Origin of the sequence: Actinomycetospora chlora (assembly GCF_039542135.1) — a bacterium.
GTDB classification, from domain to species: domain Bacteria; phylum Actinomycetota; class Actinomycetes; order Mycobacteriales; family Pseudonocardiaceae; genus Actinomycetospora; species Actinomycetospora chlora.
In genome coordinates this window covers 1-57671 of the sequence record NZ_BAABHO010000009.1, presented here as the reverse complement: position 1 = coordinate 57671, position 57671 = coordinate 1, and the positions used below count along the sequence as shown (strand labels likewise).

Sequence of the window (57671 nt, the reverse complement as noted above, 5' to 3'; positions counted from 1 at the left end):
GGACGCCGTGCTCGTCGAGGTGCTCGGGGTGGCAGGCCCAGCGGTCCTCGCCGGGGACCGAGAGCACCTCTCGGGCGTCCTCGCGCCCGGTGCCGTCGGCCACGGGCCGGATGTCGACGTCGCCGATCCTCATGCCGTGACCCCGGCGTCGGTGAGCAGCCGTGCCAGCTCGAAGCGCCGGATCTTCCCCGAGCCGGTGCGGGGGATGGCGTCGACGACGCGGAACTCCGCGGGCACCTTGAACCAGGTCAGGCGCTCCCGGCAGTACGCCGCGACCGCGTCGAGGTCGGCCCCGTCGCCGCCCTCGGGGACGACGAACGCCACCGGCACCTCGCCGAGGTCGGGGTGGGCCCGGCCGACGACCGCCGCGTCGGCGACGCCGGACGCGGCGAGCAGCACGTTCTCGATCTCCGCGGGGTAGAGGTTCTCGCCGCCCCGGATGATCATCTCCTTGGTGCGCCCGCTGATCGTCAGGTAGCCGTCGGCGTCGGCCCGGGCGAGGTCGCCGGTGCGGTACCAGCCGTCGACCAGCACGCTCGCGGTCTGCTCCGGCTTGTTCCAGTAGCCGCGCATGACCCCCGGCCCGCGCACCCACAGCTCGCCCTCGCCTCCGGGCGGCGCGTCCGTGCCGGTCGCGGGGTCGACCAGCCGGACCGCGAGGCCCGGCAGCGGCAGGCCGCACGAGCCGTAGGGCCGCGTGCCGTGCGGCCAGTTCATCACCACCATCGTGGAGGTCTCGGTGATGCCGTAGCCGTCGAGCAGCGGCACCCCGAACGCGCGCTCGAAGGCCTCGTCGACCGCCGCCGGGAGGATGGCGCCCGCCGAGACGGCCAGGCGCAGCTGGTGCGCCGGCGGGCGGTCGCCGGCGGCCTGCAGCAGGTAGGAGAAGCCGGTGGGGACGCCGGGCAGGACGGTGTGGCGGTCCGGTCCGCCCAGCTCCTCGAGGATCCGGGTGGGGGAGAAGCGCGGCAGGATGCGCTCGCCCGCGCCGGTGGCGGCTACGCCCAGGACGCACAGGTCGAGGGCGTAGGAGTGGAACAGCGGGAGCGCCGAGAGCACGACGTCGTCGGGACCGAGGCCGACGATCGGCGCCCAGCACGCGGCGACCACCCAGAGGCAGCTGCGCAGGCTCAGCTCGACGCCCTTGGGGCGCCCGGTCGTGCCGGACGTGTAGAGCATGTAGGCCGTGATGTCGAGGTCGTCGGGGTCGGGCGCGGGGGCCTCGGGCTCGCGGGCGAGCAGGTCGGCGTAGGTCGTCCACCCCGGCCGGGTGCCGCCGGCGAGCACCACCGCGACGTCGGGGCCCGCCAGCCCGGCGACCAGGTCGGCGTGGGCGGTGTCGGTGACGACGGCGCGGGCCCCGGAGTCGGCGAGCATGTACTCGAGCTCCGCCGGCGCCGCGTCCGGGTTGAGGCACACCGCGATCGCGCCGGCCCGGGGCACGGCGAGGTAGGTCTCCGCGACCTCGACCGCGTTGCCCATGACCATCGCAACGCGGTCGCCGGGCGCGACGCCGAGCGCCACCAGGTGGCCGGCGAGCCTGCGGGTCGTCGTGGCGAGCTCGGCCCACGTCACCGACCGCGCGTCGTCGAGGAAGGCGACCCTGGCGGGCCGCGCGGCGGCGTGGCCCTCGAGCAGCTCGGGGAGGGGTCGGATCAGTTCGGTGCGCAGCATCGCGCCCTCCTCCACCGGCGTACTAACGCTCGTTCGTCGGTCAAGCTAGCTAACGCTCGTTCGTGCTGGCAAGATGCGGTCCGTGCGGGCCACCCTCACCCCCGACGTGGTCCTGGACGCCGCGCTCACGCTGTTCGCGGCCCGCGGCTACCACGGCACGGCCGTCAGCGAGATCGCCACGACGCTCGGGGTGCGCACGCCGAGCCTCTACAACCACATGGGGTCGAAGCACGAGCTGCTGCGCACCATCGTGGACGGCACGACGGCCGGGGTGCTCGCCGACTTCCACGCGGTGGTCGATCCCGCCGACCGGCCCGCCGATCAGCTGCGCCGGGCCACGCGGACCTATGCGTGCCGCCACGCCACGCGCCGGCGCGAGGCGCTCGTCGTCAACCGCGACACCACCAGCCTGGAGGAGCCGGCGTTCGGCGAGATGCAGGCACGGCGCCGCGAGCACGAGCACGCGCTGCGCGCCGTGATCACCCGCGGTGTCGCCGCGGGGGAGTTCCGGGTCGGGGCGCCGGCCCTGGCGTCCTTCGCGATCCGCGAGCTGTGCGTGAGCATCGCGCGCTGGTTCACCGACGACGGGGAGCTCTCCGCGGACGCCGTGGCCGACCAGTACAGCCGCTTCGCCCTGCGCATCGTGGGCTCGACGTGACCGCGCCGACGCCCACGGGGGAGCGGGTGGCCGTCACGCCGGCCGCCGTCCGCGACGCGGCAACGACGCTGTTCGCCGAGAAGGGCTACCACGGCACGGCGCTCAGCGAGGTCGCCGCGCACCTCGGCATCCGCACGCCCAGCCTCTACAACCACATGCGCTCCAAGCAGGAGCTGCTGGCGGAGATCGTGCTGGACACCTCGCAGCAGGTCTGGGCGGAGTTCGGGGCCGCCGTCGACGGGCGCGCGGACGTGGTCGACCGCCTGCGCGAGGCGGCCCGCGTCTACGCCCTGCGCCACGCCACCCACCGGCGGGAGGCGCTGATCGTCAACCGCGACGTCGCGAGCCTGGCCGAGCCCGTCCTCTCGCAGGTCCTCGACCTGCGCCGCCGCCACGAGCGAGCCGTCCGGGCCCTCATCGCGGAGGGCGTCGCGCAGGGCCGACTCGCGGCGGAGGACCCCCGCACGGCGTCGTTCGGCCTGCTGGAGATGTGTGTGAGCGTGGCGCGCTGGTTCTCGCCCGACGGTGCCCTGAGCGCGCAGGACGTGGCCGAGCAGTACAGCGACTTCGCGCTGCGGGTGGCGGGCCTCCGCGATCCGGACTGACCGGGGCCGTCCAGCGCCCGTCCAGCGCTGCCGGACGGTGCGCTGGACAGCGCCACGCCGTCGCCGGACGCTCCGGGTCCGAACCGACCCGGAGCACCTGCGGAGACGCCGTGGACCACTCGATCCGACCCCTGTGCTTCTCCCACGTGGACCTGCCCCGCGAGTTCTTCGGCGGCGTCCCGATCCACAGCGGCGAGGGCGTCTCCGCCTCCCCGATGATCTACGTGCTGGTCACCGCGCGCGAGGACGACGGGATCCACCACTACCTGGTCGACGCCGGCTTCCACGCGGACAAGTGGATCCACCGCTTCGGCTTCTACGACTGGGAGCCGCCGGAGACGGTGCTCGGGAAGGTCGGGGTGACGCCGGACCGGATCGAGAAGATCTTCCTGACCCACATGCACTTCGACCACGCCAACAACGTCGGCGCGTTCCCGAACGCGGACGTGTACGTGCAGTGGGACGAGTACCAGGGCTGGCTGCAGGCCCTGGCCCTGCCGGACCTGTACACCCCGCTGGGCGAGGAGAGCTGGATCACCTCGTCGTTCGACCGCGACGACGCCCGGGTCTTCGGTGAGCTGGCCCGCGACCACCGCCTCAAGTTCGTCCGCGACGGCGAGGAGCTGGCCCCCGGCATCCGCGGGCACCTCTCGAAGGACGGCCACACGTTCGGTACGCAGTGGGTCTCGGTGGAGACCTCGAGCGGCCCGTACGTCGTCGCCGGGGACGCGGTGATGTGGTACTCGAACGTCGAGGAGATGTGGCCCAGCGGCTACACCAACGGCAGCACGTACAACATGCTCATGACCTTCGGCGACATCCACCGGTTCCTCGGCGGCGACGTCGACCGGATCGTGCCGGGCCACGACACGCTCGTGTTCGACCGGCACCCGAGCTGGAAGGTCGGCCCCAACGAGGTCGCCGAGGTCCACGTCGCGGGCTGGGACCGGTCGCTGCGGCCCGCCGGCTGACGTCCACCCCCGGCTTCCGCCGGGGCGGGCGACCGTGTGGAGTGGACCCATGACGATCTCGTTGTGGTCCGCCTCCGCCGGGCGCGTTGCGTGAGGGGCGCCGAGGCACTGGTCGGCTCGCTGGTCGGGGCGGGTGTCGACGTCTGCTTCATGAACCCCGGCACCTCCGAGATGCACTTCGTGCAGGCGCTCGACAGCGTCCCGGAGATGCGCGGCGTCCTGACCCTGTTCGAGGGGGTCGCCACCGGCGCCGCCGACGCCCACGCCCGGATCACCGGCCGGCCCGCGGCGGTGCTGCTGCACCTGGGGCCGGGGCTCGGCAACGGCATCGCCAACCTGCACAACGCCCGGCGGGCGGGGACGCCGCTGCTGTGCGTGGTCGGCGCCCACGCCACCGACCACGTCCACCACGACGCCCCGCTGCAGTCCGACATCACCGCGCTCGCCGGGGCGGTGTCGGGGTGGGTGCACACCTGCGGCCACACCCGCGACGTCGCCGACGACGCGGTGCGCGCGGTGGCGGCGACCACCGAGCACGGCGGCCAGGTCGCGACGCTGGTGCTGCCCGCGGACGTGTCGTGGTCCGAGGGCGGGGCGCTCGCCCCGGCCCTGCCGGCCGCGCTGCCCGTCCCGCCGGCCTCGTCGCGGGTGGCGGCGGCGGCGAAGGCGGTGCGCGAGCCCGGCGCGGTGATCCTGCTGGGCGGCCCGGCGCTCACGGCGGCGGCGATGGACGCGGCGGGCCGCATCGCCGCCGCGACCGGGGCGCGCCTCATCGTCGAGACCTTCCCGCGCCTCTGGGACACCGGCGCCGGGCGCCCCCGGGCCGACAAGCTCGCCTACTTCGCCGAGGAGGCGCTCGCCCAGCTCGAGGGCGCGTCGTCGCTGGTGCTGGCGGGGGCGCGCGCCCCCGTCTCGTTCTTCGGCTACCCCGGCGTGCCCGGCGACCTCGTGCCCGACGGCACCGCCGTGGTGGGGCTGGCGGACGCGGCGTCCGACGCGGCGGCCGCCCTGGAGGCGCTCGCCGCCGAGGTGGCGCCGGACGCGGTGGCCGAGCCCGCACCGCACGACGCGCCCGAGCCCGCACCCGGCCCCCTGGACGTCGCGTCGCTGTGTGCGGCGGTCGCCGCGACGCTGCCCGAGGGCGCGATCGTGATCGACGAGGCGCTGACCGCCGGAGCGCTGCTCGCCCCGGCGCTGCAGACCGCCGCCCCCCACGCCCAGCTCGCGCTCACCGGCGGGGCGATCGGTCAGGGCCCGCCGGCGGCGCTGGGCGCGGCCATCGCGGCGCCCGACCGGCCGGTGGTCGCGGTGCAGGCCGACGGCAGCGCGCTCTACACCCTGCAGGCGCTGTGGACGCAGGCCCGCGAGCAGCTCGACGTCACCACCGTACTGATCAACAACTCGGCCTACGCGATCCTGCGGGTGGAGCTCGCGCGGACCGGGGCGGGGGAGGCCGCCCACTCCGGGCGGGCCGGGCGGATGCTCACCCTCGCCGACCCGACCCCGGACTTCGTCGCGCTGGCCACCGGCTACGGCGTGCCGGCGCGGCGGGTGGAGACCACCGAGGAGCTGCTCGACGCGCTGCGCTGGGCGCAGGCCGAGCCGGGCCCGCACCTCGTCGAGGCGATCGTGCCGGCGCTGGGGTAGGTCGGTCCCCGTCAGCCCTCGTCGTCGGACGGCGCGAGCCGGGCGAGCACGTCGGCGGGCGGCACGACGTAGTACGCGCCGGTGAGCGCGGTGGTGTAGCGGGTGAGGGCGTCGCGGGGCCCGTCGTTGCCGGCCATAGCGTCGAGCATCGCGGCCAGCGGGCGCTGCTGCGCGCAGAAGCCGACGAACATCGTCCCGTGCGCGGTGGTGTCGCCCCACGCGGTGTTGCGCCGGAAGACGTGGCCGTAGGTGTCCTGGTCGGTGCGGGCGGCGTGGGCGTCGTCGGGCTTCGGGTCGAGCTCGACGCTGTCGGGCTTGGTGCGCCCGATGACGTCCTCCTGGGTGGTGCGGTCCAGCGCGTACCAGGTGGCGCTGTCGTGCTCCCACTTCTGCAGCAGCAGCACCGAGCCGCCGGCGCCCGGCTCCCCGTCGGGGATGGTGACCACCCCGACGGCCTCGGCCGCCGACGGGTTCTCGGTGCCGTCCTCGAAGCCGGTGAGGTCGCGGTCGTGGTGGTGGGACCAGGCGACGGTCTCGTCGGCGAGCTCGGCCACCCCGGCGAGGGCCGCGACGGCACCGGTGGTGGCGTCGAAGACGATCGAGCGCCCGCCCCCGGTGGCCCACAGCACGACGTCGTGCTGGGTGGCCGGCATCGTGAACCCGTCCGGCCCGACCACGGGCTCGTCGTAGCCGTGCACGTCGGGGGCATCGTCCTGGGCGACGGCGGCCCACAGCTCGGGGCGGATCCCGGCGACGAGACCCGTCGCGCCCGTCGTCTTGACCGCGGCGAGGAGGCCGGCGAGCGCCTCGACCAGCGCCGCGTCGGTGGTGCCGGGACGCCGGTCGAACTCCAGGTAGGCGTGCGAGGACGTGCCGAGGGCGAGGACGCCCGACTGCGCGACGGCCACGAGCAGCTCCGTTCGGGGGGACGGCGGGGTGCGCGACGACGCTAGCGCCCTGCTCTTACCGGATTCACGTACGCGACGACGATCGTTCCGGGTGATCCGCGGGAAGCCGGGTGGGCCAGCGGGCCGGCGACGGGCCCGGGCGAGGAGGGGACGAACGGATGACGCAGACCGCGCCGGCGCGCACCACGACGTCGAGCAGGGCGACGGGGGTGCTGCGCGCCTTCCAGGTCCTGGCCGTGCTGACCGTGGTCGAGCTGCTGGTCCAGTACGTCACGGCCGGCGGGATCATCGGGCCGGCGCACAGCCACGAGGCCCGCGAGCTGCACGAGGCCGGGGCCGTGGTGCTGCACGTCCTGTCCGGGCTGACGACGATCGCCGCGGTCGTGCTGTGGCGGCTGCGGGCGGCGCCGGCGTGGCCGGCGGCGCTGTCGGCCGTGGTCTTCGTGCTGACGTTCGTGCAGGCCTACCTCGGTGACGAGGAGACGCTCTACCTGCACGTTCCGGGCGCGCTGGTCCTCACGGTGGGCAGCGTGTGGCTCGCCGTGTGGGGGTTCTCCGGGCGCGCCCGCTCCGTGGGGTAGGACGGGGGCGTGCCCACCCGCGTGCTGGTCGCCGACGACGACCGTGCGATCCGTGAGTCGCTGGCCCGCGCGCTCGAGCTCGAGGGCTACGAGGTCACGACGGTCGCCGACGGCGTCGAGGCGTTGACCCACGCGCGCCGGGAGGCCTTCGATGCGCTCGTGCTGGACGTGATGATGCCGGGCGTCGACGGGCTCGGCGTGTGCCGCGTCCTGCGCGGCGAGGACGACCGCACGCCGGTGCTCATGCTCACCGCGCGCGTCGAGACCGCGGACCGGGTGGCCGGCCTCGACGCGGGCGCCGACGACTACCAGCCCAAGCCCTTCGAGCTCGACGAGCTGCTGGCCCGCCTCCGGGCCCTGCTCCGGCGGGCGTCGTACCTGCCGGGCGAGGGCGGGGACGGCGCGCGCCTCGCGGTCGGGCCGCTCGTCGTCGACCCCGCGGCGCGGCGGGCGTGGTGGGCCGAGGAGGAGCTGACGCTCTCCAAGACCGAGTTCGACCTGCTGGAGCTGCTGGTCCGCAACGAGGGCATCGTGCTCGACCACGCGACGGTCTACGACCGCATCTGGGGCTACGACTTCGGCGCGGACTCGAAGAACCTCGCGGTGTACATCGGCTACCTGCGCCGCAAGCTCGCGGCGGCCGGGGCGCCACCGGTGATCCACACGGTGCGGGGCGTGGGCTACACGGTGCGCCGGCCGTGAGCCTCCGCACCCGCCTCGCGCTCGCGTTCGCGCTGGTCGTCGTCCTGGTGGCCGGGGTGGTGGGGGTCCTCAGCTACCACTCGGCGGGGGAGCGCACCGCCGACGAGACCGACCGGTCGCTCGGCGCGGCGACGACCGCGCTGCTCGAGGGCCAGACCGCGGTGCTGGGCGCGCTGCCGCCCGCGACCCCCACCGACGGCGACGGTCTCGACGGCGACGAGCCCGGCCGCCCCGACCCGCGCCGTGAGGGGCCGTCGCTCGTCGCCCAGCAGGTCGCCCCCGACGGCGCGGTGACGTTCCTCGGCGGCCGGCCGGTCCGGCTCCCGGTCGACGACGCGACGCGGCTGCTGGCCGCCCGGGGCGTCGCGGGGCAGACCGCGACCACCGAGGTCGACCTGGGCCGGGGCGCCTACCGCGTCCGCACCACCGCGCTGGGGCAGGGACGCGGCGCGGTGCAGGTCGGCATCGACATCGACCTGAGCCGCCGGGTGCTCAGCGGGCTCGCCACCGAGATCGCGGTGATCAGCGCCGTGGTGACGCTGGTGGCGGCCGGCGCGGGCTGGCTGCTCGCCCGCCGCATCACCCGGCGGCTCGTGCGGCTGGCCGCGACCGCCGAGGACATCGCCGACCACGGCCGGATCGACGTCGCGGTGCCCGTCGGGGGACGCGACGAGGTGGGCCGGCTCGCCGGGTCGTTCACGACGATGCTCTCCCGACTGGCCGCGGCCCGCGACGCCCAGGACCGCCTGGTGCAGGACGCGGCACACGAGCTGCGGACCCCCCTGACCAGCCTGCGCACCAACGCCAGCGTGCTGCGCCGGCTCGACGAGCTCTCCCCGGACGCCCGGGACCGGCTGGTCGCCGACCTGCAGGGCGAGACCCGGGAGCTGTCCGACCTCGTCGAGGAGCTCGTCGCGCTCGCCCTCTCGCGGCGCAGCGAGGAACCCGAGGAGGACGTCGCGCTGGGCGAGGTGGCGGCGCGGGCCGCGGAGCGGGTGGGCCGGCGCAGCGGGCGCCGCGTCGTCGTCGACGACGACGGCTCGCGGGTGCGGGGACGGCGCGGGGCGCTCGAGCGGGCCGTGGGCAACCTGCTGGAGAACGCGGTGAAGTTCGACGCCGGGGGCACGGAGGACGTGGTCGTGCGCGTCCGGCGCGGGACGACGACGGTCACCGACCGCGGGCCGGGGATCGCCCCCGGGGACGCCGCGCGGGTGTTCGACCGGTTCTACCGCGCCGACGCCGCGCGCGGCCTGCCCGGCTCGGGGCTGGGGCTCGCGATCGTCCGCGACGTCGCCGAGGGCCACGGCGGCGACGCCTTCGTCTCCACCCCGCCCGGGGGCGGCACGACGGTCGGGTTCTCCGTGGCGGCCGAGCGGCTGCGGCCCGCCGCCCGCGACCCGTCCCCGGCGTAGACGTCCCCCGGCTCTTACCGGACTCCGACCCCGGCCACGTCGGCGCTTCACCCGGCGCGATCACCGTGGTGCCCGTGACCGCCACCCTCGACCGTCCGACGACCCACGCCCGGCGCCCGGGCCCGGCCGCGCGGGACCGCCGGTCCCGGCTCGCCGCCGAGGCCCTGCTCTGCGCGTCGCTGACGCTCGTCGCGTTCTGGTGGGCGACCGGCGGCGGCCTCACCGACCTCGGCGGCTGGGAGTCCGGGCTGGACTCGCTGGGCCGCCTGACCGGCCTGCTCGCCTCGGTGCTCCTGCTGGTGCAGGTGATCCTCATGGCCCGCGTGCCCCTGCTCGAGCGGGCCTTCGGGCAGGACCACCTCGCCCGGATCCACCGGCTCGTCGGGTTCACGTCGTTCACCGGGATGCTCGCCCACATCGGGCTCATCACCTGGGGCTACGCGGCGGGGGACCTCGCCCGCGTGCCCGGCGAGGCGTGGGACCTGACCGTCGACTACCCGGGCATGCTCCTCGCCGTCGCGGGCACCGCGTGCCTGGTGATGGTGGTCGTCACGAGCGTCCGGGCGGCCCGCGCGCGGCTGCGCTACGAGTCGTGGCACCTCCTGCACCTCTACGCCTACCTCGGCGTCGGTCTGGCCCTGCCCCACCAGCTCTGGACCGGGCAGGAGTTCCTGGCCTCCACGGCGCGCGCGGTGTTCTGGTGGACGCTGTGGGCGACCGCCGCGGGCGCGGTCCTCGTCTGGCGGGTGGCGCTGCCGCTGCGGCGCAGCCTGCGCCACCGGCTCGTGGTCACCGGGGTGGTCGACGAGGGCGACGGGTGCGTGTCGGTGACCCTCACCGGGCGGCACCTCGCCGAGCTCGACGTGCGCGCCGGCCAGTTCTTCGCCTGGCGCTTCCTCACCGGTCCGGGCTGGACCCGCGCTCACCCGTACTCGCTGTCGGCGGCCCCCGACGGCCGCAGCCTGCGGATCACCGTCAAGGACCTGGGGGACGGCAGCCGGGCGCTGCGCCGGGTCCGGGCGGGCACCCGGGCGCTGGTCGAGGGGCCGTTCGGGCGGCTGTCCGACCGGGCCGGCGCGGGCGCCGGCGTCGCCCTCATCGGTGCCGGGGTCGGGATCACGCCGCTGCGCGCCCTCGCCGAGGAGCTCGGCGCCGCCGGGCGGGACGTGGTGGTGCTGCACCGCTTCACCGACGAGCCGCTGTTCGCCCGCGAGTTCACCGCGCTGGCCCGGGAGCACGGCATCGGCCTGGTCCCGCTGCCCGGACCCCGCCGGGCCGCCGACTCCTGGCTCGGCGCGTGCACCGGCGGGCCGCTGCACCGCGCCGACGACCTCACCGCGCTGCGGGCCCGCGTCCCCGACATCGCCCAGCGCGACGTCTACGTCTGCGGCCCCGACCCGTGGACCCGCCTCGTGCGGCAGACCCTCACCGCGGCCGGCACCCCGACCGACCGCGTCCACTCCGAGACCTTCGGCTGGTGACCCGACCGATGCGCCGCATCCTGCTGTGGTTCCTGACCACCGTCAGCACGGTGGTCCTCCTCTTCGGCTACAAGACCTCCACCTCGTCGGCGCTCCCCGACGAGACGGCGACCGACCCGACGACACCGCGCGCCGCCGCCCCCACCACGACCAGCACGCCGCCCACCACCGGCTCCCCGTCCACCGCCGGCGCGGCCGCCCTGCGCGCCGGCCAGTTCACCGGCGACGCGGCCGATACCCGCTGGGGCCCGGTGCAGACCCGGATCACGGTCGCGAACGGGCGGATCACCGCCGTCGACGTCGTCGAGGCGCCGAGCGGCAACGCCAAGGACCGCGCGATCAACGCGGACGCCGTGCCGACGCTGGTCGACGAAACGCTGCAGGCCCAGGGCGCGGACATCGACATGGTCAGCGGGGCCACCGTGACCAGCACCGGGTACCTGGAGTCGCTGCAGAGCGCCCTCGACCAGGCGCACGCGGCGTGACCGCCGCGACGGGGTCCCGCGTCGTCCGGCACGTCGAGCACGTCATGGGTCTGCCGGTGAGCCTCGCCCTGCGCGGGCGCCACGCCGGCGACGCCGCCGGGCGCGCGGCGTGGCGCGCGGTGATGGCCTCCCTGCACGACGCCGACCGGGTGTTCAGCACCTACCGGCCCGACTCCGCCGTCTCCCGTCTCGACCGGGGCGAGCTCACGCTCGACGCGGCGCCGCCCGAGGTGGGGGAGGTCCTGGCGCTGGCCGAGCGGGCCGAGCGGGCCTCCGGCGGCGCCTTCTCCGCGTGGCGCCGCGACCCCGACGGGCGCCGGCGGCTCGACCCCAGCGGCGTGGTCAAGGGCTGGGCCGTCGAGCGCGCCGCGGCCGCGCTGCGCGCGCTCGACGACACCGACTTCTGCGTCGCGGCGGGCGGCGACGTCCTCGGCCGCGCGGAGGACCCGGACCGGCCGTGGCGCATCGGGATCGAGGACCCCCACGACCCCTGCCGGATCCTGGCCACCGTCCCCCTGCGCGACGGCGCCGTCGCGACCTCCGGCACGGCCCACCGCGGCGCCCACGTCGTCGACGCCCGGACCGGTCGCCCGCCCGCGGACGTCGCCGCCGTGACCGTCGTCCACCGGTCGCTGACCTGGGCCGACATCGACGCCACGGCGGCCTTCGCGCAGGGCGCGGACGCGGCGGCGTGGCTGCGCCGGCGGGTCGGGCGCACCGGGCTGGTCGTGGCGGACGACGGGAGCGTCACCGTCCTCGACGGCAGCGGTCCGATCTCCTGGGCTCAGATCTCCTGACCGTTGCGCTCGACCGGTCCGGACGGCCACTCCGTGACGGGCCGGCGCACCGGCAGGAGCATGCCGTTGCGCCGGTCGTCCTCGAGGGCCTGGTCGACGCGGATCGAGCGCACGGGGTGCCCGAGCAGCGCGGTCCAGCCGCAGCGCTCGTAGAAGGCCCGCACGTCGGGGTCGCAGGTGAGGAACCCGAACGGCACGTCGAGCCCCTCGAGCGAGGTGGCGACGGCGTCCATGAGGGCGGCGCCGAGGCGCTGCCCCTGGCGCCCGGGGTGCACCGCCACGAGCCCGACGTCGCCGACGAGCACGGAGGCGTCGTGGTCGGGGGCGCGCAGGAACCGGCGCACCAGCCCGGCGTGCGCCACGAGCTCGCCGTCCTGGTGTCCCAGGACGCGCAGCTCCGGGCGCGCGCCGGCCCAGCTGTGGCCGCGCCCGAACGTCGTGGTCGTCCCGGCGTAGCTCTGCCGGAGCAGGCCGGCGACCGCCTCGTGGTCTCCGGGATCCAGCCCGGTCTCCCAGTGGCACGACCACGTGACGGGGCGGCCGGCACCCCGGCCCCCGGCCGGCAGCAGTGCGGTGCTCATCGACGGCCTCCCGGGGTCACGCCCGGTCGCCCCGCACGACGGTCCGGCGCCACGAGCGCCAGCTCGCCCGGGAACGCGCCGTCGAACTCGCCCCGCCCGATCCGCCCGCGCAGGTCGTCCTGCAGCTGCGACCACAGCGGCGCGGCCCCCGTCCGGTCCAACCTCGCCGGGGATCTCGCTGCCACCCGAATAACCCTACATTTGCGCGGCGGTCCGCCGGTAGCGGATGTGGGTCGTGAGCGGCGAGTGCAGGACCTCGACGGGCTCGAAGTCGAAGGAGCCGACGCCGTCGAACATCCGCTCGCCCGAGCCGAGCAGCACGGGCGCGATGTCCAGGGTGAGCTCGTCGACGACGCCCGCGACCAGGGCCTGGCGGACGGTGGAGGCGCCCCCGGCGATGTCGACGCCCCGGTCGCCCGCGGTCTCGCGCGCCCGTGCGTAGGCGGCGTCGAAGCCGTCGGTGACGAAGTGGAAGGTCGTCCCGCCCGCCATCTCGATGGGCTCGTGCGCGTGGTGGGTCAGCACGAACACCGGTGCGTGGTAGGGCGGCTCGTCGCCCCACCAGCCGCGCCAGTCCTCGTCCCAGGCGCCGCGGACCGGCCCGAACATGTTCCGGCCCATGACGTAGGCCCCGCGGGGGCGCATCAGCCAGCCGGTCGCGGTCTCGTCGGCCTCGGTCGCCCGCGGGTCGCCGATGTGCCAGCCGTGCAGCTCCTTGCCCCGTTTGCCGAGCGGGTCGTCACGGCTCTGGTCCGGCCCGGCGACGAAGCCGTCGAGGGAGATCGACATGTGGCAGGTGGTGTCGGACATCGTCGCTCCTGAGTGATTGTGGATTGCAACCAGTAGGAGGGACCGTAGCAGGTCGCGGTCCAGCGTCCACCGCCGAACGAACCCTCCCCGAGGTCATCCGACGGAGTGACAATCACTGCTGCGCCTGACCCTGACCGACGAGCCCGACCACCGGGCTCCCGTCCCCGGAGCGGACCATGAAGAAGCTGCTCAACGACCCGGCCAACCTGGTCGCCGAATCGTTGCGCGGGGTCGCCCGCGCCCACCCCGAGCTGCGGATCGACCACGAGAACCGCATCCTCTACCGCGCCGACGCGCCGGTGTCCGGCAAGGTCGGCCTGCTCTCGGGCGGCGGCTCGGGGCACGAGCCCGCGCACGCGGGGTTCATCGGGCCGGGGATGCTCGACGCCGTCTGCGCGGGCGAGGTCTTCACGTCCCCGGTGCCCGACCAGATGGCCGAGGCGACGAAGAACATCGACGGGGGCGCCGGGGTGCTGCACCTGGTGTGGAACTACACCGGCGACGTCATGAACTTCGACATGGCCGCGGAGCTCGCCGCGGCGGAGACCGACACGCAGGTCGAGGCGGTCGTCATGAACGACGACGTCGCGGTCGAGGACAGCCTGTTCACCGCCGGGCGGCGGGGGACCGGCGCCGCGATCGCCGTCGAGAAGATCGTCGGCGCCGCCGCCGACCAGGGCCGCGGCCTGTCCGAGCTCGCCGACCTCGCCCGCCGGGTCAACGACGCCTCGCGCAGCATGGGCATGGCCCTGACGTCCTGCACGGTCCCGGCCAAGGGCAGCCCGACCTTCGACCTGCCCGACGACGAGATCGAGATCGGCATCGGGATCCACGGCGAGCCCGGACGGCGCCGGGTCCCGCTCGCCTCCGCCCACGACATCGCCGAGATGCTCGTCGACCCGATCCTGGCCGACCGCGACTTCACCGGCGGCGAGGGCGTGTTCGTGTTCGTCAACGGCATGGGCGCGACCCCGCAGCTCGAGCTGTACCTGATGTACAACGAGATCGCCGCCCTGCTCGACAAGGCCGGCATCGTCCCGGTCCGCACCCTCGTCGGCCCGTACGTCACCAGCCTCGACATGGCCGGGTGCCTGGTGTCGATCACGCGCCTCGACGACGACATGTTGCGGCTCTGGGACGCCCCGGTCGCCACGTCCGCCCTGCGCTGGGGCATGTGATGGGGGACGTCGACCTCGACACCCTCCAGCGCTGGCTGCGGACGTTCGCCGCGTCCGTCGCCGAGCAGCGCGACGCCCTGACCGCCCTCGACGCCGCCATCGGCGACGCCGACCACGGCGCCAACATGCACCGCGGCATGACGGCGGTCGTCGAGGGCCTGGACGCGACGCCGGCGTCGGACCCGGCGGCGCTGTTCAAGCAGGCCGGGATGACGCTGGTGAAGTCGGTCGGGGGCGCGAGCGGCCCGCTCTACGGGACGCTGTTCCTGCGCATGGCCCCGGCCACCGGCGGCGCCGCGACCCTCGACCCGGAGACGTTCGCGAAGGCGCTGCGGGCGGGGCTCGAGGGCGTGGTCGCGCGCGGCAAGGCCGAGCCCGGCGACAAGACGATGGTCGACGCCCTCACCCCGGCGCTGGACGCGCTCGACGCCGCGCTGGCCTCGGGCCGCTCGCCGGCGGAGGCGCTGCGCGCGGCGTCGGCGGCCGCCGACGAGGGCCGTGACGCCACCACCCCGATGGTCGCCCGCAAGGGCCGGGCGAGCTACCTCGGCGAGCGCAGCGCCGGCCACCAGGACCCGGGCGCCACGTCGGCCGCCCTCCTCGTCGCCGCGGCGGCCACGGCGGTCGCGGAGCAGGAGGGCGCGTGACGGTCGGGATCGTCGTGGTCTCCCACAGCCGGGCCCTCGCCGACGCGGCGGTGGCCCTGGCCGGGGAGATGCTCCACGGCGGGGGCGGGCCGATCGCGGTCGCCGCCGGGGCCGACGACGGGGGCTTCGGCACCGACGCCGTGGCCATCAGCGAGGCCCTGACCAGCGCCGACCAGGGCGAGGGCGTCGTGGTGCTGATGGACCTCGGCAGCGCCGTCCTCTCGGCCGAGCTCGCGCTCGAACTGGTCGACGACGACGTCCGCGAGCGTGCCGTGCTGTGCCCGGCGCCGCTGGTCGAGGGCCTGGTCGTGGCCGCGGTCAGCGCCGCCGGCGGGGCCTCGACCGCCGAGGTCGCGGCCGAGGCGTCGGACGCGCTGCTGGCCAAGTCGGGCCACCTGGGGTCCGGCTCCGCGGAGCCGGCGCCCGAGCCCTCCGCGGCCGGGGACGAGGAGACCGGCACCCTCACCGTCGGGATACCGCACGGGCTGCACGCGCGGCCGGGGGCGGCGCTCGTGCAGGCGCTGCGCGGCCTCGACGCCGACGTCCGGCTGCGCAACGCGACCCTCGACGGGCCGGAGGTCTCCGGCGCGAGCCTGTCGCGGGTGGCCACGCTCGGCGCGCTGCAGGGCCACGAGATCGCGGTGCGGGCGCGTGGTGCCGACGCGGCCGAGGCGCTCCGGCGCCTGCGGGCGCTCGCCGCCGACGACTTCGGGGAGTCCGCCGAGCCCGTGGTGGCGCCGGCGCCCGTGACCACCGGGCGCCCGGTCCCCGCCTCGCCGGGCATCGGGATCGGGCCGGCGCGGGCGACGGGTGCGGCGGGGGTGAGCGTGCCCGCGCCGGTGCCGGGGGACCAGGGCGCCCGTCTCGAGGACGCCCGCGCCGGCGTCCGCAACCACCTGCGGGCCGTGCGCGACCGGGCGGCCCGCGAGATCGGCGGGGCCGAGGCGGCGATCTTCGACGCGCAGCTGCTGCTGCTCGACGACCCGGAGGTGCTCGCCGACGTCGCCGCCCGGACCGACGCCGGCGCGGACGCCGCGCGGGCCTGGGCGGACGCCCTCGACGAGGTCGCGGGGCGGATGGCGGCGGCCGTCGACGAGTACCTGCGCGCCCGGGCCGCCGACGTGCGCGACGTGCGCGACCAGGTGCTGCGGGCACTGGGCGGGGTGTCTGCCTCGGACGGAGCGGGCGACGGCGTCCTCGTCGCCGACGAGCTGACACCCGCCGAGGCGGCCGTGCTCGACCCGGACCGCACGCCCGCCGTCGTCCTCGCCGGGAGCAGCCCCACCGCGCACGCCGCGATCCTGCTGCGTGCCCGCGGTGTCCCGGCGGTCGTCGGCGTCGGCGCGGCGCTCGCGACGCGGGCGCGGGAGGCGGCCCTGCTGGCCGTCGACGGCGCCACCGGCGAGGTCGTCGTCGACCCCGACCCGTCGACCCTCGCCGACTTCCGCGCCCGCGCCGACGCGCTGGCCGGGCACCGCGCCGAGGCGGCGCGCCGGGCCCACGAGCCGGCGGTCACCCGCGACGGGACGACCGTGCTGGTCGGGGTCAACGTCGGCGCGCCCGCGGACGCGGTGGCCGGGGCCGACCTCGCGGGGCTGGTGCGCACCGAGTTCGGGTTCCTCGACCGGCGCGAGGCGCCGTCGGTCGACGAGCAGGAGGCGGCCTACCGGGCGATCGCGGAGGCCATGGGCGGGCGGCGGATCACGCTGCGGACCCTCGACGTCGGCGGCGACAAGCCCCTCGACTACCTGCCGATGGCCGCCGAGGCCAACCCGTTCCTGGGGGTCCGGGGGATCCGGCTGGCGCTCGCCCGCCCGGTGCTGCTCGCCGACCAGCTGCGGGCGATCGTGCGGGTCGCCCACGACCACCCGGTCGACGTGATGTTCCCGATGGTCGCGGCCCTCGACGAGCTGGTCGCGGCCCGGCGCGCCCTCGACGACGCCGTCGCGGCGGTCGGACGCGGGCGTCCCGACGGGCTCCGGGTCGGGATCATGGTCGAGGTCCCCGCCGCCGCGCTGAAGGCCGCCGCGTTCGCGCCGCTCGTCGACTTCTTCTCGATCGGCACCAACGACCTCACCCAGTACGCCCTGGCCGCCGAGCGGGGCAACGACCAGCTCGCGGGGCTCGCCGACGCCCTCGACCCCGGGGTGCTGGCGCTGATCGCCGCCACCGTCGAGGGCGCCGGCGACGACGTCCTCGTCGCGGTCTGCGGCGAGGTCGCGGGCGACGAGCAGGCCGTCGCGCTCCTCGTCGGGCTCGGTGTCCGGGAGCTCAGCGTCGCGCCCGCCGCCGTCGGCGTCGTCAAGCAGGCCGTCCGGGACGTCGACCGGGCCCGGGCCCGGGACCTGGCGGCGGCCGCCCGGCGGTGCCCCGACGCGGCGGCGGTGCGGGAGCTGCTGCGTGCGGGCGGCCGGTCCTAGAGTGGCCCCGTGCCCCTCGGCGACGCGGCAGCCCGGCACGGCTTCCGGCAGGTCGACGTGTTCGGCGACGGCCCCGTCACGGGGAACCCGGTCGCGGTCCTCCACGACGCCGCCGACCTCGACGACGACACGATGGCCGCCCTCGCGCGGTGGACCGACCTCAGCGAGACCACGTTCCTGCTCCCGGCCACCGACCCCGCGGCCGACTACCGCCTGCGGATCTTCACCCCGGACCGGGAGCTGCCCTTCGCCGGGCACCCCACCCTGGGTTCGGCCCACGCCTGGCTCGAGGCGGGCGGCGTCCCGCGCGACCCCGACGAGCTCGTCCAGGAGTGCGGGGTCGGCACCGTGCGGCTGCGCCGGGTCGGCGACCGGCTCGCGTTCGCCGCCCCGCCGCTGGTCCGCGGCGGCCCGGTCGACCCGGAGGCCCTCGCCCCGCTGCTCGACGCGCTCGGCCTCCCGGACCCGGCGGCGGTGACGGCCCGCTGGATCGACAACGGCCCCGGCTGGGTCGGGCTGCTGCTGCCCGACCCGGAGGTGGTCCTCGCGCTGTCGCCGCGGACGCTCGCCGGGTTCACGTCCGTGGGTGTCGCGAGCACCTACCCGGCGGGTGCGGAGGTCGCGCTCGAGGTCCGCGCCTTCATCGGCGACTCCGGTGCCGTGCGCGAGGACCCCGTCACGGGCAGCCTCCAGGCGGGCTTCGCCGGGTGGCTGATCGCCGACGGCCACCTCCCGCGCCGCTACGTCGCCGCTCAGGGCGCGCGGCGGCGGCGCCGGGGCCGGGTGCACGTCGAGCAGGTCGGCACCGACACCTGGATCGGCGGGGCCACCACCACCGTCGTCACCGGCCACCTCGCACTCCCGCGGGTGGCACCGCCGCAACCCGCACGGGAGGCACCGCGATGAGGAACGCGCAGCTGGGCGACCTCGAGGTCGGCCGCATCGGCCTCGGGGCCATGGGGATGTCCCACGCCTACACCGGGGCGGGCAGCGACGACGACGAATCGATCCGCACTGTCCACCGCGCGCTCGACCTCGGCGTCACGCTGATCGACACCGCCGAGGTCTACGGCCCCTACACCAACGAGGAGCTCGTCGGGCGGGCGATCCGCGGCCGGCGCGACGAGGTCGTGCTGGCCACCAAGTTCGGGATGATCTCCCACACCGGCCGCGACGGCGCCGACTCCAGCCCGGAGAGCATCCGCACGGCCGTCGACGGGTCGCTGCGCCGGCTGGGCGTCGACCACATCGACCTCTGCTACCAGCACCGGGTCGACCCGCGGACACCGATCGAGGAGACCGTCGGCGCGATGGCCGAGCTGGTCACGGCCGGGAAGGTCCGCCACCTCGGGCTCTCGGAGGCGTGGGCCGACACCCTGCGCCGCGCGCAGGCCACCCACCCGATCACGGCGCTGCAGTCCGAGTACTCGCTGTTCACCCGCGACCAGGAGGAGCTCCTGCCGGTGCTGCGGGAGCTCGGGATCGGGCTGGTCGCCTACTCGCCGCTGGGCCGGGGATTCCTGACCGGGCAGATCCGCTCGGTCGAGGACTTCGCCGACGGCGACCTCCGCCGGGACAACCCCCGCTTCGTCGGCGAAGCGTTCCGGCGCAACCTCGCCCTCGCCGACGAGGTCGGCGCCGTCGCGGCCGAGGCCGGCGCCACCCCGGGCCAGGTCGCCCTGGCCTGGCTGCTGGGCAAGGGGCACGACATCGTCCCGATCCCCGGCACGAAGCGCGTCGCCCGGCTGGAGGAGAACGCCGCCGCGGACGCCGTCGAGCTCACGGCCGACCAGCGGCGACGCCTCGACGCGCTGCCCCCGGCCGAGGGCGGGCACCACACCGAGGACCAGATGCGGCTCATCGAGCGCTGAGGCGGGGCGCGGCGTCGCCGGCCCCCCGGCCCGGCGACGCCACCCCCGACGCCGGACGCGCCCTCGCCGTGCGCGCCCACCCGAAAAGTACCGAGCGGTATGCCCCCGGACAAGACGGTGGGAGGATGCTGGTGTCGGGCGAGGGGAGGAGTCCGATGGCGGCGACGACCGGTGACGGCCGGCGGCCCCCGCAGCAGGCGCGGTCCCTGGCCACGCGGCGGGCGCTGCTCGTGTCGGCGGGGGAGCGGTTCGCGGCGCAGGGGTTCCACGGCACGGCGCTGAGCGAGCTCGTGGGCGACGGTGCCGCGACCAAGGGCGCCTTCTACTTCCACTTCGCCTCGAAGCAGGCGGTCGCCGAGGCGCTGGTCGAGGCCATGGGCGACTCGTGGGACGACGTCACGACCGCGGTGGAGGCGGCGGCGCGCGACGGCCTGGAAGCCCTCGTCCTGCTGACCGACGCCGTCACCGTCCGCCTCGACGACCCGGTGGTGCGCGGTGCCGGACGGGTGCTGCGGGACAAGGTCGTGGCCACCCCGACCCTGGGGGCCATGACGGGCTGGTGGTGCGAGCAGGCCGAAGACCTGCTGCGGCGCGCCCGCCGCGAGGGCCTGCTGCGACCCGAGGCCGACCCGGCCTGGCTCGCCCGCGAGCTGGTGGCCGGGTTCGCCGGGCGGGCCACGCTGTTCGAGGCGCCGTGCGACGCACCGCCCCTGTGGGACCTCATGAACGACTTCTGGGCGGGCTTCCTGCCGCTGATCGCGACCGCGGAGTGGCACGCGCGGTGGGACGCGCGGCCCTGGCGCGCGCGTCCCCGACCCCGCGGTGTCGGCGCCGGCGACGCGGAGCCCCCGACCGTCCACCCCGTGGGGGAACCGGCCCCGACCGCGTGATCGTCTCCGTACGGTGGGGATCGTGCTCCGTGCGATCCGCGCCGTCCTGCTGGGTGTGCTCACCGTCGCCGCGCTCGCGGGGGGTGGGTTCGGCGCGCACGTGCGCCGCAACATGGGGGCGCGCCGCGCGACGCTGCGACGGATCGCGCTCCGCTCGCCGCACGCGCCTGGCGGGTCCTTCGCCAACCGGGAGCGCGGCCTCCCGCGGCCGGATCTGACCTACCGCCAGCTGGCGACGATGCTGCTCTCCCGCCGTCCCGACGGCACGCCGTCGGTCCCGGTGCCGCTCGCGCAGCACGAGCCGCGCCGGGAGCGCGCCGCCCTCGCGGTGACGTGGCTGGGGCACGCGAGCGTCCTGCTCGAGGTCGACGGCCGCCGCCTGCTCGTCGACCCGGTGTGGTCGGAACGGACCTCGCCCGTGCCGGGCTTCGGTCCCCGGCGGCTGCACCCGCCGCCCGCGACGCTCGCGGGGATCGGCGAGGTCGACGTCGTCCTGCTCACCCACGACCACTACGACCACCTCGACCGCCGGACGGTTAGCGCGCTCGCCCGCGACACCGGCGCCGTGCTCGTCGCGCCGGTGGGGGTCGGCGCCCACCTGCGGTTCTGGGGCGTGCCGGCCGCGCGGATCGTCGAGGCCGACTGGGACGGTGTCGTCGAGGTCGCCGGGCTGGCGCTGACGTGCCTCGAGGCCCGGCACTTCTCCGGGCGCGGGTTCCGCCGCAACACCACGCAGTGGGCGGCGTGGAAGGTCGCGGGGCCCGAGCACGCGGTCTACGTCGGCGGCGACACCGGGCCGACGGAGGCGCACGCCCGCACGGGCGCGGCGCACGGGCCGTTCGACCTGACCGTGCTGCCGATCGGCGCCTACGCCGACATCTGGCCCGACATCCACACCACCCCGGAGCAGGCGGTGGCGGCGCACCGCGACCTCGGCGGCGCGGTGATGCTGCCGGTCCACTGGGCGACGTTCGTGCTCGGCTTCCACCCCTGGGCCGAGCCGGCCGAGCGGGCCGTGGCCGACGCCGCCCACGACGTCGTGCTCGCCCTCCCGCGGCCGGGGCAGCGGGTCGACCTCTCCTGCGGCCCCGGCGCCGTGACCGAGGGCGTGCCCTGGTGGCGGGAGATGGGGCAGCTGACGTCCGGGGAACCCGACGTTGTCGGGGGTCGGCCCTAGAATCGAACACATGAGCGAACGCGGGGTCGGGGTGGTGGAGCGGGAGCTGCTCGACCGGGCCCGCGCCGCCGAGGTCGCCCGGCGCCGCGACTACTACGCACGTCTGGAGCTGGTGGCCGAGCTGGACCGGGCGGCGGTGGCCGAGGTGACCGGGGACCGGGGCACGGTGCGGTTGTTGCAGGCGCAGTGGAACGTCGATCACGCCGAGGCCAAGCGGCTGCTCGACGAGGCGGGCGACCTGGTGGCGCGCCGGTCGTTGCCGGGCGAGCGGCTGCCGGCACGGTTCCCCTGCACGGCGGCCGCGGTGGCGGTGGGGGCGATCGGGCCCGGGCATGTCGTGGTCATCCGCCGGGCCATGGCTCGTTTGGAGCGTGTCGACGGGTTGGGTGTCGAGGACTGGGTGGAGGCGGATCGGTTCCTGGCCGAGAAGGCCCGCCAGATGTCCCCGGCCGGGCTCACCGCGCTGGCCAAGGCCCTGGTCGCGCATCTCGATCCGGACGGGGAGGCGCCGCCGGAGGGGGAGGAGCGCTGCGACGAGCTGCACGTGGTGCGCCGCCGCGACGGGCGGCTGGACTTCAAGGGCAGCCTGCACGACCCGGCCGATGCCGAGGTGTTCCTCGGCACCATCGACCCGCTGGCGGAGAAGCTGGGCCCGGAGGACACCCGCAGCCTCGAGCGGCGCCGCGCCGACGCGCTCAAGGAGGTCGTCGAGAACGCGGACCCCACCGGCACGCCCCCGGGCGACGAGCCGGCCGGCCCCGAGGATTCGGACGAGGCCGAGCCGGCGCTGATCCCCGAGCCGCGCCGCCCCGAGCCGCGCCGCCCCGAGCCGACCTCACGTCCGTCGGGGCCGTCGGGTTCGGGTCGGGTGTTGCTGACGCTGACGATGGACCACCGGTGGCTACAGCAGGCGGTGGGGCACGGGGTGCTGGACTCGGGGGCGCTGGTCCACCCGCAGACGGTGCGGCGGCTGGCCTGCGACGCCGGGATCATCCCGATCGTGCTGGGCAGCCGCTCCGAACCCCTCGATGTGGGTCGCCAGCAGCGCACCGCCCCCGACGCGATCCGCCGGGCGCTGCACCTGCGTGACGGGGGGTGCGCGTTCCCGGGTTGCACCCGCCCGCCGCGGCGTTGCCAGGCCCACCATGTCGATCACTGGCTCGACGGCGGGGACACGTGCGTGGAGAACATGTGCCTGTTGTGCCGGTTCCACCACCAGCTGGTCCACCACGGCCACTGGACGATCACCATGATCGACGGCCGGCCCTGGTTCACCCCACCGGACTGGATCGACCCCGACCGACAACCCCGCCCCGGCGGCCGACCACGCACCATGGTCGGGGTCTGAGGGACGCCCACCGACTCGCGGCGTGCCCGCGGCCGACACAGCGTGCCGCTGCCCGCTCGCGGGCGCGGTCACGAGGGTGTCGTTGACACCCGCACGACCAGGAGCGGAGTGTCAGCGCGTGCCTCGCCGCCATGTCCTGACGCGTCGACGTCACGTGGAGGTGCGCCGGACGACCGCGCTCCGGCGTCGCTGAGGACGCCGTCCGCTTCCTGCGGGGAGAGATGCAGCGAAAGCCGTGACCCGGAGGTGGCGATGACGCTCGACCTGTCCGACTTCACCCGCATGCGCCCGGTGCCCGACAACCTCGTCCCCGACCTGAACGGCGTCGACGCCTTCAGCACCGACGCCATCGCCGCGGGGGTCGTCGAGCGGTACGCGCCGTGGGCGCGGGAGCGCGCCGCGGCCCTCGGCGCGCGGGTGTGGGACCCGGCGGTGCTCAAGGCCGCCCGGGACGCCGAGCGGGTGCGGCCCGAGCTGCGCACCCTCGACCGTCTCGGGAACGAGGTCTACGACGTCGACTTCCACCCCGCCTACCACGAGCTGATGGCCCTGGGCTTCGGCTCGGGCGTGCACTCGCTGGCCTGGACCGCGGACGAGCCCGGGGCGCACTCGGCGCGGGCGGTGCTGTCGTACCTGTGGAACCAGATCGATGGCTCCACCGCCTGCCCGCTCGGCATGGCCTACGCGTCGATCCCGGTGCTGCGCAGCCAGCCCGAGCTCGCGCCGTGGGCCGACAAGCTCGCGGTCGAGGGCTACCACCCGGCCGACGTCCCCATCACGGCGAAGTCCGCGGGCACCATCGGCTACTTCATGACCGAGAAGCACGGCGGCTCGGACCTCCGCGCCAACGTCACCGTCGCCCGTCCCGTCGGGCGCCGCGGGCCCGGCGAGACTTACCTGGTCAACGGGCACAAGTGGTTCGCCTCGGTCCCGATGGCGGACTGCTACCTCACCGTCGCCCAGACCGAGGCCGGCGTGTCCTGCCTGCTCGTCCCGCGCCGCCGGGCCGACGGCGCGCTCAACGGCATCCGGGTCAACCGGCTCAAGGACAAGCTGGGCAACCGGGCCAACGCGTCGTCGGAGATCGAGTACCACGACGCCGAGGCGATCCTCGTCGGCGAGGAGGGCCACGGCGTCCGGACGATCCTGTCCTCCGCCGAGTACACGCGGCTCGACTTCGCCGTCGGCTCCGCGGGACTCATGCGCGCCGCGCTGTCCCAGGGCCTGTACTACAACGACGAGCGCACCGCCTTCGGCTCGCCGCTTTCGGCGCTGCCGATCCAGGCGCCGGTGCTGGCCGACCTGGCCCTCGAGTGGGCCGGCGCCGCGCACCTCGCCTTCCGCGTGGCCCGCGCCGAGGACCACCGCGACGACGTCTCCGAGAAGCTCCTCAGCCGGCTGCTGACACCGGTGGCGAAGTTCTGGAACTGCCGGCGCGTGCCGGGCGTCGTCGAGGAGGTCATGCAGTCGATCGGCGGCAACGCCTACATCGAGGAGCACCCGCTGCCGCGGTACTACCGGGAGGCGCCGCTCAACGCGATCTGGGAGGGCACCTCGAACATGATGGTCATGGACGTCGGCCGCGTCCTGACCCGCGAGCCGAAGGCGATCGAGCCGGTGCTGGACGAGATCCGCCCGGTCGCGGCCGAGCACCCCCTCGTCGCGGATGCCCTGCGGGACATCGAGGAGCTCGTCGAGACCCCGGAGGAGACGGCCCGCTACCTCGTCACCCGGATCGCGCTCGCGACCCAGGCCGCCCTGCTGGTGCGGCACGTCCCGACGCCCGTGGCCGAGGCGTTCGTCGCGTCCCGGCTCGGCACCGGCTGGGGCCCGGGCTACGGCACGCTGCGCGGCGTGGACGTGGGGGCCGTGATCGACCACGCCCGCCTGGGCTGAGCCTCAGGCCGGCGCCGGGGCCGGCGCCACGCTCGTCCGCGTCCGGGGCCACTGGCTGACCAGGGTCACGACGCCCGCGAGCAGGAGCAGGACGGCGAGGCCGACGAGCGTGACCGCCAGCCCCGTCGTCGTGGGCGGGGCGGCGCCCACGCTCTCGATGACGGCGGTGCCGGCCACGACGCCGAAGCCGCCGACGCAGATCAGCGACGTCAGCATGACGCCCGTGCCTTCGGCCGAGCGCTCCGGCGGCAGCACGTTCTGCACCGCCACCTGGCCCAGCCCGTACCCCATCCCCGTGGTGAGCCCGCAGAACCCGAGCGCGAGCACGTAGACCCACAGCGGCCCGGCGAGGGCGAGCAGGACCAGCGCCGGACCGCAGGCCAGCACCGCCACGGCCATGATGAGCCCGGCCGGGACCTTCGTGGTGAGCCAGCCCGAGAGCGGGCCGCAGGCGGCGAGGCCGATCGACGACACGACGAACGCGAGCCCGGCCGCGGTCGGCGTGAGCCCCCGCAGCGTCTGCAGGTCGATGGTGGCGGCGACGACGTAGACGACGGTGCCGATGTTGGCCAGCGTCCCGGCGACGCAGAGCACGACGAACACCCGGTTGCGGACCAGCGACGGCCGCACCAGCGGCTGCGCGGCCCGCCGCTCGCGCAGCACGAACGCGACCAGCAGCGCGATCCCGCCGAGCAGCGGGCCGACGGTCACCGGGTTCGTCCACCCCTCGGCCCCGACGTCGTCGACGGCGATGCTCAGCGCGGTGAGCCCGCCGGCGACGGTGACGACGCCCCACCAGTCGAGCCTGCGCAGGTCGCGGTCCGCGCTCTCGTCGCGGGAGGTCTGCAGCCGCCACCCGCGCCAGATGGCGACGGCGGCGACGGGCACGTTGATCAGGAAGACCCAGCGCCACCCGATCGTCGCCGAGAAGACCCCGCCGACCACCGGCCCGAGGGCGGTGCCGACCCCCGCCACCCCCATCAGCACGCCGGTGACGCCGGGGCGCTCGCGCTCGGAGGTCGCGTTGGTGACCAGGGCGAAGCTCGCGGGCATGATCAGCGCGGCGCCGAGGCCCTGCACGACGCGGGCCGCGATGAGCAGGTGGGCGGACGTGACCAGGCCGCAGACGAGGGAGCTGAGCCCGAACACCGCGATGCCGCTCAGGAGCACATCGCGGCGCCCGAGGACGTCGCCGAGCCGGCCGCTCGGGATGAGGAACGCCCCCAGGGCGATCATGTAGCCGCTGATCAGCCACTGCAGGTTCGTCACCGTCGAGCCGAGCTCCGCGGCGATCGTCGGCAGGGCGAGCCCGAGCGAGAAGAAGTCGAGCTGGATGCAGAACAGGCCCGCCGCGACCGGGAGGAACGGCAGCGAGGCACGCAACGTGCCCGTGACCTGCCTCATACGGGGGACTGTAGGGCGTGGTCCGCGCCCCGTCATCACCCTGCGTCGAGCACCAGGGATCGAGCTGGTCGGCTACGTCGCCTCCACCGGCCCGTCCCGATCGCGCGAGCGCAGCACCGATCCGGTGGCGCCGACCGCGACCATGACCATCACGACGAGACAGAGGCCCACCGCGACCGGGGGGAGGCCCCAGGTCTCGACGGCCACGCCCGCGAGCAGGCTGGCGACCGCGGCGGCGAGGTAGCAGTACAGGTAGATCGCGGCGAGGGTGCCGGCGTGCGTCCCCGCCGGGCTGCGCTCGAGCAGCACCCGCATCGCGCCCGCGAAGGCGACGCCGAAGCCGGCCCCGCCCACGACCGCGCCGGCCAGGTACACCGCGAAGCTCCCGGCCGCGATGGCGCCGATGTAGACCCCGACCCCCGCGACGAGCGCCGCCGCCCCGCCCGCGAGGGCCCGGGACGTCGGGATCCGGTTGGCGGCCAGGCCCGCGATCGGCCCGGCGAGGTGGTAGACGGCGACGGCGAGCGCGCCGCTGAACAGGTCGTGGCGCCCCAGCACCGACACGGCGAGCGACGGGGCGAGCGCCTGGGTGAAGCCGCCGAGCACGTACGTCGCCGCGACGAGGAGGCAGACCAGGGGGAACACGCGCCGCGCGGTGCGCGGCACCTGCACCACGGGGCGCAGCGACCGCAGCGCACCCGGCGTGCGGGGGACCGTCTCGGGTAGCAGGAGCACCGCCACCGCCGCCGCGGCCAGCACGGCGGCCATGACGAGGAAGGACACGACCGGCGCGCCCCGCGGCGCGAGCTGGACCGCCGCGCCCGAGGCGAGCGCGCCGATCGCGATGCCGCCCGGCGGCGCGCCGCTGGTCACCGCCCCGGCCAGGCCGGGCCGCGTCGGGGGCACCAGGTCCACGACGAACGCCCCCAGGGCGCTGAGCGCGAGCCCCACGGACACGCCCTGCACCGCCCGCCCGACGATGAGCGGCACGGCCGAGTCGACGGTCGCGAGGACCAGGCACGCGGCCATCCCGGCCCCGAGGGCCACCAGGGACACCGGACGCCGGCCGAGGTGGTCCGACAGGCTCCCGCAGCACAGCAACGCGATCAGCAGCGGCACGATGTAGAGCGCGAACGCACCGGTGAGCGCCACGGTCGAGACCCCGTCGACCTGCTGGTAGACGACGTAGAGCGGCGCCGGCACCCCCGCCCCGGCACAGACGGCGACCAGCGCGACGGACGCGGCGGCGAAGCGTGTCCCGGGTCGGCGGCGGTGCAGCACCCGGGTCAGACCGGCCTACGGCGCGCGCCGGCGCGGACGGTGGAGGGCACGCGACCACACTAGGCGTGACCGGCGGTCAACGACCGACGAGCGGGAGCGGCGCGAAGACGTGGTCGCGCCAGAGCTCCCGGGACACCGTCTCCGGGTACGGCGCGACGCTCGTGTCCACGTCGAGGAGCGCGACGTCCCCGGTGTCGAAGGTGGGCCACCCGGGGTCGCCGCGGGTCGCGAACCCGACCCACGCCGCGCGCATGCGTGCGGAGACGGTCTCGGCGGCGTCGAGGTCGTCGAGCAGGGCGGCCGGCTGGCCGGCGGTGAGGTTGCCGAAGACCAGCGGCACGTCGATGCCGTGGCACGCGCCCAGGGGACCGCCGAACGTCAGCTCGTACACGTGGACCCGCGCGTGCGGCGTCGCCCGCTCGGCCAGGTGGAGCGACGGCATGCGGAACAGCCAGTCGGAGAGGATCCACTCGTACCGGGCGGCGGGATCGGTCGGGGGATAGGGCCTCGGCGCGAAGAGCGCCTCCGCCGACGTGATCTGCTCGTCGGTCGGGGGAGCGATCGCGCTGAACAGCCGGTGCTCGTCGCGGGTGTGCCCGCAGAGCAGGTCGACGTCGAGCCGGGCCTGCCACGGCGAGACGGGCAGGACGTCGCCGTCGACGACGGGCGCGAAGAGCACCCCGCGATGGCCGGCGAGCCCCCAGCGGTCGGCGTGCGCGGACGGGTCGACCCCGTCCGCGGCCAGGGGCAGCAGCAGCGGGTCCACCTCGGCGAGGTCCTCGACGGTGGGGGCGAGCCCGAGCTCGGCGGCGCAGGTGGCGGCGACGTCGCGGGCGAGCTCCGGGCCGAAGACGGTGCCCGGCACGCTCTGGGCGACGGCCCGGCGGACCAGGCCCGCGGCCCGCGGCATCGCCATGAGCGCCGCGACCGACCCGCCGCCCGCCGACTGCCCGAACACGGTGACGCACCCGGGATCGCCGCCGAAGGCGCGCACGTCGTCGCGCACCCACTCCAGGACGGCGACCTGGTCGAGCAGCCCGCGGTTCGCGGGCGCGCCGTCGAGCAGCGCGAACCCCTCGATGCCGACCCGGTGGTTGGCGGTGACCACCACGACGCCGCCGCGCGCCAGCCGGGTGCCGTCGTACTCGGGCAGGCCGGACGCCCCGACGGCGTAGCCGCCGCCCTGGATCCACACCATGACCGGCAGCCCGGCGTCCCGGCCCGGGTCGGGCGACCAGACGTTGAGCGTCAGCCAGTCCTCGCCGCCGGCGAGCTCCGGCATGCCGAACGCCGCGGCCTGGGGCGGGGCGGGCCCGAACGCGAGCGCGTCCCGGACGCCGTCCCACGGCGCCGGCCGCGCCGGGGCGGCGAAGCGCCGCCCACCGACCGGCGGAGCAGCGAACGGGATGCCCCGGAACACCGCGACGCCGCTCTCCAGGGTTCCGCGCACCCGTCCCGCGGTGGTCCTGACCTCCACCCGTCCGACGCTAGCGAGGGGCGACAGCGGTTTCCCCGGCGTCACCGGGCGAGGACCACGAGCCGGTGCGCCCGGCACGCCGCGAGGTAGGGCACGCCCGCCGTGTCGCCCGAGCCGGGCGCGTCGCCGAGCATCCGGGTCGCCAGGCCGAGGTGGGCGGTCTTCCAGCGCTGGTGGGCCGCCTCGAGGGCAGCGACCGCGTCGTCGAGGGCCGTCGGGCGCGGCGCCGCGGCGAGCGCCCGGGCGAGGCTGTCGTCGCGGCCGGCCGCGGCCCGAACCGCCGTAACCCCGGCGAAGGCCTCGCCGTCGAGACGGTCCCGGGCGGGCTCGCCGCAGGCCAGCTCGAAGCGCTTGTAGGCCTCGGACTGGATGGCGCTGGCCCCCTCGGTGTACCGGCGGAAGGAGTGGAAGGCGTCGGCACGCATCGTCGCCACCAGGCGGAACAGCAGGCCCGCCCGCTCGAGGACCCGCGTCGCGCGGCCCAGCAGCGCGACGGCGTCGTCGGGCCGGCCGGCGCGCACGGCGTCGGTGGCCGTCCGGACCAGCCCCGTCAGCGTGGTGAACACCAGCTCGTGGGCCTGCAGCGCGCGGATGAAGAAGTACTCGTCGTGCTCGGTGGACACCGGCAGCGCGGTCAGCGCGAGCCACTCGCCCGCGAGCGTGGCCGGGGGGACGGTGCCGTCGGCGGGGGAACGGTCGATCGTGGCGACGAACCGGGCCGCGTGCCGGAGGCGCTTGCGGCGCAGCTCGGGGGTGGTGCCCCGGGGATGGCGGTTCTCGTGCCGGACGACGTCCGCGAGAAGCAGCGCCGACAGGCGCTCGGCGCCGAGGCCGTCCTCGTGGCGGATCGCGTCCAGCAGGGGCAGGGCCAGGTAGCCGGCGTTGCGGAAGCGGTCGCGGTGCCGGGCGAGGACCGCGTCGAGGAAGGCGTCGAGGAACGGGTCCCGGCCCCGGTGCCGCTCGGCGATCGCGTCGAGCGCGGTCAGGACCGCGGGCGGGAGCGCGTGGCGCCCGCTGCGGCGGATCTCCACGGTGACCAGGCGGGCCAGTGCGAGCCCCTCGCGGCGGGTGCGGTCGCCCCCGCTCCGCCACGCCGCCAGCTCCCGCAGGAGCGCGTTCTCCACCATCCCCGACCACCTCCCGACCGGGACCCGGACCGGTGCCGGATCGCGCGGACCCGAGCGTCGGCGTGACGGCTCGCGCGGACGATCGGGTGCGCCCCCGCACGCCGGGGTGGTAACCCTCCGGTCGGTGGTGGGGCGGACCCGTCCCGACCACCGACGACCCCGAGAGGACGCCGATGCTCCCCAGCGACGAGGTCGAGGTGGCCGGGCTCTCGGACGACGTCGAGGTGCTCGTCGACCGCTGGGGCGTGCCCCACGTCTACGCCGGGTCGCGGCACGACGCTCACGTCGCCCAGGGCTTCCAGGCCGCGCGCGACCGCCTCTTCCAGATCGACCTGTGGCGGCGGCGCGGGCTGGGGCGTCTGGCCGAGGTGCTCGGCCCGACGTATCTCGAGCAGGACCGGGCCCGGCGGCTGCTGCTGTACCGGGGCTCTGCGGACGCCGAGTGGGCGTCCTACCCCGAGGGGGCCCGCGACGTCGTGGCCGCGTTCGTCGAGGGCGTCAACGCCCACGTGGGCTGGGTGCTCGCGGCGCCGGGCGAGCGGTTGCCGCCGGAGTTCGCCGCCGTGGGGTACCTCCCGGAGCGCTGGGCGCCCGAGGACATCGTGCGCATCCGCACCCACGGGATGTTCTCCAACGTCGAGCAGGAGCTGGCCCGCGCCCTGACGGTGCGGGACCTCGGCGCCGCGGCCGAGGACCTGCGGTCGGTGCGGGAGCCGGGTGGCGAGCTGCGGGTGCCGGACCCCGCGGCGCTCGAGCACCTCACCGACGACGTCCTCGCGGCCTACCGGCTGGCGTTCGGGCCGGTCGAGCTGGTCGCCGCGGGCAGCAACAACTGGGTCGTGGCCGGGACGCGGACCGCCACCGGCCGGCCGGTGCTGGCCAACGACCCGCACCGCGCGATCACCGTGCCCTCGCTGCGCTACCTCGCCCACCTCGAGGCGCCCGGGCTGTCGGTGATCGGGGCCGGCGAGCCGAACCTCCCGGGCATCTCGATCGGCCACAACGCCCGCGTCGCCTTCGGCCTGACGATCTGGCCGATCGACCACGAGGACCTCTGCGTCCACACGCTGCACCCCACCGACGACGGGCGCTACCGCGCCGAGGACGGGTGGGTCGCGTTCGAGCTGGTCGAGGAGCGGACGGCGGTGGCCGCCGCCGCCGACGCCGTGCACCGGCTGCTGTTCACCGGCGACGGGCCGGTGCTGCACGTGGACACCGCGGCGCGGGTCGCGGTGTCGCTGCGGGCGGTGTGGCTGCAGGCGGGGATGGCGCCCTACCTGGCGAGCCTGGGCTACCAGGACGCCGCCGACGTGCACGCCTTCCGCGCGGCCCTGCACCGCTGGGGCGCCCCCGGGGTCAACCAGGTCTTCGCCGACGTCGACGGGCACATCGGGCTGCAGACCTGCGGGCGAGTGCCGCGGCGGCGCGGGTGGGACGGCGCGCTCCCGGTCCCCGGCGACGGTCGGTTCCCGTGGGACGGCGTCGCCCCGCTCGACGAGCTGCCCGGGGCGATCGACCCGGAGGCGGGCTGGCTGACGACCTCCAACCAGTACCTGCCGCCGGCGGACGCCGTCGCGACCGTGGACTGGTACGCCGACGCCCGCCACGAGCGTCTGTCGGCGTGGCTCGCGGACGACACCGACGTCGACGTCGCGGCGAGCCTGCGGTGGCAGACCGACGCGTTCACCGTGCACGGGCGGCGGCTGCTCGACCGGCTCGCGCCCGTCGCGGCCCCGGAGGACGTCGCGGCGTGGTGGGCGGAGCTGCAGGCCTGGGACGGCGTCGAGGACGCCGGGTCGCGCGCGGCGCTGGTGTTCCAGGTGTGGGTGCGGCGGCACTGGCGGCCCTGGCTCGCGGCCCGGTGCCTCGAGGGACTCGGGCTCGATCCGGCACGGGCGGGCCGGCTCCTGCGCGACGACACCCTCTTCGGCGACCTCCGCCCCGACCTGCGGATGCTCGAGGTCGTCGACGACCCCGCCGTGCTGGGCGAGGGCCTCGGCGTGACGCTGCGCTCCGCGCTCGCCGAGATCTCCGACCGGCTCGGCGGGGACCCCGGCTCCTGGAGCTGGGGTGCGCTGCACCGCACCGAGCTGCGGCACGCGGCGTTCCCGGACGACCCGCTGCTGTCGGTGCCCCGCTCGGGCAGCGGCGACACCGTGGGGCTCGCCGGGCACGACCCGACGGGCAACGCCGTGATGGGCGCGAGCTTCCGGATGGTGCTCGACGTGGGCGACTGGGACGCCTCGCGCGTGGTCAACGCCCCCGGGCAGTCGGGCGACCCTCGCTCACCCCACTACGCGGACCTGCTGGAGCCGTGGGCGGCGGGGGAGTCGTTCCCGCTCGTCTACACCCGCGCCGCGGTCGAGGACGCCGCGGTGCACCGGACGGTGCTGCGGCCGGATCAGCCCTCGTAGTGGTCGGCGTACCGCTCGCGCAGGACGTTCTTCTGGATCTTGCCGGTGGACGTGCGGGGCAGCTCGTCGACGACGATCACCGACTTCGGCAGCTTGTAGCGGTCGAGCCGGCCGGCGAGGTCGGCCACCAGCGCGTCGGGGTCGACGCGCTGCCCGGCCGCGGGCACCACCACCGCGGTGATCGCCTCGCTCCACCGCTCGTGGGGCAGCCCGAGGACGGCGACCTCGCCCACGCTCGCGTCGGCGTAGAGCGCGCGCTCGACCTCGAGCGACGCGACGTTCTCCCCGCCGGTCTTGATCACGTCCTTCGAGCGGTCGGTGAACCACAGGATGCCGTCGTCGTCGACGCGCCCGATGTCCCCGGAGTGGAACCAGCCGTGGGCGAAGACGCGGTCGGTGGCCTCCGTGTTGTGCAGGTAGCCCGTCATCGTGTGCGGGCCGCGGTAGACGATCTCGCCCTCCTGCCCGGGCGGCAGCAGCGCGCCGTCGGGGTCCATGATCCCGAGCTGGACGTTGACCACCGGCGTCCCCACCGCGCCGGGGTGGCTGAGCTGGTGCTCGGGGCGGAACAGCGTCGCGGTGGGGCTCATCTCGGTCTGGCCGAAGAGCAGGTACAGGTCGCAGCCGAGCACCTCGATGGCGCGGCGGACCTGCGCCTCGGGCATCGGCGCCATCGCGTAGCAGGCGCGCCGGAGGCTGGAGAGGTCGCGCGTGGTGACCTCGGGGTGGTCGAGCATCGCGCGGTACATCACCGGCAGCCCGAAGATCTGCGTGACCCGCTCGCGCTCGATGAGCGCCAGCAGCACGGCCGGGTCGAAGGCGCGCAGGACGTGGATCGTCGCGCCGACCATGATCGCGGGCGTGCAGTGGGTGTTGAGCTGCGCGGTGTGGAACATCGGCAGCATCGCGACGAAGCGGTCGTCCTCGTCGAACTTCGCCTCGAGCGCCATCGTGAGCGACTCGAGGTAGATCGCGAGGTGGTTGCCCATCACGCCCTTGGGCGCCGAGGTCGTGCCGCTCGTGTAGAGGTAGGTGATCGGGTCGCGGTCGCCGACGACGACCTCGGGGTCGCCGGTCTCCGCGGCGAGCACGTCGTCGAGGGCGGCGACGGTCCGCGTCAGGCCGGTGGTGTCGGCGCTCGTGCCCGTGCCGGGGGCGACGACCACCTCGCCGACGCCGGGCGACTGCTCCACGGCCGGGGCGAGCGCGCCCACGAGCTGCGCCTCGATGACGAGGCCGCGGGCGCCGGAGTCCTGCAGGACGTAGGCGACCTCGTCGGCCCGCCACCCGAGGTTGATCGGGACGCAGACGACCCCGAGCTTGGCGCAGGCGTAGTAGGTCAGGAGGAACTCGGCGCTGTTGCCCGACGCCAGCGCCAGCGCGTCGCCCCGCGCGTACCCGCGGGCGGCGAGCCCGTGCGCGAGGCGGTTGACCCACGCGTTGAGCTCCCGGTAGGTCCAGCGCCGCTCGCCGTCGACGATCGCGGTGCGCTCCGGGTGGCGTGACGCCGTCCGCGTCAACGAGTCACCGACATTGACGCGGTGGACGAGGTTCTCGGCGACCTCGGGGGCGAGGGCCGGCCGGGCGGGGACGGTGGACGTCATCGTCGCTCCAGGTGGTCGGGGAGGAGGGCCTCGGGGACGTCGACCACCCGCGAGCGCAGGAACTCGCCGAGGCCCTTGGCCTGGGGGTCGGGACGGGTCGCGGACGCGACGCCCTCGCCGAGCAGGCCGACGACCACGACGTTGACCGCCCGCAGGTTGGGCAGCTCGTGGACGTGCACGGCGAGGTCGCGGGCCTCGGGCAGGAGCTCGCGCACCCGGTCGGGCGTGACGAGCGAGCGCAGCCACGCGTACTCGGCGTCGGTGCGGGTCCAGAGGCCGATGTTGGCGTTGCCGCCCTTGTCGCCGGACCGGGCGCCGGCGACCACGCCGAGCGGGACGCGCCGCGTGGGGCCGTCCGGGGGACCCGCGGAGGGCGTCGGGACGGGCGCCGGCCTCTCCGCGGTGACCGTCACCGGCGCGATCGCCGTGACCGTCCCGTCGGGCAGCGTGACGCGGTGCTCCACCTCGGCGGCCGGTACGACGGTCGGCCAGTAGACGCCGAAGGCGCTCTCGGCGCTGGGCGGCGTCGTGGTGTGGAACCCGGGGTAGCCGCCCAGCGCCAGCTCCATCGTGGTGTTGGAGAACGCGCGGCCGACCCGGCTCCGGTCCGGGTCCTTGACCGTGATCTTGAGGTGGGCGGTGGCCTGCTCGTTGGCGGTGGCGTCGGGGTGGTCGAAGCGCAGCAGCCGCACGTCGACCTCGGCGAAGCGGTCGCGCCCGCCCAGCAGGTCGAAGAGCTCCTGCTCGGCCCAGGCGGCCTTGGCCTCGATGTCCAGCCCGGTGAGCACGAGCGTCATCGTGTTGCGGTAGCCGCCCTCGTGGTTGAGCGCGACCTTGAGGGTGTCCGGCGGGGCGCTGCCGCGGGTGCCGGAGATCCGCACGCGGTGCTCGCCGTCGGGCTCGAGGGCCAGCGTGTCGAAGTGGGCGACGGCGTCCGGGCCGGCGTAGGCGGGCTCGGCGATCTCGTAGAGCAGCTGCGCGGTGACCGTGCCGACCGAGACGAGCCCGCCCGTGCCGGGGTGCTTGGTGATGACGCTCGAGCCGTCCGCGGCGATCTCGGCGACCGGGAACCCCGGATAGCGGCGGTCGGTGACCTCGTCGAAGAACGCGTAGTTGCCGCCCGTGGCCTGCGGCCCGCACTCGATGACGTGGCCCGCGGCCATCGCCCCGGCGACGGCGTCGAGGTCGCCGGGCGTCCAGCCGTGCCACCAGGCGGCCGGCCCGACGGCCAGCGACGCGTCGGTGACCCGGCCGGTGACCACGACGTCGGCCCCCGCGTCGAGGGCGGCGGCGATGCCGAACCCGCCCAGGTAGGCGTTGGCGGTGACCGGCCGGACCGCGCTCTCGCCCAGCTTGCGCCCCGTGTCGAGGTGGGCGAGGTCGTGCCCGGCGGCCTGCAGCTCGTCGAGGCGGTCGACGATGTCGTCGCCGTCGACGTGGGCCACCCGAGGGTGCAGGCCGAGGCGCTCGGCCAGCGCGGTGACCTCCGCGGCGAGCCCGGGCGGGTTGAGCCCGCCGGCGTTCGCGACGATCTTGACGCCGCGGTCGAGGCAGGTGCCCAGCACCTCCTCGAGCTGGGCGAGGAAGGTCCTCGCGTAGCCCGCGGCCGGGTCCTTCCGCTTCGCCTTCCACAGGATGAGCATCGTCAGCTCGGCGAGGTAGTCGCCGGTCAGGACGTCGATCGGCCCGCCGTCCACCATCTCGCGCGCCGCCGCGAGGCGGTCGCCGTAGAAGCCCGAGCAGTTGCCGACGAGCACGGGACGGGTCACGAGGGGCTCCCGGGGGTCGGGACGGCGCCCGGCGCGCGGCCGTCGGCGGGGGCGCCGGCGAACGCCTGGGCGATGGCCATCCACGCCGACGCGGTCGGACCACTGACCTGCAGGGCGGTGTCGTCACGATGGCGTCGCTGGGTCACCGCGAGGCAGAAGTCCAGCGCCGGTCCGGTCACGCGGTCGGCGGCGTCCTCCGGGCCCCAGGCCCAACGCTCGCCGGAGGGAGCGTCGAGCTCGACCCGCACCGGCGCGTCCGGCACGGGCAACCCGCGCAGCGCGAAGGCGAAGCCGGCGGTGCGGACCCCGAGGTGGGCGATGTGGCGCAGCCGGTCGGTGGGCTCCCGGGTCACCCCGAGCGCGTCGGCGACGTCCTGGCCGTGCGCCCAGGTCTCCATGAGCCGCGCGGTGGCCGACGACGCGGCGCTCATGTCGGGCCCGTACCAGGGCAGCCGGGTCGACGGGTCGAGCCCGCCGAACACGGCGACGAACTCCGCGCGGGTGCGGGCGAGCCAGCCGCGGACGGCCGCGGCCGGGAGGTGCGCGTGCTCCGCGGCCACCTGGTCCGGGAAGTCGTCGCCGCGGGCCGCCAGCCCGGCCGCCTCCCGCCGGAAGCGCTCCGGGTCGACGGCGGCCAGGGTCGCCGTCTCGTCGAAGTAGGCGAGGTGGGTGAGCTGGTCGCGGATCGTCCAGCCCTCCGCCGTGGTCGGCGTCGCGATGCCGGCGTCGTCGAGGTCGGCGACCAGGTCGAGGACCACCGCGGTCTCGGCCTCGAGGTCGGCGAGCAGCTCGTCCATGCGCACGGCCATCTCAGCGGCCCTGCCAGACGGGGGTGCGCTTGGCGGCGAACGCGGCCGGGCCCTCCTGGGCGTCGGCCGAGCGGTACACCGGATCCCAGATCTCCTCGGCGCGGGCGTAGGCCTCCTCGCGGGGGTGGGTCGCCGAGAGGTAGGCCGTCCGCTTGCCCGCGAGCACCGAGAGCGGGGCGTTGCCCGCGATCCGCTCGCCGAGGCGCTGGGCGTGCTCCCGCAGCTCGGCGGCGGGCACGACGTGGTTGACCAGCCCGACCTCGTGGGCCCGGTGGGCGTCCAGGGGGTCGCCGGTGAGGAGCAGCTCGAGGGCGATGCGCGGGGGGACGAGCCAGGACAGCGGCGCCGCCCACGGCGCCCCGCGACCGACCTTGACCTCGGAGATCGCGAAGCGGGCGTGGTCGGCGGCGACCACGAGGTCGCACTGCTGGGCGAGCAGGAACCCGCCGGCGTAGGCGACCCCGTTGACGGCGGCGATGGTCGGCTTGGCGACGTCGACGTTGCGGCCGAACTGGGGCAGGAAGTCCGGCGGGGGCACCTGCAGCGCGGTCTGCGACATCTCCTTGAGGTCGCCCCCCGCGCAGAACGCCTTCTCGCCGGCGCCGGTGAGCACGAGGACCTTCGCCTCCGCGTCGGCGTTGAACCGGTGGACCCCGTCGAACAGGCCGTCGCGGACCTCCTTCGACAGCGCGTTGCGGGCCTCGGGCCGGTCGATCGTCAGCCAGGCCACACCCCCGGTGACCTCGTAGCGCACGGCGCTCACGCGGCACCCTCCTCCTCGGTGGTGATCACGGCGAGCACCTCGCCGGTGTCGACGGTGTCGCCGAGGGCGACCAGCAGGTCGGCCACCACGCCGTCGACCGGCGCCTTGACCTGGTGCTCCATCTTCATGGCCTCGAACACGAGCACCGTCGTGCCGGCCGCCACGGCCTGGCCGGGCTCGGCGAGCACGCGGACCACCGTGCCCGGCATGGGGGCGAACAGCGAGCCCGGCGCGGCCTCCGTGCCCGGTACCGGCAGGCGCTCGACGTCGACGAGCTCGGTCGCGCCGAGCGGGCTGTCCCCGTGCACCGTGGCCCCGACGCGGTGCAGTGCCACGGTGCGCCGCACGCCGTCGACCTCGAGGTCGACCGCGTCGGCGGTCGCGGCGTGCACGAGCAGGCCGGTCACGGGCTCCCCGTCGACCGACGCCCACCACCCGGTGCGGGTGCGGCGGTAGGCGACCACGACCTCCTCCTCCCCGAGGAGGAACGTCGCGACCTGCGGGGCGCTCACGACGTTGCGCCAGCCGCTGGGCACCGGGCGCTGGGCCGGCGGGTCGGCGCGGCGTCCGGCCCGGTCGGCGAGCGCCGCCGCCAGCGCGTGCACCCGCCGGGCCGCGGCGGCCCGCGGCGCGGGACCGGCGGCGAGCCGGGCGGGACCGTGGCGGGTGAGGTAGCCGGTGTCGGTGCGGCCGGCGAGGAACTCGGGCTCGCGCAGGATGCCGACGAGCAGGTCGCGGTTGGTGACGAGCCCGTGGATGCGGGCCTCGGCGAGGGCCCGGGCGAGGCGCCGCGCGGCCTGCCCGCGGGTGGCCCCGTGCGCGATGACCTTGGCGAGCATCGGGTCGTAGTGGGTGCCGACCACCGACCCGCTGCGCACCCCGCTGTCGACGCGCACGCCGGGCAGCTCGGGCACCGCGAAGCGGTGCAGCGTCCCGCTGCCGGGCCGGTAGTCGTGCGCCGGGTCCTCGGCGTAGAGCCGGGCCTCGATCGCGTGGCCGTGCAGCGTCGCGCCGAGGACCTCGGGGGGCAGCGGCTCGCCCTCGGCGACCTGCAGCTGCAGGGCGACGAGGTCGAGCCCGGTGACCTCCTCGGTGACGGGGTGCTCCACCTGAAGGCGGGTGTTGACCTCGAGGAAGAAGAACTCCCCGGTGGCGGACAGGACGAACTCGACGGTGCCCGCGCCGGTGTAGCCGATGGCCTCCCCGGCGGCGACGGCGGCGCGGCCGAGCTCCTCGCGCAGCGCCGCGTCGACCGCGGGGGAGGGGGCCTCCTCGACGATCTTCTGGTAGCGGCGCTGGATCGAGCACTCGCGCTCGAAGAGGTGCACGACGGTGCCGTGGGTGTCGCCGAGGATCTGCACCTCGACGTGGCGTGGGTCCTCGACGAACCGCTCGAGGAACACCGTCCCGTCGCCGAACGCGGACGCCGCCTCGCGTCGTGCGCCGGCCACGGCGTCCGCGACCTCGTCGGCGTCGTGCACGATGCGCATCCCGCGCCCGCCGCCGCCGAACGCGGCCTTGACCAGCACCGGGAAGCCGATCTCCTCGGCCATCGCCCGCAGCGCCTGCGGGTCCGCGGCCAGGCGGTCGTCGTCGACGACCGCCCCCGGCAGGACCGGCACGCCGGCACGGGCCATCAGCTCCTTGGCCGCGATCTTGGAGCCCATGGCCTCGATGGCCGCGACCGGCGGGCCGACGAACACCAGGCCCGCGTCGGCGCACCGGCGGGCGAAGCCGGCGTTCTCCGAGAGGAAGCCGTAGCCGGGGTGGACGGCGTCGGCGCCCGTGGCCACCGCGGCCGCGACGATCGCCTCGGCGCGCAGGTAGGTCTCCGCGGGCGCGGCGCCGGGGAGGTGGACGGCCTCGTCGGCCAGGGTGACGAAGGGGGCGTCGGCGTCCGGGTCGGAGAAGACGGCGACGGTGGCGACGTCGAGCGCCCGCGCGGAGCGGATGACGCGCTCGGCGATCTCGCCGCGGTTGGCGACCAGCAGCTTGGTGATCACGGGGGTCACATCCGGAAGACGCCGTAGCCACGCCGGCCGGCGACGTGGTTCGAGTGGGCGGCGGACAGGGCGATGCCCAGCACCGTGCGGGTGTCGCGCGGGTCGATCAGGCCGTCGTCGTAGAGCCGCGCGGTGACGAAGAAGGAGTGCGACTCCTCGGCGATCTGCGCCTCGATGGCGGCGCGCTGGCGCTCGTCGGCCTCGACGTCGAACGCGCGTCCGGACGACTCGGCGCTCTGCCGGGCGACGATCGAGAGGACACCGGCGAGCTGGGTGGCGCCCATGACGGCGAGCTTGGCGCCGGCCCAGGAGAACATCAGCCGCGGGTCGTAGGCGCGGCCCGACATCCCGTAGTTGCCGGCCCCGAACGAGGCGGCGAGGTTGACCGTGATGTGCGGGACGGTGCTGTTGGCCACGGAGTTGATCATCTTGGAGCCGTCCTTGATGATCCCGCCCTGCTCGTAGTGCTTGCCGACCATGTAGCCCGTGGTGTTCTGCAGGAACACCAGCGGCGTGTCGGTCTGGTTGGCGAGCTGGATGAACTCGCTGGCCTTCTTGGCCTCCTCGCTGAACAGCACCCCGCGGGCGTTGGCGAGGACGCCGACCGGATAGCCGTGGATCGACGCCCAGCCCGTGACCAGGCTGGTGCCCCACAACGGCTTGTACTCCCCGAACCGCGACCCGTCGACGACGCGGGCGAGCACCTCGCGCGGGTCGAACGGCACCTTGATGTCGGCCGGGGCGATGCCCAGCAGCTCGTCGGGGTCGTAGAGGGGCTCGTCGGCCGGCAGGGTCGGGGCCGGGCCGAGCTTGTGCCAGTGCAGCTCGCCGACGATCTGGCGCCCGAGGCGGATGGCGTCGCGCTCGTCGACGGCGAAGTGGTCGGCCAGCCCGGAGACCTTGGCGTGCATCGCGGCGCCGCCGAGCTCCTCGTCGTCGGCGTCCTCGCCGGTGGCCATCTTGACCAGCGGCGGCCCGCCGAGGAACACCTTGGCCTGCCGGTCGACCATCACCGCGTAGTCGCACATGCCCGGCACGTACGCCCCGCCGGCGGTGGAGTTGCCGAACACGAGCGCGATCGTCGGGATCGCCAGCGAGGACAGCTCGGTGAGGTCGTGGAAGATCTTGCCGGCGTGGACGAAGAGCTCCGACTGCGTCGGCAGGTCCGCCCCGCCCGACTCGACGAGGTTGATCACCGGCAGGCGGTTGACCCGCGCGATCTCCAGGGCCCGCAGCGTCTTCTTCAGCGAGTAGGGGTTCATCGCCCCGCCGCGCACCGTCGGGTCGTGGGCGATGAGCACGCACTCGACGCCGGAGACGACGCCGATGCCGGTGATCACGCTGGCGCCGACGACGAACTGCGAGCCCCAGGCCGCGAGGGTCGAGAGCTCCAGGAAGGAGGCGTCGCGGTCGAGCAGCAGCTCGATCCGCTCGCGGGCCAGCAGCCGGCCGCGGTCGTGGTGGCGCTGCTGGTAGCGGGGTCCGCCGCCGGCGATCGCGGCGGCCACCTGCTCGTCGAGCTCGGCGAGGATCTGCTCCTGGGCCTTGTAGTTCTGCTGGTAGGTCTCGTCGCTGGTGCGCAGCTGCGAGGACAGGACGGTGGTCACGCGCGCTCCCCCTCGATCGACTCAGTAGGACCGGGCGAGCCCGAGGCTGTGCTGGGCGACGTAGTTGAGGACCATCTCCCGGCTGACCGGTGCGATCTGCAGCAGCCGCGCCAGGCCCCAGTAGGGGAGCAGGCCGTACTCGGTGGCCAGCCCGTTGCCCCCGTGGGTCTGGATGGCGGCCTCGGCGGCGGCGTGCGCGGCCTCGGCGGCGGCGTACTTCGCCATGTTCGACGCCTCGCCGGCGGGCAGCCCGCGGTCGTGGAACCAGGCCGCCTTGGTGGTCATCAGCGCGGCCAGCTCGGTCTCGATCTTGGCCTTGGCCAGCGGGTGCGACACGCCCTGGTGGGCCGCGATCGGGGTGTCCCAGACGGCGCGGGTGTTGGCGTACTCCGCGGCCTTCCCGAGGACGTGGCGGGCCACGCCGACACACAGCGCCGCCCCGGTGACCCGCTCCGGGTTGAGGCCGTGGAAGACCTGGTGCAGGCCCCCGCCCTCCTCGCCGACGACGGCGTCGGCGGGCACGCGGACGTCGTCGAGGTGCAGGACGAACTGCTTCTCGGGCAGCTTCGCGGACACCGGCAGCGGCGTGGCGACCAGGCCGGGGGCGTCGGTGGGGACGATCAGCAGGGAGAGCTGCGCGCGCCCCGTGCGCTCGTCGGTGCCCGTGCGCGTGACCAGCAGCAGGGCGTCGGCCTCGTCGACCCCGGAGATGTAGTGCTTCGTGCCGCGCACGACGTACTCGTCGCCGACGCGGCGGGCCGTGGTGGCGAGCCGGTGGGTGTTGGAGCCCGCCTCCGGCTCGGTGATGCCGAAGACGACCTTGGACTCGCCGGAGGCCAGGCGCGGCAGCCACGTGCGCTGCTGCTCCGGGGTGCCGAAGGCGCCGATGACCTCGCCGGAGATGGCCGCGGAGACCAGCAGGAGCAGCAGGGGGCAGCCCGCGGCGGCCGTCTCCTCCACGACCATCGCCAGCTCCACGAGCCCGGCGCCGCCGCCACCGTGCTCCTCGGGGAGGTTGATCCCCAGGAAGCCGCTCTTGCCGAGCTCGTGCCACAGCTCGGTGCACGGCTCGCCGGCCTCGGCGCGCTCGACGTAGTAGGCGGGACCGAACGCCCCGGCGATGTCGCGGAGGGTCGCGCGCAGCGCGCGGTGCTCGTCGGTCTCCTGCAGGTCCACGCTCGCTCCCTCGCGTCACCCGCGCTCGGGCTGTCGGCGAGCGCCCCGGTAGTGCATCATCGTTCACTACGGCGGCGCAAGGCCGTCCGCGGGATCGGCGGGGGCCGTCGCCCCGGCCGCGACGGAGGTGGGGACGTGACCGGGACCGACGAGCGCGGCGACGGCGTCGGGACGGACCCGTCGGCCCGCCCCCCGGCGCGCGAGGGGGCACCCGTCGACGTGGTGCACCCCCCGCCGCTCACCGAGGTCGTCCTGGGCGAGGGCACGGAGCACCCGCCGCGGCGACGTCGCGACCCCGCGCGCAAGGAGCGCATCCTGGCCGCGGCGGCCGACCTCGTCGCCCGTCACGGGTACCACGCCGTCGGCATGGCGGACATCGGTCCGGCCGCCGGCATCGTGGGGTCGGGGATCTACCGCCACTTCCCGAGCAAGTCCGCCCTGCTCGCCGCCCTGCTCGGGCAGGTCATGGACGAGCTGGAGCGCACGGCCGACGCCATCGTCACCGGCGCGGCCGACGACCGGGCGGCGGTGGAGAGCCTCGTGGAGAACCACGTCCGCATCGCCATCGAGCAGCGCCGCCTCCTGCAGGTCTACCACCGCGAGGCGCACAACCTGCCGGAGGAGGACCTCCGGCGCCTGCGGCGCGCGCAGCGCCACTACGTCGAGGAGTGGGTGGTGGTCCTGGCCCCGCTGCGCCGCGACCTCTCCGACGCCGAGCTGCGGCTCACCGTCCACGCCGCGATCGGCACCACCCAGGCCGTGCTGTTCCACCACAGCGGGCTGCCGGCCGAGCGCGTGGCGCAGCTGCTCGAGCGCATGGGCCGAGACTGCCTCGGGCTCGACGGGGTGCGGGAGCACGCCGCGACACGGTCAGTGAACCGCGGATGACTCCGGTCTTGCGCCCGCGGCGTCCCGGCCCCGATGCTGTGGGTCACACCCGGCGGCAGGGAGGCCCGCGTGGACACGGTCACCGAGAGCCCGACGTTCGACGTCACCACCCTGCGCGGGCGCCGCGCCGTGCAGCGCTGGGAGCGCACGTCGGTCGGTGACGTGTTCGAGCGGCTCACGTGGAGCTACCCGGACAAGACGGCGATCGTCGGGCGCCCGGGCGCGTACGGCGACCCGCGGTTCGCGTCGCTGACCTACCGCGAGGCCGACGCGGTGGCCAACCAGGTGGCGCACGCCCTCGCCGCGGCCGGGCTGGTGCCGGGCGACCGGGTGCTGCTGTTCTGCGAGAACTCCGTCGAGGCCTTCCTCGCCAAGATCGGCATCGCGAAGGCGGGCATGGTCGCCATGCCGCTCAACCCCAACCTGGCCGAGGACGTCGTGTCCTACCTCGTCGGTCACGCCGAGCCGGCCCTCGCGATCGTCGACGCCGAGCTCTGGCCCCGCGCGAGCGCGGCGTTCGAGCGGACCGGCCTGGCCGTCGGCGCCACCATCGCGATCGGCGGCGCGCCGGAGGCGGGCAGCCCGTCGTTCACCGCGTTCGTCGACGCGCAGCCGCGCGACGAACCCGACGTGGAGATCCACGGCGACGACATCTGGGAGATGCTGTTCACCTCGGGCACGACGGCGATGCCCAAGGGGGTCATGACCTCCCACGCGTCGAGCTACCTCGCCGCGATGAACTTCGCCCTCTCGCTCACCCGCGGCGTGCGCCTCGAGGGCGACCTGCGGGTCGGCACGTACCTGCCGGTCGTCTACCACGTCGGCGACCTGATCTTCACGCTCTCGGCGTTCCTGGCCGGCGGCTCGCTCGTCCTGGGACGGCGCCCGGTGCCCGACCAGGTCGTCGCGGCGGTCGCGGAGGAGCGGATCACCGCGCTCTGGGCCGGGTCGCCCCAGTTCGTCGCGGCGCTCGTCGCCCACGTCGAGGCGGGCGGGCACGACGTGTCCAGCCTGGGCGTCCTGGTGTACGGCTGGGGCGCGCTGGCGCCCCCGGTCTACCGCGCGCTGCTCGACCACGCCGGGGAGGACCTCGTGGTGCTCGGCATCTTCGGGCAGACCGAGGCCATCGCCTGCCACCGGTTCTGGCCGGCCAAGTGGCCGGACACCTACGAGCGCACCGCGCCGGCCACCAACTACGTCGGCCTGCCCAGCCCCCTGCTCGCGTCCGACGTCGTCGACGAGGTCGGGACGTCGCTGCGCGACCGGCCCGGTGTCGCCGGGGAGGCGGTCTACCGCAGCCCGATCATCACCGCGGGCTACTACAAGAACGAGGAGGCCACCCGCGAGGCCTTCCGCGGCGGCTGGTTCCACTCCGGCGACAGCGCCGCGGTCGACGGGGACGGCCTGCGGATCGCGGTCGACCGCATCAAGGACATCGTGAAGTCCGGCGGCGAGAACGTCTCGAGCCTGCGCGTCGAGGCCGTGCTCTACGAGCACCCCGGCGTCGCCCGGGCGGCCGTCGTGGGCCTGCCGCACGACCGCTGGGGCGAGGCGGTCACCGCCGTGGTGGTGCCGGCGCCGGGCGCCGAGGTCACCGGCGACGAGCTCGTCGCCCACTGCCGGGCCCGGCTCGGCGGTTACGAGACGCCCAAGGCGGTCGTGTTCGCCGAGGAGCTGCCCGAGACGGTCGGCGGCAAGATCCTCAAGTACAAGCTGCGCGCGCGCTACGCCGAGCTGTACGCCGGCTGATGCGCGTCGGCATCAACGCGGGACACTTCGCCGGCGCACCGCCCGCCGACCTCGCCGACCGCCTGCGGGCGGTCGACGACGCCGGCTTCGCCTCGCTGTGGTTCGCCGAGGCCTACGGCTCCGACGTGTTCACGACGCTCGGCGCCGCCGCCGCCCTGACGCGCCGGGTCCGGCTCGGCTCGGCGATCGCACAGATCCCCGCGCGCACCCCGACGGCGACGGCGATGGCGGCGACGACCCTCGACCACCTCTCCGGCGGGCGGGTCGTGCTCGGCGTCGGCGCGTCCGGCCCGCAGGTCTCCGAGGGCTGGCACGGCGTGCCCTACGGCCGCCCGTTGGCCCGCACGCGCGAGTACGTGGCCGTCCTGCGGCAGGCCCTGGCCCGCCGTGAGCCGGTGACGTACGCCGGCGAGTTCCACCACCTGCCCGCGGCCCCGGGGCCGGGCGTGACGGGTCTGGGCAAGCCGCTGAGGTCGTCGCTGCACCCTCTCCGCGAGCGGCTCCCGGTCTGGCTGGGCGCCGAGGGGCCGCGCAACGTCGCCCTCGCGGCCGAGATCGCCGACGGCTGGCACGCCATGTTCTTCGCCCCGGCCTTCGACGACCTCTACCGCGACGCGCTGGCCGAGGGGTTCGCTCGGCGCCCGGGCGGCCGTCCCGACGGCTTCGAGGTCGTCGCCACCGTGCCGGTGGTGCTCGACGACGACGTCGAGCGCGCCGCCGACCGCGTGCGTCCGGAGCTGGCGCTCTACATGGGCGGGATGGGCGCCCGGGGCGCCAACTTCCACCACGACGTGTTCGTGCGGATGGGGTACGGCGCCGTCGCCGAGCGCGTCCAGGAGCTGTACCTGTCCGGCCGGAAGGCCGACGCCGCCGCGGCGATCCCCACCGAGCTCGTCGAGCAGGTCGCGCTCGTCGGCCCGGCCGCCAAGGTCCGTCGCGACCTCGACCGCTGGGCGCCGACGGTCGTGGACGAGATCGCGGTGCAGGGCCTGCCCACCGACGTCCACGCGGTCGCCGCCGCGTTGCTGTAGCGAGAGGGGTCGGAGCATGAACATCGCGAACCTGCTGCGGCGGTCCGCCCGGGACCACGCCGCCCGCACCGCCCTGCGGTGGGACGACGAGGAGGCCACCCACGAGCGGTTCGCCGACGACGCGGCGCGCTTCGCGTCGTGGCTGCTGGGCCAGGGCGTCGGGCCGGGCCAGCGGGTCGGCTTCTTCCTGCCCAACACGCCGGAGTACCTCGTCGGCCTGCTCGGGGCGTGGCAGGTCGGGGCGGTCGGCGTCCCGCTGAACCACCTCTTCCCGGACGCGCCGCTGCGCCACGCGGTGGTCGACTCGGGCGCGACGCACCTCGTCGTCCCGCCCGGCGACGTCCCGCGGCTGAAGGCCCTCCTGGAGGGTCTCCCGGTCGCCGACCACCTGGTGACCACCGGCCCGGGCGGGGGCTTCGCGGCGGCGATCGCCGAGCACGAGCCGGCCGCTCACGTCGTCTCCCGCCTCGACGGCGACGACGCGCTGATCATGTACACGTCGGGGTCGACGGGCGTCCCCAAGGGCGTGCGGCAGACCCACCGAAACGTCGCGGCGCAGGTCGACGCGGTGATCGACGTCTACGGCCTCGGCCCCGACGACCACGCCCTCAACTGCATGCCGATCTTCCACGTCGCGGGCCTGCAGCTGGTCAGCCTGCCCGTGCTCGCCCGCGGCGGGCAGATCACGCTGATGGCCCGGTGGGACCCCGTGGTCTGGCTCGACCTCGCCGCCCGCCTGCGCCCCACGTACGGGGGCGGGGTCGCGACGATGGTGGTCGACATCGGCAACCGCACCGTCGACGCGCCCGTGGTGCTCGACTCGTTCCGGGTGTTCATGTACGGCGGGTCGCGCACGCCCAGCGCGGTCGTCCGCCGCCTCGAGGCCGGCACCGGCGTGACGCCGATCGAGATCTACGGGCAGACCGAGCAGAACGGGCTGGCGGTGTCCCGGGCGCCGGGGGAGACGTGCCCGCCCGGGGCGATGGGCCACCCGCTGGAGCAGGTCGTGCAGGTCAGGATCGTGCAGCCCGGCGGGGGCGACGTGCCGCCCGGCTCCGACGACGTCGGCGAGCTGTGGGTGCGCGGCGACGCCGTCACCCCGGGCTACTGGAACCGCGAGGACCTCCACGCGGAGAAGTTCGTCGACGGCTGGTTCCGCACCGGCGACCTCGTGCGCCGCGACGCCGAGGGCTGGCTGACCTACGTCGACCGCATCGACGACATGATCATCTCCGGCGGGGAGAACATCTTCCCGCAGCAGGTCGAGGAGCACCTCGCCGAGTGCCCCGACCTCGCCGAGGTCGCGGTCATCGGCACCCCGCACGAGCGCTGGATCGAGCAGGTGACCGCGGTCGTCGTGCCGACCCGCGCGGGCGTCGAGGTGGACGCGGTCCTCGCGTGGTGCGCGGGCAACCCGAACCTGCGCGGCATGCACACCCCGCGCCGGGTGGAGATCGTCGACGCGCTCCCGCGCACCGGCAGCGGCAAGCTCGACCGCCCGTCGCTGCGCCGGATGTTCGCGCCGGAGGGAGGCTGACGGCGTGGACCTCGACCTCACCGACGACCAGGCCACCATCCGGAAGGCGGTGCGGGAGCTCGCGGCCGGGTTCGACGACGCCTACTGGCGCGGGTGCGACCACGACCACCGCTTCCCGTCGGAGTTCTACGACGCGCTCGCCACGGGCGGCTGGCTGGGGATCACCACGCCGGAGGAGTACGGCGGGCACGGCTTCGGCATCAGCGAGGCGTGCCTGCTGCTCGAGGAGTGCGCCCGTTCCGGCGGCGGGATGAACGCCGCCAGCGCCATCCACCTGTCGATCTTCGGCATGCACCCGGTGATCAAGCACGGGTCGGAGGAGCTCAAGGCCCGTACGCTGCCGCGCATCGTCGACGGCAGCCTCCACGTCTGCTTCGGGGTGACCGAGCCGGGGGCGGGGCTGGACACGACGAAGATCACCACCGCCGCCCGCCGCGACGGCGACCACTACGTCGTCAACGGCCGCAAGGTGTGGATCTCCAAGGCGCAGGAGTCCGAGAAGATCCTGCTGCTGACCCGCACGACGAGGTTCGAGGACGTCTCCCGCAAGACCGACGGCCTGACGCTCTTCCTCACCGACCTCGACCGCGCCCGCGTCGACATCCGGCCGATCCCCAAGATGGGGCGCAACGCGGTCAGCTCGAACGAGCTGTTCATCGACGACCTCCGCGTGCCGGTCGAGGACCGCGTCGGGGAGGAGGGCGAGGGCTTCCGCTACATCCTCGACGGGCTCAACCCGGAGCGGATGCTGATCGGGGCCGAGGCCCTCGGGCTCGGGCGCGTCGCGCTGGACCGGGCGGTGCGCTACGGCACCGAGCGCGAGGTCTTCGGCCGCCCGATCGGCCAGAACCAGGGCCTGCAGTTCCCGCTGGCGGACTCCCTGGCCCGCCTCGACGCCGCCGAGCTGGTGCTGCGCCGGGCCACCTGGCTCTACGACCGCGGCGAGCCCTGCGGCCGCGAGGCCAACACCGCCAAGTACCTGTGCGCCGACGCCGGCTTCGACGCCGCCGACCGCGCGCTGCAGACCCACGGCGGCATGGGCTACTCCGAGGAGTACGACGTCGCCCGCTACTTCCGCGAGGCCCGCCTGCTCAAGATCGCGCCGCTGAGCCAGGAGATGGTGCTCAACTACCTCGGCTCGCACGTCCTGGGCCTGCCGCGCAGCTACTGATGCCGGAACTGCGCGTGCCCGATCTGCGCCGCCACGTCCGCCCCGGCGACGGCGTGTGGTGGGGCCAGGCGGCCGCCGAGGCGACGCCGCTCGTCGACGCGCTGCTCGACCGGCTCCCGGAACTCGGCCCCGTCCGCGCCTTCGGTGGCCTGTCGGTCAACCCGCGGCTCGCGTCGCCGCCCGACGCCCTCGCGCTCGGCTCGTACGGCGCGATGGGGACGCTGCGGGCCGCCGGTGCGGCGGGCCGGCTCGCCGTGGTCCCCGCCCACTACGCGGCGCTCCCGCGGCTGTTCGCCGAGCGCCGGCTGCCGGTCGACGTCGGCCTGGTGCAGGTGTCCCCGCCGGGGCCCGACGGCCGGTGCTCGCTCGGGATCGGGGTCGACTACGCCGCCGACGCCGTGCCCCACACCCGGACCCTGATCGCCGAGGTCAACCACCGGATGCCGGCCACCGCCGGCACCGACGGCGTCCCGCGCGACCGGTTCGCCGCCGTCGTGGAGACCGACCGCCCGCTGCCGGCGGTCCCGGCCCGCCCGCCGGACGCGGTCGACCACGCGGTCGCGGACCGCGTCGCCGCCCTCGTCGACGACGGGGACACCCTGCAGATCGGGGTCGGGTCGCTGCCGGCGGCGATCCTGGACGGGTTGGCCGGACACCGTGACCTGGGGTTCCACTCCGGGATGCTCACCGACGGCGTGCTGCGCCTCGTCGCGGCGGGCGTCGTGACCGGCGCGCGCAAGGAGGTCGACCCCGGCCTCGTGGTCACCGGCACGGCGATCGGCAGCACCGATCTCTACACCCGGCTCGGGGAGATGCCGGTCGCGTTCCGGCCCGCCAGCCACACCCACCACCCGGGCGTGCTCGCCCGCCTCTCGCGGCTCGTCGCCGTCAACTCCGCCCTGGCGGTCGACCTGACCGGGCAGGTCGGGGCCGAGGTGTCCGGCGGCCGCTACCTGGGCGGCATCGGGGGCCAGGCCGACTTCTCGGGCGCCGCGGCACGCACCGGGGCGCGCTCGGTCATCGCGCTGCGGTCGCGCGGCCCGGACGGCGCGTCCGCGATCGTGCCGGCGCTGCCCGCCGGCGTCGTCACGACCGCGCGGGCGGACGTCGACGTCGTCGTCACCGAGCACGGCACGGCGTGGCTGCGCGGCGTGCCGCTGGACGAGCGGCCCGCGCGGCTGGCCGCGATCGCGGCACCCGAGCATCGGGAGGCGCTGGCGCGGTAGCGCTACCGCTGGAGATCGACCAGCACGATCCCCACCAGCACCACCGCCGCCGCGACGGCCCGGCGCGCGCCGAAGCCCTCGCCGAGGAAGACGGCCCCGATGATCGCCCCGATCACGATGCTCGTCTCGCGCAGGGCGGCGACCGCGGCGGTCGCACCGCTGGTCTGGGCGACGAGCACGAGCCCGTAGGCCGCGAGCGAGACCACCCCACCGGCGAGGCCGGCCAGCAGCACCGGGCGGGTGACGGTCCACAGGCGCCGGCCCCGTCGCCACACCGCGATCAGCGGCATCACGGGCCCCTGCAGCAGGAACGTCCACGAGGCGTAGACGAGCACGGGCGTGGTGGCGACCGCGCCGGCGTCGACGACGGTGTAGCCGGCGATGGCGACGCCGGTGGCCAGCGCCGCGCCGAGGGCGGGCAGCGTCGCGCGGGAGAGCCGCCCGCCGTCGAGGGCGAGGCTGACCAGGCCGACCGAGATGACGACGATCCCCAGGAGCTGCAGGACCGGGAGGTGGCGGCCCAGGGCGATCTCGATCACCGCCACCACCCACGGCGCGGTGCCGCGCGCCACCGGGTAGACCTGGCTGAAGTCACCGAGCTGGTAGCTCCACCACAGCAGCAGCATGTAGACGACGTGCAGGACGGCCGAGGCCAGGACGAACGGCCAGGCCCCGGCGGGCGGGAGCCCGAGCACGAGCACCCCGGTGCCGGGGACCACGACGTAGGCGACGCCGATGAGCGCGAAGCCCACGAGGCGGTCGGGGACGCCGTGCGCGACGGCGTTCCACGCCGCGTGCAGGACCGCCGCGAACAGGGTGATCGCGACGACCCCGCCGGTCAGGCCGGCGGGGGAGACGGTCGAGAGGGTGGCCACGAGGAGGCTCCTGGTGTCGGGCCCACCCGGAGGTGGGCACGTCGAGACGGAGCCCTCGGGGTTTCTCTCCCGTCAGGTGTCGGCCGCCGGCGGTGCCGGGCGACCGTGGCGCCGCTCGGTCCAGACCCCGGCCACCCTGGTTGTGGGTCAGGCGGCGGGCGGCGGGCGGAACCCTAGGCGCAAGCGCCGAGGACGTTACCCGGGATCGGCCCTCGATCAGCGGCAGACGGCGATGTTGACGTCGGCGGTGCCGGCCGTCCGGAACAGCGTGAGCCACAGGGGCATGTACATCTCCGTGGCCCGCGCGGCCGTGAGACCGCCCAGGTCGAGCACGCGGTGCCCGGGCCACCCGAAGTCCGCGAGCAGGCCGCGGACCGTCGCCTTGGCCGCGTCGTCGTCCCCGGCGACGAACGCGACGTGCTCCCCGGGCACGCGCTCGGGGTGGACCATCACCCGGCAGTTCATCGTGTTCAGCGCCTTGACCACGCGCGCGGTCGGGAAGGCGGCCTGGAGCTGCTCGGCCAGGCTGTGGTCGACGGCGGCGCCGATGCCGGGATAGGCGTCGCCGGCCCCGAAGTCCAGGACGTTGGCGACGTCGAGCACGACGAGGTCGCCGAGGTCGCCCACGCGGGCGTCGCCCAGCGCCGCGAGCGAGCCCGCCCCGTTGGTCGCGTTGACCAGGACCTCGGCGTGCCGCCCGGCCTCCGGGTTGGCCACCAGCCGGATCGCCGGGTGGGCCGCCAGCCATGCCGCGTGGTCCGCCCGTTCCCGGGTGCGCGCGGGGTCCCGGGTCCCCACGACCACGTCGTGCCCCGCCTCGGCGCTCCGGCCCGCGAGCGCCCGGCCGACCTCACCCGTCCCCAGTACCGCGATGCGCATCGGTCCTCCCTCCACCTCGGGGGACCGACGCTAGGACCTCGACGTCGCTCGAGGTCAACGCTCGCCGGGCATGCTCCTGACCGTGACCGGCATCCTCCACCCGTCCGCGCGCCGGACCATGATCGCCGTGCTCGTCCCCGCCGCCGAACCGCTGGTCGGGCCCTACCGGGAGCGGCTCGACCCCACGGCCCGGCGCGGGCTCGGGGCACACCTCACGCTGGTGTACCCCTTCCTCGAGCCCGCCGAGGTCACCGACGCAGGCGTTGCGGCGCTACGCGACGCGGTCGCGCCGGTCGCGCCGTTCCGGTGCACCTTCGACGAGCTGCGGTGGTTCGACCGCCGCGTCCTGTGGCTCGCGCCGGACCCGGTGGCGCCGTTCCGCGCGATCGCCGCGCGGGTGCGTCGCGCCGTGCCGGGGGTGCCGGCGGAGGACCGCGAGCTCGTCCCGCACCTGACGGTCGGGCTGCGCCGCGCCGCCACGGCGGCGGCGCTGGAGGAGGCCGCCGAGGAGATCGCGCCGAGGCTGCCGCTCGCGGCGACGATCGACCGGGTGGCCCTCATGGTCCGCACCGACACGTGGGACGTGGCCGCGGAGGCCCTGCTGCGCGGGTAGCGGTCAGTCCTTCTGGACGGTGCGGGCGAGGATGCCGAGCGTCGCCTTCAGCGAGTTCGGGTTGATCACCGGGAAGACGTCGCGGGCCGCCCACTCCGGGTGGATGTCCGACCAGTCGTAGTAGGACGTGACCCGCGTGCCGTCCTCCACGGGCTCGAGGCGGTAGCCGTAGACGTGGCCGATGATCGGCCGCACCACCCCCTCGACCGTCCACGCGATCTCGCGGTCGGGCTCGTAGGTCGTGATGACGACGTCGACGTCGTAGCGCCCGAGCGGGCGGTCACCGAGCGCCTCGCGGTCCATGTGCACGGTGAAGCGGTCGCCGACGGCCTCGACCGGCTCGCCCGTGGCGCTCATGAGCATGCCCGAGCTGTCGATCGAGACGTGGCCGTGGGGATCGCGCAGGACGTCGAAGACGGTGGCCGGCTCGGCCTCGATCCACCGCGACACCTCGATGCGCTGCTCGCTCACGGTGCACAGCATGTCACCCCGGGTGGCCCCGATCGCGGGAGGACTCGCCCGGACGAGGGACGGACAACCGGAAACGCCCCCGTAACCCACCACGGTGCCCGCGGGGTGACGCTGTCGGGCATCGGGCGCTACGGCGGGGGGCGAGGTGGACCAGGCGGTGGGCGAGGTCGCCGGAGTCGCCGGGGCCGCCGGGGGAGACCCCGAGGACGCCGTCGCCGAGCAGGTCCGCCGGCGTCGCCTCGCGCTCGGGCTGTCCAACGCCGAGCTCGCCGGCCGTGCCGGCATCTCGAGGGCGATGCTCTCGAAGATCGAGCACCGCCGGACCTCCTGCAGCCTGACCACCCTCGCGCGGCTCGCGGCGGCGCTGTCGGTGCCCACGTCGGCGCTGCTCGGGGAGGTCGAGCCGCCGCACCGCGCGGTCTTCACGCCGGCCGGAGCCCGCGCGTCCGACGGCGACCGTGCACCGGTCGACCGGCTGCTCGGCCCGGCCGGCGGGCCGCGGGGCGGGCTGGAGGCGCACCTGGTCACGCTGCGGGAGGCCGGGCAGGCCGGCGAGGTCGGGCGCGGCCGCCACGCGGGCCACGAGCTGCTCTACGTGCTCGAGGGCGCGATGGTCTACGGCTGCGAGGAGGCCCGCTGGACGCTGCGCCCGGGCGACGCGCTGCAGCTCGACGGCGAGGGCGAGCACGGCCCCCGCGAGCTGCTCGAGGCACCCGTCCGGTTCCTGTCGATCCTGCGCCGGGACTGACGGAACACCGGCCGCCCCGCCCGCGTTCCCCGGGGTGCAAGGCGAAGACGAGGAGGTCGATCAGTGGCCACGCAGACCGCCATCCTGGCCGGTGGGTGCTTCTGGGGAGCGCAGGAGCTGCTGCGGCAGCGTCCCGGCGTGCTCTCCACCCGGGTGGGTTACTCGGGCGACCCGAACACCCCGAACGCCACGTACCGCCGCCACGGCGACCACGCCGAGGCCGTCGAGGTCGTGTACGACGACGAGGTCATCTCCTACCGCGAGATCCTCGAGTTCTTCTTCCAGATCCACGACCCGTCGACGAAGAACCGCCAGGGCAACGACATCGGGCGCAGCTACCGCTCGGCGATCTACTACACCACGCCGGAGCAGGAGCAGGTCGCCCGCGACACCATCGCCGACGTCGACGCCTCCGGCATCTGGCCGGGCAAGGTCGTCACCGAGGTGGAGCCCGCGAGCGAGTTCTGGGAGGCCGAGCCGGAGCACCAGGACTACCTGCAGAAGCAGCCCTGGGGCTACACCTGCCACTACGTCCGTCCGGGCTGGGTGCTCCCGCGCCGCGAGGAGGCGACCACCGGATGACCGCCGGCACCGTCGACCTCGCGCAGGAGTGGCGGGCCTGGCACGCGGAGCGTGAGGACACGCTCCGCGAGCCGCACGGCTGGCTGAGCCTCACCGGACTCCACTGGCTCGACGGCGAGCCCCGCGCGTACCAGGACCTCCCGGGCACCTGGCGGGCCTCCGAGGGCGGTGCGGAGATCACCGCGACCGCCGCCCACGGGGTGAGCGTCGACGGTGTGGCCGTCGACGGCACGACGCGCGTCGAGCCCGTCGACGGCAAGCCGGGCGTGCTCGTGGCCGTCGGCGACCGCCGCGTCGAGGTGATCCGCCGCGAGGAGCACCTCGCGCTGCGCGTGCGGGACCCCGAGGCGGCCACCCGGCAGCGGTTCACCGGCGTGCCGGCGTTCCCGGTCGACGAGCGGTGGGTCGTCACGGGCCGTTTCGAGCCGTGGGACGCCCCGCGGCGCATCGACGTCGAGACCGTGGTCGACGGCCTCGGGTTCCACCCGACGGCCGTGGGCACGGTGCGCTTCACCGTCGGCGGCGAGGAGCAGGAGCTGGTCGCGCTCGGCGAGGGGTCCGGCGACGAGCTGCGGCTGCACTTCCGCGACGGCACGTCGGGCACCAGCACCTACGGCGGCGGGCGCATCCTGCGCCTCGGTGCGGCCGACGCCGACGGCAGCGTGCGGATCGACCTCAACCGCACGATCAACCTGCCCTGCTCGTTCACCGCGTACGCCACGTGCCCGCTGCCGCCGGCCGGCAACGTCGTCACGGTGCCCGTCGAGGCGGGGGAGAAGACCCCGGTCTGATCCTGGCCCCGTAGCAGGCGGTTCAGTTTTGCAACCACCGCCTGCTACGGTCCGGCCATGGACCCACGCACCGGACGCCACGCGGGGCGGGTCGCGCTCATCACGGGCGCGGCCCGCGGCCAGGGCCGCAGCCACGCCTACCGGCTCGCGGAGCAGGGGGCCGACGTCATCGCCGTCGACGTGTGCGCGCCGCACGACGGCGTCGCCTACGCGATGGCGAGCCCGGCCGACCTGGAGGAGACCGCCGCGGGGATCCGTGGGCGCGGCGGGCGCGTCAGCGCCCACGTCGCCGACGTGCGCGACCCCGAAGCGCTCGGCACGGCCGTGGCCGAGGGCGTCGCGGAGCTCGGGAGCCTCGACGTCGTCCTGGCCAACGCGGGCATCGGGATGGCCTCGCCGGACGTCAGCGACGCGCAGGCGTTCCGCGACCAGCTCGACGTCAACACCACCGGCGTCTTCCACACCGTCCACGCGGCCGCCCCGACGATGATCGAACAGGGCCGCGGCGGCGCCATCGTGCTCACCAGCTCGTCGATGGGCCTCACCGGCCGTGGTGGCGACGGCGGCGGGCAGTCCGACGGCTACATCGCGAGCAAGCACGCGGTGGTCGGGCTCATGCGGGCGTGGGCGCACTGGCTCGCACCGCACCGGATCCGCGTCAACTCCGTGCACCCCTCGGGCGTCGCCACGACCATGGTGCTCAACGACGCCGTCGCCGCCCTCTTCTCCGGGCCGGTCGACGAGGTGCCCGACGTCGGCAACCTGCTGCCCGTCGGTCTGCTGGACCCGGAGGACGTCACCGGGGCGGTCGACTGGCTGGTGTCCGACGACGCCCGCTACGTCACCGGGGTGGCGCTGCCCGTCGACGCCGGGTTCACGGCCCGCTGATGTGCTGTCAGGACGACGACGTCCTCGACCTGCCCGCGGCCGCGATCGAGGCGCTCGCCCACTACCGGCGCCTGCGCGACGAGCACGGCTGGGACTGGGGCGGCGAGGACCTGCCGGAGTTCTTCCGGCTCGCGCGCTTCTCGCGGCTCGGTGACCTGACCGCGGCCCTCGGCGCGACCGGCGGCGACTGGTCCCGCGCGGTCCGCCTCGTCGCCGGCGAGCACCCGCCCGCCGGGCTCGTCGTGCTGGACGTCGACGCCGCCGGGACCCTGACCCCGCGCGTCGGGACGCCCGCCCTCGCCGTGCCGGGGCGGCCGGTGACGCTGGACGTGGTCGTCGACGCCGCGGTCGCGACCGCCCTCGACGTCGGGGGCGTACCCGTTCGCGTCGCGGCGGGCGCAGCGACGGCGCTGACCGTCGAGGTCGCCGGGGACACGCTGGCCGTCGGTGACCGGGACGTGCCCGGCGTCGTCGACGTCCGGCCGGCGGCGACGCTGCGGGTGCGGTCGGGATCGTGCTCACGCTGGTCGGTGGTCGACGCGGCCGCCGGCGGCTGGTGGCCCGAGGGTGTCCCGCCCAAGCGCGACGGCGCCCACCGCCCGTACTTCCACGCCCGCGACGCGACGCTCGTCGTCCCGGCGGGCGAGCTGACCGTGAGCTGCACCCGCGGGCCCGAGTACGCGACCGCGACGGCGACCGTCACCGACGGCGGCGTCGTCGACCTCGAGCCGGACCGCCTCGTCGACCCGGGCGCCGAGGGCTGGCGCTCGGCCGACCTGCACGTGCACCTCAACTACTCCGGCGACCTCGTCGTCACCCCGGAGCAGGCGCGCACGATGCAGCGCGGGGAGGGCCTGGACTTCCTGTCGCTCACCGCCGGCAACCTCGGCGGCGAGCACGTCTACGACCGCGCGCTGTTCGAGTCGACGGTAGGGACGGACCTGTGGTCCGGGGACGCGGTCGCCCGGGCGTCGGTGGAGTTCCGCAACGACCTGCTCGGGCACGTCCACGCCCTGGCACCGGGCTCTCCACCCGCGCGCTACCAGACCGGGCACGAGGCCGGCCCGCACCCGCACGACTGGCCGCCCAACGCCGTGACCTGCGCCCAGCTGCAGGCCGGGGGCGCGTCGACCACCTACGCGCATCCGGTGTTCGCGCCGTTCGGCTCAGCCGGCGACGACGATCCGTACGCCCCGTTCCTGGCGCCGCACCGCACCGTCGAGGCCCGGGAGCTGGTCGTCGACGTCGCGCTGGGGCTGGTCGACGCCGTCGAAGTGGTGTCGTGCTTCGACGACGCCGCCGGCGCCGAGCTGTACCACCACCTGCTCGGCTGCGGGCTGCGCCCGGCCGCGGTGGCGGGCAGCGACGTCTTCCTGTCCTTCGCCCACGGCCCGGGCGTCGCGTCCAACCCGCCCGGCTGGATCCGGACCTACGCCCACCTCGGCGGGACGCCGGTGTCGGCCGGGGCCGTGCGCGACGCGGTGCGGGCCGGTCGGACGCTGGCGACGAACGGGCCGTTCGTGACGCTGTCCGTGGCCGGTCACCAGCCGGGTGAGGTGCTCGAGGCGCAGGTCGGCGACGTGCTCGAGGTGTCGGCGCGGGGGCGGGGGAGCGGGGCGGAGGAGGTCGTCCTCGTCGGGCCGGACGGAGAGATCGCCTCCTCGCCCGAGGGGACCGTGACCGCCGCGGTGACCGTCGACGGCCCGCTGTGGCTGGCGGCGATCGCCCGGGGCGGCCCGCACCCGATGGACCCGGACCGCCCGGTGTTCGCCCACACCTCGCCGGTGCACGTCGAGGTGGCGGGCGAGCGGGTGGTCCGGGCGGCCGACGTCGCCTGGTGCCTGGGCCTGCTCGACCGCGTCGAGGAGCTCGTCGTCGCGCAGGGCCGCTTCGACCCCGAGCACCGCGACGCCCAGCTCGCCGACCACCGCGCCCTGGTCGCCCGGGCCCGCGCGGTCTACACCGCCCTACGTGAGCAGTTGCGGCCCCTATAGGGGCCTGTGCTGTCTCAGCACATCTGGAGCAGGTCTGTCTCAGCACATCGGAGAC

Annotated in this window: 52 protein-coding genes (1 of these 52 running past the window's edge); 32 read left to right on the top strand and 20 right to left on the bottom strand. The window is 75.6% G+C overall.

Going from position 1 to position 57671, the window contains the following annotated elements:
* Window positions 1–133, bottom strand: partial view of an MBL fold metallo-hydrolase gene (locus ABD994_RS07770; protein WP_345412603.1) — the 5' end (the start) only. It extends 659 nt beyond the left edge of the window; the window shows 133 of its 792 coding nt (coding positions 1–133); the start codon lies at window positions 131–133; its stop codon lies beyond the left edge, outside the window.
* Window positions 130–1674, bottom strand: a complete 1545-nt coding sequence (locus ABD994_RS07765; RefSeq protein ID WP_345412601.1) for a class I adenylate-forming enzyme family protein — start codon at window positions 1672–1674, stop codon at window positions 130–132. Before ABD994_RS07765 ends, ABD994_RS07770 begins: the two co-directional genes overlap by 4 nt.
* Before the next feature lie 73 nt (window positions 1675–1747).
* On the opposite strand from ABD994_RS07765, the gene ABD994_RS07760 reads away from it, so the two are divergent.
* The 4 genes from ABD994_RS07760 (at window position 1748) to ABD994_RS07745 (ending at window position 5555) form a co-directional block, all read left to right on the top strand.
* Window positions 1748–2332 carry a TetR/AcrR family transcriptional regulator gene (locus ABD994_RS07760; protein WP_345412598.1) on the top strand — a complete coding sequence of 195 codons (585 nt, stop codon included), beginning with the start codon at window positions 1748–1750 and terminating at the stop codon, window positions 2330–2332.
* Window positions 2329–2937 (top strand): TetR/AcrR family transcriptional regulator, encoded by a 609-nt coding sequence (locus ABD994_RS07755; protein ID WP_345412596.1) that lies wholly within the window; start codon window positions 2329–2331, stop codon window positions 2935–2937. The genes ABD994_RS07760 and ABD994_RS07755 overlap by 4 nt, the downstream gene beginning before the upstream one ends.
* A gap of 110 nt (window positions 2938–3047) precedes the next feature.
* Window positions 3048–3908 carry an MBL fold metallo-hydrolase gene (locus ABD994_RS07750; protein WP_345412592.1) on the top strand — a complete coding sequence of 287 codons (861 nt, stop codon included), beginning with the start codon at window positions 3048–3050 and terminating at the stop codon, window positions 3906–3908.
* 90 nt (window positions 3909–3998) lie between these two features.
* Window positions 3999–5555 (top strand): acetolactate synthase large subunit, encoded by a 1557-nt coding sequence (locus tag ABD994_RS07745; RefSeq protein WP_345412589.1) that lies wholly within the window; start codon window positions 3999–4001, stop codon window positions 5553–5555.
* A gap of 11 nt (window positions 5556–5566) precedes the next feature.
* Here ABD994_RS07745 and ABD994_RS07740 read toward each other — a convergent pair whose 3' ends face one another.
* Window positions 5567–6463: a Dyp-type peroxidase gene (locus ABD994_RS07740; RefSeq protein ID WP_345412587.1), complete on the bottom strand. Its 897-nt coding sequence runs from the start codon at window positions 6461–6463 to the stop codon at window positions 5567–5569.
* Between the two features lie 158 nt (window positions 6464–6621).
* Here ABD994_RS07740 and ABD994_RS07735 point away from each other — a divergent pair, with 158 nt between their 5' ends.
* The 6 genes from ABD994_RS07735 to ABD994_RS07710 all read left to right on the top strand — a co-directional run bounded on the left by ABD994_RS07735 (window position 6622) and on the right by ABD994_RS07710 (window position 11921).
* On the top strand, window positions 6622–7044 hold the full coding sequence (locus ABD994_RS07735) for a hypothetical protein (protein ID WP_345412585.1): 423 nt from the start codon (window positions 6622–6624) through the stop codon (window positions 7042–7044).
* A 9-nt stretch (window positions 7045–7053) separates the two neighbouring features.
* Window positions 7054–7746 carry a response regulator transcription factor gene (locus ABD994_RS07730; protein ID WP_345412583.1) on the top strand — a complete coding sequence of 231 codons (693 nt, stop codon included), beginning with the start codon at window positions 7054–7056 and terminating at the stop codon, window positions 7744–7746.
* Complete coding sequence (locus tag ABD994_RS07725; protein ID WP_345412581.1) at window positions 7743–9158, top strand: sensor histidine kinase; 1416 nt, start codon at window positions 7743–7745, stop codon at window positions 9156–9158. The genes ABD994_RS07730 and ABD994_RS07725 overlap by 4 nt, the downstream gene beginning before the upstream one ends.
* Window positions 9159–9232: 74 nt before the next feature.
* Entirely contained in the window at window positions 9233–10639 is a 1407-nt protein-coding gene (locus ABD994_RS07720; protein ID WP_345412579.1) for a ferredoxin reductase family protein, read from the top strand.
* The gene (locus ABD994_RS07715) at window positions 10636–11124 is read left to right on the top strand and encodes an FMN-binding protein (protein WP_345412577.1); all 489 of its coding nucleotides are present in this window, start codon (window positions 10636–10638) and stop codon (window positions 11122–11124) included. Before ABD994_RS07720 ends, ABD994_RS07715 begins: the two co-directional genes overlap by 4 nt.
* On the top strand, window positions 11121–11921 hold the full coding sequence (locus tag ABD994_RS07710) for an FAD:protein FMN transferase (protein WP_345412575.1): 801 nt from the start codon (window positions 11121–11123) through the stop codon (window positions 11919–11921). The genes ABD994_RS07715 and ABD994_RS07710 overlap by 4 nt, the downstream gene beginning before the upstream one ends.
* On the opposite strand, the gene ABD994_RS07705 is transcribed toward ABD994_RS07710, so the two are convergent.
* The 3 genes from ABD994_RS07705 to ABD994_RS07695 are packed head-to-tail and all read right to left on the bottom strand — an operon-like array spanning window position 11909 to window position 13312.
* On the bottom strand, window positions 11909–12502 hold the full coding sequence (locus ABD994_RS07705; RefSeq protein WP_345412573.1) for a GNAT family N-acetyltransferase: 594 nt from the start codon (window positions 12500–12502) through the stop codon (window positions 11909–11911). The two genes, ABD994_RS07710 and ABD994_RS07705, sit on opposite strands and share 13 nt — an antisense overlap.
* Window positions 12499–12687, bottom strand: a complete 189-nt coding sequence (locus ABD994_RS07700) for a hypothetical protein (RefSeq protein ID WP_345412571.1) — start codon at window positions 12685–12687, stop codon at window positions 12499–12501. The genes ABD994_RS07705 and ABD994_RS07700 overlap by 4 nt, the downstream gene beginning before the upstream one ends.
* Before the next feature lie 10 nt (window positions 12688–12697).
* A complete protein-coding gene (locus ABD994_RS07695) occupies window positions 12698–13312 on the bottom strand; it encodes a dihydrofolate reductase family protein (protein WP_345412568.1) in 615 nt (204 codons plus the stop codon).
* 176 nt (window positions 13313–13488) lie between these two features.
* Here ABD994_RS07695 and dhaK point away from each other — a divergent pair, with 176 nt between their 5' ends.
* The 9 genes from dhaK (at window position 13489) to ABD994_RS07650 (ending at window position 24739) form a co-directional block, all read left to right on the top strand.
* A complete protein-coding gene (dhaK, locus tag ABD994_RS07690) occupies window positions 13489–14490 on the top strand; it encodes a dihydroxyacetone kinase subunit DhaK (protein WP_345412566.1) in 1002 nt (333 codons plus the stop codon).
* On the top strand, window positions 14490–15137 hold the full coding sequence (gene dhaL, locus ABD994_RS07685; protein ID WP_345412564.1) for a dihydroxyacetone kinase subunit DhaL: 648 nt from the start codon (window positions 14490–14492) through the stop codon (window positions 15135–15137). Before dhaK ends, dhaL begins: the two co-directional genes overlap by 1 nt.
* The gene (ptsP, locus tag ABD994_RS07680) at window positions 15134–17557 is read left to right on the top strand and encodes a phosphoenolpyruvate--protein phosphotransferase (RefSeq protein ID WP_345412562.1); all 2424 of its coding nucleotides are present in this window, start codon (window positions 15134–15136) and stop codon (window positions 17555–17557) included. The genes dhaL and ptsP overlap by 4 nt, the downstream gene beginning before the upstream one ends.
* Window positions 17558–17566: 9 nt before the next feature.
* Window positions 17567–18463 (top strand): PhzF family phenazine biosynthesis protein, encoded by an 897-nt coding sequence (locus ABD994_RS07675; RefSeq protein WP_345412560.1) that lies wholly within the window; start codon window positions 17567–17569, stop codon window positions 18461–18463.
* Window positions 18460–19428, top strand: a complete 969-nt coding sequence (locus ABD994_RS07670; RefSeq protein WP_345412557.1) for an aldo/keto reductase — start codon at window positions 18460–18462, stop codon at window positions 19426–19428. Before ABD994_RS07675 ends, ABD994_RS07670 begins: the two co-directional genes overlap by 4 nt.
* A gap of 155 nt (window positions 19429–19583) precedes the next feature.
* Window positions 19584–20318 (top strand): TetR family transcriptional regulator, encoded by a 735-nt coding sequence (locus ABD994_RS07665; RefSeq protein ID WP_345412555.1) that lies wholly within the window; start codon window positions 19584–19586, stop codon window positions 20316–20318.
* 22 nt (window positions 20319–20340) lie between these two features.
* Entirely contained in the window at window positions 20341–21495 is a 1155-nt protein-coding gene (locus ABD994_RS07660) for an MBL fold metallo-hydrolase (RefSeq protein WP_345412553.1), read from the top strand.
* A 10-nt stretch (window positions 21496–21505) separates the two neighbouring features.
* On the top strand, window positions 21506–22843 hold the full coding sequence (locus tag ABD994_RS07655; RefSeq protein ID WP_345412551.1) for an HNH endonuclease signature motif containing protein: 1338 nt from the start codon (window positions 21506–21508) through the stop codon (window positions 22841–22843).
* 252 nt (window positions 22844–23095) lie between these two features.
* Entirely contained in the window at window positions 23096–24739 is a 1644-nt protein-coding gene (locus ABD994_RS07650; RefSeq protein ID WP_345412548.1) for an acyl-CoA dehydrogenase family protein, read from the top strand.
* Between the two features lie 3 nt (window positions 24740–24742).
* On the opposite strand, the gene ABD994_RS07645 is transcribed toward ABD994_RS07650, so the two are convergent.
* From ABD994_RS07645 to ABD994_RS07630, 4 genes are all read right to left on the bottom strand, one after another.
* Window positions 24743–26143, bottom strand: a complete 1401-nt coding sequence (locus ABD994_RS07645; RefSeq protein ID WP_345412546.1) for an MFS transporter — start codon at window positions 26141–26143, stop codon at window positions 24743–24745.
* Window positions 26144–26215: 72 nt separating this feature from the next.
* The gene (locus ABD994_RS07640) at window positions 26216–27424 is read right to left on the bottom strand and encodes an MFS transporter (protein WP_345412543.1); all 1209 of its coding nucleotides are present in this window, start codon (window positions 27422–27424) and stop codon (window positions 26216–26218) included.
* 76 nt (window positions 27425–27500) lie between these two features.
* Entirely contained in the window at window positions 27501–28901 is a 1401-nt protein-coding gene (locus ABD994_RS07635; RefSeq protein ID WP_345412541.1) for a carboxylesterase/lipase family protein, read from the bottom strand.
* A gap of 41 nt (window positions 28902–28942) precedes the next feature.
* Window positions 28943–30028, bottom strand: a complete 1086-nt coding sequence (locus ABD994_RS07630) for a tryptophan 2,3-dioxygenase family protein (protein WP_345412539.1) — start codon at window positions 30026–30028, stop codon at window positions 28943–28945.
* Between the two features lie 173 nt (window positions 30029–30201).
* On the opposite strand from ABD994_RS07630, the gene ABD994_RS07625 reads away from it, so the two are divergent.
* A complete protein-coding gene (locus tag ABD994_RS07625; protein ID WP_345412537.1) occupies window positions 30202–32442 on the top strand; it encodes a penicillin acylase family protein in 2241 nt (746 codons plus the stop codon).
* Here ABD994_RS07625 and ABD994_RS07620 read toward each other — a convergent pair.
* From ABD994_RS07620 to ABD994_RS07590, 7 genes are read right to left on the bottom strand one after another with little or no spacing between them, the layout of a single operon-like run.
* Complete coding sequence (locus ABD994_RS07620; RefSeq protein WP_345412534.1) at window positions 32430–34046, bottom strand: long-chain-fatty-acid--CoA ligase; 1617 nt, start codon at window positions 34044–34046, stop codon at window positions 32430–32432. The two genes, ABD994_RS07625 and ABD994_RS07620, sit on opposite strands and share 13 nt — an antisense overlap.
* Window positions 34043–35815 carry an acyclic terpene utilization AtuA family protein gene (locus ABD994_RS07615; protein ID WP_345412532.1) on the bottom strand — a complete coding sequence of 591 codons (1773 nt, stop codon included), beginning with the start codon at window positions 35813–35815 and terminating at the stop codon, window positions 34043–34045. The genes ABD994_RS07620 and ABD994_RS07615 overlap by 4 nt, the downstream gene beginning before the upstream one ends.
* Window positions 35812–36624, bottom strand: a complete 813-nt coding sequence (locus ABD994_RS07610) for a TIGR03084 family metal-binding protein (protein ID WP_345412529.1) — start codon at window positions 36622–36624, stop codon at window positions 35812–35814. Before ABD994_RS07610 ends, ABD994_RS07615 begins: the two co-directional genes overlap by 4 nt.
* Window position 36625: 1 nt before the next feature.
* A complete protein-coding gene (locus ABD994_RS07605) occupies window positions 36626–37387 on the bottom strand; it encodes an enoyl-CoA hydratase/isomerase family protein (protein ID WP_345412525.1) in 762 nt (253 codons plus the stop codon).
* Entirely contained in the window at window positions 37384–39390 is a 2007-nt protein-coding gene (locus tag ABD994_RS07600) for an ATP-binding protein (RefSeq protein ID WP_345412523.1), read from the bottom strand. Before ABD994_RS07600 ends, ABD994_RS07605 begins: the two co-directional genes overlap by 4 nt.
* Before the next feature lie 5 nt (window positions 39391–39395).
* Window positions 39396–40997: an acyl-CoA carboxylase subunit beta gene (locus ABD994_RS07595; RefSeq protein ID WP_345412521.1), complete on the bottom strand. Its 1602-nt coding sequence runs from the start codon at window positions 40995–40997 to the stop codon at window positions 39396–39398.
* A 21-nt stretch (window positions 40998–41018) separates the two neighbouring features.
* A complete protein-coding gene (locus tag ABD994_RS07590) occupies window positions 41019–42173 on the bottom strand; it encodes an acyl-CoA dehydrogenase family protein (RefSeq protein WP_345412519.1) in 1155 nt (384 codons plus the stop codon).
* Window positions 42174–42308: 135 nt separating this feature from the next.
* Here ABD994_RS07590 and ABD994_RS07585 point away from each other — a divergent pair, with 135 nt between their 5' ends.
* The 6 genes from ABD994_RS07585 (at window position 42309) to ABD994_RS07560 (ending at window position 49775) form a co-directional block, all read left to right on the top strand.
* Window positions 42309–43061, top strand: a complete 753-nt coding sequence (locus ABD994_RS07585; RefSeq protein WP_345412517.1) for a TetR/AcrR family transcriptional regulator — start codon at window positions 42309–42311, stop codon at window positions 43059–43061.
* A 69-nt stretch (window positions 43062–43130) separates the two neighbouring features.
* Window positions 43131–44810, top strand: a complete 1680-nt coding sequence (locus tag ABD994_RS07580) for an AMP-binding protein (RefSeq protein ID WP_345412515.1) — start codon at window positions 43131–43133, stop codon at window positions 44808–44810.
* Entirely contained in the window at window positions 44810–45841 is a 1032-nt protein-coding gene (locus ABD994_RS07575; protein ID WP_345412513.1) for an LLM class F420-dependent oxidoreductase, read from the top strand. The genes ABD994_RS07580 and ABD994_RS07575 overlap by 1 nt, the downstream gene beginning before the upstream one ends.
* Before the next feature lie 16 nt (window positions 45842–45857).
* Entirely contained in the window at window positions 45858–47378 is a 1521-nt protein-coding gene (locus ABD994_RS07570) for a class I adenylate-forming enzyme family protein (protein ID WP_345412511.1), read from the top strand.
* Window positions 47379–47382: 4 nt separating this feature from the next.
* Entirely contained in the window at window positions 47383–48549 is a 1167-nt protein-coding gene (locus ABD994_RS07565; protein ID WP_345412508.1) for an acyl-CoA dehydrogenase family protein, read from the top strand.
* Window positions 48549–49775: an acetyl-CoA hydrolase/transferase family protein gene (locus ABD994_RS07560; RefSeq protein ID WP_345412505.1), complete on the top strand. Its 1227-nt coding sequence runs from the start codon at window positions 48549–48551 to the stop codon at window positions 49773–49775. The genes ABD994_RS07565 and ABD994_RS07560 overlap by 1 nt, the downstream gene beginning before the upstream one ends.
* A gap of 2 nt (window positions 49776–49777) precedes the next feature.
* Here ABD994_RS07560 and ABD994_RS07555 read toward each other — a convergent pair whose 3' ends face one another.
* Both ABD994_RS07555 and ABD994_RS07550 read right to left on the bottom strand, forming a co-directional pair.
* Window positions 49778–50650, bottom strand: coding sequence for an EamA family transporter (locus tag ABD994_RS07555; protein WP_345412503.1), 873 nt, complete (start codon window positions 50648–50650; stop codon window positions 49778–49780).
* A gap of 216 nt (window positions 50651–50866) precedes the next feature.
* Window positions 50867–51529: an NADPH-dependent F420 reductase gene (locus ABD994_RS07550; protein WP_345412501.1), complete on the bottom strand. Its 663-nt coding sequence runs from the start codon at window positions 51527–51529 to the stop codon at window positions 50867–50869.
* 70 nt (window positions 51530–51599) lie between these two features.
* Here ABD994_RS07550 and ABD994_RS07545 point away from each other — a divergent pair, with 70 nt between their 5' ends.
* A complete protein-coding gene (locus ABD994_RS07545) occupies window positions 51600–52142 on the top strand; it encodes a 2'-5' RNA ligase family protein (RefSeq protein ID WP_345412499.1) in 543 nt (180 codons plus the stop codon).
* Between the two features lie 3 nt (window positions 52143–52145).
* On the opposite strand, the gene ABD994_RS07540 is transcribed toward ABD994_RS07545, so the two are convergent.
* Window positions 52146–52613, bottom strand: a complete 468-nt coding sequence (locus tag ABD994_RS07540; protein ID WP_345412496.1) for an SRPBCC family protein — start codon at window positions 52611–52613, stop codon at window positions 52146–52148.
* Window positions 52614–52758: 145 nt separating this feature from the next.
* On the opposite strand from ABD994_RS07540, the gene ABD994_RS07535 reads away from it, so the two are divergent.
* From ABD994_RS07535 to ABD994_RS07515, 5 genes are all read left to right on the top strand, one after another.
* On the top strand, window positions 52759–53361 hold the full coding sequence (locus ABD994_RS07535; protein ID WP_345412492.1) for a helix-turn-helix domain-containing protein: 603 nt from the start codon (window positions 52759–52761) through the stop codon (window positions 53359–53361).
* 63 nt (window positions 53362–53424) lie between these two features.
* Window positions 53425–53943, top strand: coding sequence for a peptide-methionine (S)-S-oxide reductase MsrA (gene msrA / locus ABD994_RS07530; protein WP_345412490.1), 519 nt, complete (start codon window positions 53425–53427; stop codon window positions 53941–53943).
* On the top strand, window positions 53940–54734 hold the full coding sequence (locus tag ABD994_RS07525; RefSeq protein ID WP_345412488.1) for a DUF1684 domain-containing protein: 795 nt from the start codon (window positions 53940–53942) through the stop codon (window positions 54732–54734). The genes msrA and ABD994_RS07525 overlap by 4 nt, the downstream gene beginning before the upstream one ends.
* Before the next feature lie 57 nt (window positions 54735–54791).
* Window positions 54792–55622, top strand: coding sequence for a mycofactocin-coupled SDR family oxidoreductase (locus tag ABD994_RS07520; RefSeq protein ID WP_345412485.1), 831 nt, complete (start codon window positions 54792–54794; stop codon window positions 55620–55622).
* On the top strand, window positions 55622–57616 hold the full coding sequence (locus ABD994_RS07515) for a CehA/McbA family metallohydrolase (protein WP_345412483.1): 1995 nt from the start codon (window positions 55622–55624) through the stop codon (window positions 57614–57616). Before ABD994_RS07520 ends, ABD994_RS07515 begins: the two co-directional genes overlap by 1 nt.
* The last annotated feature ends 55 nt before the right edge of the window (window positions 57617–57671 follow it).

Excerpts from the sequence above, each read along its gene's own strand:
- ABD994_RS07765 (WP_345412601.1), bottom strand. The coding sequence starts at position 1,674 with ATGCTGCGCACCGAACTGATCCGACCCCTCCCCGAGCTGCTCGAGGGC.
- ABD994_RS07760 (WP_345412598.1), top strand. The coding sequence starts at position 1,748 with ATGCGGTCCGTGCGGGCCACCCTCACCCCCGACGTGGTCCTGGACGCC.
- ABD994_RS07735 (WP_345412585.1), top strand. The coding sequence starts at position 6,622 with ATGACGCAGACCGCGCCGGCGCGCACCACGACGTCGAGCAGGGCGACG.
- ABD994_RS07705 (WP_345412573.1), bottom strand. The coding sequence starts at position 12,502 with ATGAGCACCGCACTGCTGCCGGCCGGGGGCCGGGGTGCCGGCCGCCCC.
- ABD994_RS07695 (WP_345412568.1), bottom strand. The coding sequence starts at position 13,312 with ATGTCCGACACCACCTGCCACATGTCGATCTCCCTCGACGGCTTCGTC.
- dhaK (WP_345412566.1), top strand. The coding sequence starts at position 13,489 with ATGAAGAAGCTGCTCAACGACCCGGCCAACCTGGTCGCCGAATCGTTG.
- dhaL (WP_345412564.1), top strand. The coding sequence starts at position 14,490 with ATGGGGGACGTCGACCTCGACACCCTCCAGCGCTGGCTGCGGACGTTC.
- ABD994_RS07670 (WP_345412557.1), top strand. The coding sequence starts at position 18,460 with ATGAGGAACGCGCAGCTGGGCGACCTCGAGGTCGGCCGCATCGGCCTC.
- ABD994_RS07665 (WP_345412555.1), top strand. The coding sequence starts at position 19,584 with ATGGCGGCGACGACCGGTGACGGCCGGCGGCCCCCGCAGCAGGCGCGG.
- ABD994_RS07655 (WP_345412551.1), top strand. The coding sequence starts at position 21,506 with ATGAGCGAACGCGGGGTCGGGGTGGTGGAGCGGGAGCTGCTCGACCGG.
- ABD994_RS07650 (WP_345412548.1), top strand. The coding sequence starts at position 23,096 with ATGACGCTCGACCTGTCCGACTTCACCCGCATGCGCCCGGTGCCCGAC.
- ABD994_RS07645 (WP_345412546.1), bottom strand. The coding sequence starts at position 26,143 with ATGAGGCAGGTCACGGGCACGTTGCGTGCCTCGCTGCCGTTCCTCCCG.
- ABD994_RS07630 (WP_345412539.1), bottom strand. The coding sequence starts at position 30,028 with ATGGTGGAGAACGCGCTCCTGCGGGAGCTGGCGGCGTGGCGGAGCGGG.
- ABD994_RS07625 (WP_345412537.1), top strand. The coding sequence starts at position 30,202 with ATGCTCCCCAGCGACGAGGTCGAGGTGGCCGGGCTCTCGGACGACGTC.
- ABD994_RS07620 (WP_345412534.1), bottom strand. The coding sequence starts at position 34,046 with ATGACGTCCACCGTCCCCGCCCGGCCGGCCCTCGCCCCCGAGGTCGCC.
- ABD994_RS07610 (WP_345412529.1), bottom strand. The coding sequence starts at position 36,624 with ATGGCCGTGCGCATGGACGAGCTGCTCGCCGACCTCGAGGCCGAGACC.
- ABD994_RS07575 (WP_345412513.1), top strand. The coding sequence starts at position 44,810 with ATGCGCGTCGGCATCAACGCGGGACACTTCGCCGGCGCACCGCCCGCC.
- ABD994_RS07570 (WP_345412511.1), top strand. The coding sequence starts at position 45,858 with ATGAACATCGCGAACCTGCTGCGGCGGTCCGCCCGGGACCACGCCGCC.
- ABD994_RS07560 (WP_345412505.1), top strand. The coding sequence starts at position 48,549 with ATGCCGGAACTGCGCGTGCCCGATCTGCGCCGCCACGTCCGCCCCGGC.
- ABD994_RS07550 (WP_345412501.1), bottom strand. The coding sequence starts at position 51,529 with ATGCGCATCGCGGTACTGGGGACGGGTGAGGTCGGCCGGGCGCTCGCG.
- ABD994_RS07545 (WP_345412499.1), top strand. The coding sequence starts at position 51,600 with ATGCTCCTGACCGTGACCGGCATCCTCCACCCGTCCGCGCGCCGGACC.
- ABD994_RS07525 (WP_345412488.1), top strand. The coding sequence starts at position 53,940 with ATGACCGCCGGCACCGTCGACCTCGCGCAGGAGTGGCGGGCCTGGCAC.
- ABD994_RS07520 (WP_345412485.1), top strand. The coding sequence starts at position 54,792 with ATGGACCCACGCACCGGACGCCACGCGGGGCGGGTCGCGCTCATCACG.
- ABD994_RS07515 (WP_345412483.1), top strand. The coding sequence starts at position 55,622 with ATGTGCTGTCAGGACGACGACGTCCTCGACCTGCCCGCGGCCGCGATC.